This is a genomic window from Pseudomonas sp. (assembly GCF_030684895.1).
Classification (GTDB): domain Bacteria; phylum Pseudomonadota; class Gammaproteobacteria; order Pseudomonadales; family Pseudomonadaceae; genus Aquipseudomonas.
The window spans coordinates 1-57,671 of the sequence record NZ_JAUXXP010000014.1 but is presented as its reverse complement, the minus strand read 5'-3'; the positions used below and the strand labels follow the sequence as shown (position 1 = coordinate 57,671).

At 60.8% G+C, this 57,671-nt stretch carries 47 protein-coding genes, 3 tRNA genes and 3 pseudogenes; 22 read left to right on the top strand and 31 right to left on the bottom strand.

The window, feature by feature from the left end; all coding sequences use genetic code 11:
• Positions 1-199 precede the first annotated feature (199 nt).
• The 4 genes from Q8M42_RS02880 to Q8M42_RS02865 form a co-directional block, all read right to left on the bottom strand.
• Positions 200-1,105, bottom strand: a complete 906-nt coding sequence (locus tag Q8M42_RS02880) for a biotin-dependent carboxyltransferase family protein (RefSeq protein WP_304866662.1) — start codon at positions 1,103-1,105, stop codon at positions 200-202.
• Positions 1,102-1,779: a 5-oxoprolinase subunit PxpB gene (gene pxpB, locus Q8M42_RS02875; RefSeq protein WP_304866664.1), complete on the bottom strand. Its 678-nt coding sequence runs from the start codon at positions 1,777-1,779 to the stop codon at positions 1,102-1,104. The genes Q8M42_RS02880 and pxpB overlap by 4 nt, the downstream gene beginning before the upstream one ends.
• Positions 1,776-2,519, bottom strand: coding sequence for a 5-oxoprolinase subunit PxpA (locus tag Q8M42_RS02870; protein ID WP_304866667.1), 744 nt, complete (start codon positions 2,517-2,519; stop codon positions 1,776-1,778). Before Q8M42_RS02870 ends, pxpB begins: the two co-directional genes overlap by 4 nt.
• A 226-nt stretch (positions 2,520-2,745) precedes the next feature.
• Positions 2,746-5,268 carry a sulfite reductase flavoprotein subunit alpha gene (locus tag Q8M42_RS02865; protein WP_304866670.1) on the bottom strand — a complete coding sequence of 841 codons (2,523 nt, stop codon included), beginning with the start codon at positions 5,266-5,268 and terminating at the stop codon, positions 2,746-2,748.
• Between the two features lie 271 nt (positions 5,269-5,539).
• Here Q8M42_RS02865 and Q8M42_RS02860 point away from each other — a divergent pair, with 271 nt between their 5' ends.
• From Q8M42_RS02860 to Q8M42_RS02845, 4 genes are read left to right on the top strand one after another with little or no spacing between them, the layout of a single operon-like run.
• Complete coding sequence (locus tag Q8M42_RS02860; protein ID WP_304866673.1) at positions 5,540-6,139, top strand: PepSY-associated TM helix domain-containing protein; 600 nt, start codon at positions 5,540-5,542, stop codon at positions 6,137-6,139.
• A gap of 10 nt (positions 6,140-6,149) precedes the next feature.
• A complete protein-coding gene (locus Q8M42_RS02855; RefSeq protein WP_304866675.1) occupies positions 6,150-6,662 on the top strand; it encodes a DUF2271 domain-containing protein in 513 nt (170 codons plus the stop codon).
• A gap of 32 nt (positions 6,663-6,694) precedes the next feature.
• The gene (locus Q8M42_RS02850) at positions 6,695-7,570 is read left to right on the top strand and encodes a DUF4198 domain-containing protein (RefSeq protein WP_304866678.1); all 876 of its coding nucleotides are present in this window, start codon (positions 6,695-6,697) and stop codon (positions 7,568-7,570) included.
• A 29-nt stretch (positions 7,571-7,599) separates the two neighbouring features.
• On the top strand, positions 7,600-9,219 hold the full coding sequence (locus Q8M42_RS02845) for a sulfite reductase subunit alpha (protein ID WP_304866680.1): 1,620 nt from the start codon (positions 7,600-7,602) through the stop codon (positions 9,217-9,219).
• A 241-nt stretch (positions 9,220-9,460) separates the two neighbouring features.
• On the opposite strand, the gene Q8M42_RS02840 is transcribed toward Q8M42_RS02845, so the two are convergent.
• The 4 genes from Q8M42_RS02840 to Q8M42_RS02825 all read right to left on the bottom strand — a co-directional run bounded on the left by Q8M42_RS02840 (position 9,461) and on the right by Q8M42_RS02825 (position 14,986).
• Positions 9,461-11,725, bottom strand: a complete 2,265-nt coding sequence (locus tag Q8M42_RS02840) for a TonB-dependent siderophore receptor (RefSeq protein WP_304866783.1) — start codon at positions 11,723-11,725, stop codon at positions 9,461-9,463.
• A gap of 100 nt (positions 11,726-11,825) precedes the next feature.
• Complete coding sequence (locus tag Q8M42_RS02835; protein ID WP_304866786.1) at positions 11,826-12,935, bottom strand: alpha-hydroxy acid oxidase; 1,110 nt, start codon at positions 12,933-12,935, stop codon at positions 11,826-11,828.
• Between the two features lie 5 nt (positions 12,936-12,940).
• Positions 12,941-13,621 (bottom strand): Fe2+-dependent dioxygenase, encoded by a 681-nt coding sequence (locus Q8M42_RS02830; RefSeq protein WP_304866683.1) that lies wholly within the window; start codon positions 13,619-13,621, stop codon positions 12,941-12,943.
• 201 nt (positions 13,622-13,822) lie between these two features.
• Complete coding sequence (locus Q8M42_RS02825; protein WP_304866686.1) at positions 13,823-14,986, bottom strand: type III PLP-dependent enzyme; 1,164 nt, start codon at positions 14,984-14,986, stop codon at positions 13,823-13,825.
• Between the two features lie 477 nt (positions 14,987-15,463).
• On the opposite strand from Q8M42_RS02825, the gene Q8M42_RS02820 reads away from it, so the two are divergent.
• Entirely contained in the window at positions 15,464-17,047 is a 1,584-nt protein-coding gene (locus Q8M42_RS02820; protein ID WP_305283278.1) for a peptide chain release factor 3, read from the top strand.
• A 139-nt stretch (positions 17,048-17,186) separates the two neighbouring features.
• Here Q8M42_RS02820 and Q8M42_RS02815 read toward each other — a convergent pair whose 3' ends face one another.
• Positions 17,187-17,573, bottom strand: coding sequence for an endonuclease domain-containing protein (locus Q8M42_RS02815; protein WP_304866692.1), 387 nt, complete (start codon positions 17,571-17,573; stop codon positions 17,187-17,189).
• A 49-nt stretch (positions 17,574-17,622) separates the two neighbouring features.
• Here Q8M42_RS02815 and Q8M42_RS02810 point away from each other — a divergent pair, with 49 nt between their 5' ends.
• Positions 17,623-18,408, top strand: a complete 786-nt coding sequence (locus tag Q8M42_RS02810; protein ID WP_304866694.1) for a TatD family hydrolase — start codon at positions 17,623-17,625, stop codon at positions 18,406-18,408.
• Between the two features lie 9 nt (positions 18,409-18,417).
• On the opposite strand, the gene Q8M42_RS02805 is transcribed toward Q8M42_RS02810, so the two are convergent.
• From Q8M42_RS02805 to urtA, 7 genes are all read right to left on the bottom strand, one after another.
• Positions 18,418-18,765: a zinc ribbon domain-containing protein gene (locus tag Q8M42_RS02805; RefSeq protein WP_304866697.1), complete on the bottom strand. Its 348-nt coding sequence runs from the start codon at positions 18,763-18,765 to the stop codon at positions 18,418-18,420.
• Positions 18,766-18,831: 66 nt separating this feature from the next.
• Positions 18,832-20,061 carry a formamidase gene (gene fmdA / locus Q8M42_RS02800; RefSeq protein WP_304866699.1) on the bottom strand — a complete coding sequence of 410 codons (1,230 nt, stop codon included), beginning with the start codon at positions 20,059-20,061 and terminating at the stop codon, positions 18,832-18,834.
• Positions 20,062-20,341: 280 nt separating this feature from the next.
• Positions 20,342-21,031 carry an urea ABC transporter ATP-binding subunit UrtE gene (gene urtE, locus Q8M42_RS02795; RefSeq protein WP_289238961.1) on the bottom strand — a complete coding sequence of 230 codons (690 nt, stop codon included), beginning with the start codon at positions 21,029-21,031 and terminating at the stop codon, positions 20,342-20,344.
• A gap of 114 nt (positions 21,032-21,145) precedes the next feature.
• Positions 21,146-21,907, bottom strand: coding sequence for an urea ABC transporter ATP-binding protein UrtD (urtD, locus tag Q8M42_RS02790; RefSeq protein ID WP_160085516.1), 762 nt, complete (start codon positions 21,905-21,907; stop codon positions 21,146-21,148).
• Positions 21,904-23,082, bottom strand: a complete 1,179-nt coding sequence (gene urtC / locus Q8M42_RS02785; RefSeq protein WP_304866705.1) for an urea ABC transporter permease subunit UrtC — start codon at positions 23,080-23,082, stop codon at positions 21,904-21,906. The genes urtD and urtC overlap by 4 nt, the downstream gene beginning before the upstream one ends.
• 11 nt (positions 23,083-23,093) lie before the next feature.
• Positions 23,094-24,011 (bottom strand): urea ABC transporter permease subunit UrtB, encoded by a 918-nt coding sequence (urtB, locus tag Q8M42_RS02780; protein ID WP_304866708.1) that lies wholly within the window; start codon positions 24,009-24,011, stop codon positions 23,094-23,096.
• A gap of 101 nt (positions 24,012-24,112) precedes the next feature.
• Positions 24,113-25,342, bottom strand: coding sequence for an urea ABC transporter substrate-binding protein (gene urtA / locus Q8M42_RS02775; RefSeq protein ID WP_304866711.1), 1,230 nt, complete (start codon positions 25,340-25,342; stop codon positions 24,113-24,115).
• Positions 25,343-25,623: 281 nt separating this feature from the next.
• On the opposite strand from urtA, the gene Q8M42_RS02770 reads away from it, so the two are divergent.
• Together Q8M42_RS02770 and Q8M42_RS02765 are read left to right on the top strand one after the other, a co-directional pair.
• Positions 25,624-29,022, top strand: a complete 3,399-nt coding sequence (locus Q8M42_RS02770) for an ATP-binding protein (protein WP_304866714.1) — start codon at positions 25,624-25,626, stop codon at positions 29,020-29,022.
• Entirely contained in the window at positions 28,997-29,695 is a 699-nt protein-coding gene (locus tag Q8M42_RS02765) for a response regulator (RefSeq protein ID WP_304866717.1), read from the top strand. Before Q8M42_RS02770 ends, Q8M42_RS02765 begins: the two co-directional genes overlap by 26 nt.
• 66 nt (positions 29,696-29,761) lie before the next feature.
• Here the strand turns inward: Q8M42_RS02765 and Q8M42_RS20870 are convergent, their stop codons facing one another.
• Both Q8M42_RS20870 and Q8M42_RS20865 read right to left on the bottom strand, forming a co-directional pair.
• On the bottom strand, positions 29,762-30,466 hold the full coding sequence (locus Q8M42_RS20870; RefSeq protein WP_370870306.1) for a methyl-accepting chemotaxis protein: 705 nt from the start codon (positions 30,464-30,466) through the stop codon (positions 29,762-29,764).
• A gap of 153 nt (positions 30,467-30,619) precedes the next feature.
• Positions 30,620-30,823: pseudogene (locus Q8M42_RS20865) on the bottom strand (HAMP domain-containing protein); the annotation flags it as partial.
• Positions 30,824-32,011: 1,188 nt separating this feature from the next.
• On the opposite strand from Q8M42_RS20865, the gene Q8M42_RS02755 reads away from it, so the two are divergent.
• Positions 32,012-32,905, top strand: coding sequence for an ROK family protein (locus tag Q8M42_RS02755; RefSeq protein WP_304866724.1), 894 nt, complete (start codon positions 32,012-32,014; stop codon positions 32,903-32,905).
• 2 nt (positions 32,906-32,907) lie between these two features.
• Here the strand turns inward: Q8M42_RS02755 and ampE are convergent, their stop codons facing one another.
• The 3 genes from ampE to Q8M42_RS02740 form a co-directional block, all read right to left on the bottom strand.
• Positions 32,908-33,744: a regulatory signaling modulator protein AmpE gene (gene ampE, locus Q8M42_RS02750; protein ID WP_304866727.1), complete on the bottom strand. Its 837-nt coding sequence runs from the start codon at positions 33,742-33,744 to the stop codon at positions 32,908-32,910.
• On the bottom strand, positions 33,741-34,304 hold the full coding sequence (gene ampD, locus Q8M42_RS02745) for a 1,6-anhydro-N-acetylmuramyl-L-alanine amidase AmpD (protein WP_304866730.1): 564 nt from the start codon (positions 34,302-34,304) through the stop codon (positions 33,741-33,743). Before ampD ends, ampE begins: the two co-directional genes overlap by 4 nt.
• Before the next feature lie 140 nt (positions 34,305-34,444).
• Positions 34,445-36,751 (bottom strand): DUF1631 domain-containing protein, encoded by a 2,307-nt coding sequence (locus Q8M42_RS02740; RefSeq protein ID WP_304866733.1) that lies wholly within the window; start codon positions 36,749-36,751, stop codon positions 34,445-34,447.
• A gap of 364 nt (positions 36,752-37,115) precedes the next feature.
• Here Q8M42_RS02740 and nadC point away from each other — a divergent pair, with 364 nt between their 5' ends.
• Entirely contained in the window at positions 37,116-37,964 is an 849-nt protein-coding gene (gene nadC, locus Q8M42_RS02735; RefSeq protein ID WP_304866736.1) for a carboxylating nicotinate-nucleotide diphosphorylase, read from the top strand.
• A gap of 310 nt (positions 37,965-38,274) precedes the next feature.
• On the opposite strand, the pseudogene Q8M42_RS02730 reads toward nadC, so the two are convergent.
• A pseudogene (locus Q8M42_RS02730) lies at positions 38,275-38,371 on the bottom strand (prepilin-type N-terminal cleavage/methylation domain-containing protein); the annotation flags it as partial.
• A gap of 399 nt (positions 38,372-38,770) precedes the next feature.
• Positions 38,771-38,872 (bottom strand): annotated as a pseudogene (locus Q8M42_RS02725) (prepilin-type N-terminal cleavage/methylation domain-containing protein); the annotation flags it as partial.
• Positions 38,873-39,096: 224 nt separating this feature from the next.
• Between Q8M42_RS02725 and pilB the strand changes: the two are divergent.
• The 5 genes from pilB (at position 39,097) to yacG (ending at position 43,983) form a co-directional block, all read left to right on the top strand.
• A complete protein-coding gene (gene pilB, locus Q8M42_RS02720) occupies positions 39,097-40,800 on the top strand; it encodes a type IV-A pilus assembly ATPase PilB (RefSeq protein WP_304866739.1) in 1,704 nt (567 codons plus the stop codon).
• 3 nt (positions 40,801-40,803) lie between these two features.
• Complete coding sequence (locus tag Q8M42_RS02715; RefSeq protein WP_304866742.1) at positions 40,804-42,030, top strand: type II secretion system F family protein; 1,227 nt, start codon at positions 40,804-40,806, stop codon at positions 42,028-42,030.
• Positions 42,031-42,033: 3 nt separating this feature from the next.
• Positions 42,034-42,903: an A24 family peptidase gene (locus Q8M42_RS02710; protein WP_304866744.1), complete on the top strand. Its 870-nt coding sequence runs from the start codon at positions 42,034-42,036 to the stop codon at positions 42,901-42,903.
• Between the two features lie 268 nt (positions 42,904-43,171).
• A complete protein-coding gene (gene coaE, locus Q8M42_RS02705) occupies positions 43,172-43,786 on the top strand; it encodes a dephospho-CoA kinase (protein ID WP_304866747.1) in 615 nt (204 codons plus the stop codon).
• Positions 43,783-43,983: a DNA gyrase inhibitor YacG gene (gene yacG / locus Q8M42_RS02700; protein WP_304866750.1), complete on the top strand. Its 201-nt coding sequence runs from the start codon at positions 43,783-43,785 to the stop codon at positions 43,981-43,983. Before coaE ends, yacG begins: the two co-directional genes overlap by 4 nt.
• A gap of 272 nt (positions 43,984-44,255) precedes the next feature.
• On the opposite strand, the gene Q8M42_RS02695 is transcribed toward yacG, so the two are convergent.
• Both Q8M42_RS02695 and Q8M42_RS02690 read right to left on the bottom strand, forming a co-directional pair.
• Entirely contained in the window at positions 44,256-44,471 is a 216-nt protein-coding gene (locus Q8M42_RS02695) for a hypothetical protein (RefSeq protein ID WP_304866753.1), read from the bottom strand.
• 104 nt (positions 44,472-44,575) lie between these two features.
• Complete coding sequence (locus Q8M42_RS02690) at positions 44,576-45,265, bottom strand: energy-coupling factor ABC transporter permease (protein ID WP_304866756.1); 690 nt, start codon at positions 45,263-45,265, stop codon at positions 44,576-44,578.
• A gap of 298 nt (positions 45,266-45,563) precedes the next feature.
• Here Q8M42_RS02690 and Q8M42_RS02685 point away from each other — a divergent pair, with 298 nt between their 5' ends.
• The 4 genes from Q8M42_RS02685 (at position 45,564) to Q8M42_RS02670 (ending at position 48,304) form a co-directional block, all read left to right on the top strand.
• Positions 45,564-46,193: a DUF1780 domain-containing protein gene (locus Q8M42_RS02685; RefSeq protein ID WP_304866758.1), complete on the top strand. Its 630-nt coding sequence runs from the start codon at positions 45,564-45,566 to the stop codon at positions 46,191-46,193.
• Positions 46,190-46,684: an MOSC domain-containing protein gene (locus Q8M42_RS02680; RefSeq protein WP_304866761.1), complete on the top strand. Its 495-nt coding sequence runs from the start codon at positions 46,190-46,192 to the stop codon at positions 46,682-46,684. The genes Q8M42_RS02685 and Q8M42_RS02680 overlap by 4 nt, the downstream gene beginning before the upstream one ends.
• Positions 46,685-46,765: 81 nt before the next feature.
• Positions 46,766-46,939 carry a DUF3094 family protein gene (locus Q8M42_RS02675; protein WP_304866764.1) on the top strand — a complete coding sequence of 58 codons (174 nt, stop codon included), beginning with the start codon at positions 46,766-46,768 and terminating at the stop codon, positions 46,937-46,939.
• 63 nt (positions 46,940-47,002) lie between these two features.
• On the top strand, positions 47,003-48,304 hold the full coding sequence (locus tag Q8M42_RS02670; RefSeq protein ID WP_304866767.1) for an NAD(P)/FAD-dependent oxidoreductase: 1,302 nt from the start codon (positions 47,003-47,005) through the stop codon (positions 48,302-48,304).
• A gap of 163 nt (positions 48,305-48,467) precedes the next feature.
• Here Q8M42_RS02670 and Q8M42_RS02665 read toward each other — a convergent pair.
• From Q8M42_RS02665 to Q8M42_RS02655, 3 genes are all read right to left on the bottom strand, one after another.
• Positions 48,468-48,543, bottom strand: a tRNA-Lys gene (locus Q8M42_RS02665).
• Between the two features lie 5 nt (positions 48,544-48,548).
• Positions 48,549-48,625 (bottom strand) — tRNA-Pro (locus Q8M42_RS02660).
• A 9-nt stretch (positions 48,626-48,634) separates the two neighbouring features.
• Positions 48,635-48,710, bottom strand: a tRNA-Asn gene (locus Q8M42_RS02655).
• A gap of 212 nt (positions 48,711-48,922) precedes the next feature.
• On the opposite strand from Q8M42_RS02655, the gene Q8M42_RS02650 reads away from it, so the two are divergent.
• Together Q8M42_RS02650 and Q8M42_RS02645 are read left to right on the top strand one after the other, a co-directional pair.
• Positions 48,923-51,265, top strand: coding sequence for a DUF1631 domain-containing protein (locus Q8M42_RS02650; RefSeq protein ID WP_304866366.1), 2,343 nt, complete (start codon positions 48,923-48,925; stop codon positions 51,263-51,265).
• A 9-nt stretch (positions 51,266-51,274) separates the two neighbouring features.
• Positions 51,275-51,610, top strand: coding sequence for a PilZ domain-containing protein (locus Q8M42_RS02645; protein WP_304866369.1), 336 nt, complete (start codon positions 51,275-51,277; stop codon positions 51,608-51,610).
• Positions 51,611-51,693: 83 nt separating this feature from the next.
• On the opposite strand, the gene clpB is transcribed toward Q8M42_RS02645, so the two are convergent.
• The 3 genes from clpB to rluD form a co-directional block, all read right to left on the bottom strand.
• Positions 51,694-54,258 (bottom strand): ATP-dependent chaperone ClpB, encoded by a 2,565-nt coding sequence (gene clpB / locus Q8M42_RS02640; RefSeq protein ID WP_304866372.1) that lies wholly within the window; start codon positions 54,256-54,258, stop codon positions 51,694-51,696.
• Positions 54,259-54,422: 164 nt separating this feature from the next.
• Complete coding sequence (pgeF, locus tag Q8M42_RS02635; protein WP_304866375.1) at positions 54,423-55,148, bottom strand: peptidoglycan editing factor PgeF; 726 nt, start codon at positions 55,146-55,148, stop codon at positions 54,423-54,425.
• Between the two features lie 46 nt (positions 55,149-55,194).
• Complete coding sequence (gene rluD, locus Q8M42_RS02630) at positions 55,195-56,169, bottom strand: 23S rRNA pseudouridine(1911/1915/1917) synthase RluD (RefSeq protein WP_160085539.1); 975 nt, start codon at positions 56,167-56,169, stop codon at positions 55,195-55,197.
• A 147-nt stretch (positions 56,170-56,316) separates the two neighbouring features.
• Between rluD and Q8M42_RS02625 the strand changes: the two genes are divergently transcribed.
• Complete coding sequence (locus tag Q8M42_RS02625) at positions 56,317-57,300, top strand: outer membrane protein assembly factor BamD (protein ID WP_304866381.1); 984 nt, start codon at positions 56,317-56,319, stop codon at positions 57,298-57,300.
• Positions 57,301-57,671: the final 371 nt, after the last annotated feature.

Genomic DNA, 57,671 nt, shown 5'->3' with positions numbered 1-57,671 from the left:
CTCCCGGCGGGCTTGCGGCATTCACCCCATCCATGGGGATTGCGCACACCCGTAGGCTATAAGCTGCTGCGTTGCCCGTTGCGCCGTAACCCACCAGACGGTTGAAAGGCCGACTACCGCTTGGTGGGTTACGCCGCGCTCCAGCCCCGCATAGGCTTCCACATCGCGGTCATGCGCTGCTAACCCACCACAAAAGCGCCTATATCCGACGAAAGAAGCGGTAGAACTCGCGCAGCTCAGCCTGCGCGTCGCCGATGCTGACCGGGGTGAAACGCAGCGGATGGTGCGCCGGGCACTGCGCCAGACGGCCTTGATCGAGCGGGTGCAGCCAGCCGAGCAGCGGATAACCGCCCATGCTCTGGTGATCGGCCTGCAGGATGATCGGCTGACCATCCGGCGGCACCTGAATCGCTCCCCGACCAACCCCCAATGACCACTGCCGCACGGGCGGCTGCATGGCCTCGCCGAGCAGCCGCGCGCCCATGCGGTCGGAGTGCGGGCTGAGCTGCCAGGTCTGGGCGAAAAAGCCCTGCAACTGGTCTTCCTCGAAACTCGCCGCATCGCCGCCGGTAATCACCCGCAGCAAGGGTTTGCAGGCGTAATCCGGCAGATAGGGCCAGGGCACGCTGACGCCGTGAGTGAAATGCGCGGGCCGGCAGGCCAGTAGACCTCCCGCCTGCACCGCCTGACCCAGCCCTTCGCGCAGCTGCACGCTGACGCTGCCCAGAACCGGTGCGGCAATAAAGCCGCCGGCCACCGCCAGGTAGGCGCGCTGGCCGCTGCGGGCAAAGCCCAGGCGCAACTGCTGGCCTTTGCGCAATGGCAAACGCGTCCACAACGGCTGCGGCTGATCATCCAGGCTCAGCGGCACCTGCGCGCCGCACAGCGCCACCCAGGTGTCGACCTCGGCCTGCAGCTCGACGCCGCCCAGGGCGATTTCCAGCAGCGGCGTGCCCCAGGGATTGTTCAGCAGATGATTGGCCCAGGCCGCGCCATGCCAATCCAGCGGCCCGGCTGGCGATACGCCAAGGTGTTGCCAGCCCAACCGCCCGGCATCCTGCAGCAGGCTCTGCGGCCCTGGCTTGAGCACCCGCAGGCCGCTCATAACTGACCGCCTTCGCGGATATAGTCGCGCTCATCGATGCTGCGAAAACGCACCCGATCACCCAGCACCAGCGGGCATGGCGGCGTTCGCGCGGCGTCGAACAGCGACCAGGGGCAACGACCAATCAGGTGCCAACCACCGGGCGAGCTGTGCGGGTAGATCGCCGTCTGCCGCTCGGCAATCGCCAGGCTACCGGCCGGCACGGCGATACGCGGGGTCGCGCGGCGCGGCAAGGCCAGGCGCGCGTCCAGCTCACCGAGGTAGGCAAACCCCGGAGCAAAACCAATCGCGCCAACGCGGTACTCAGTCGCCGCATGCAGTTCGATCACCTGAGCGACACTAAGCTGACACAAGCGCGCGACCTCGGCGAGGTCTTCACCGTTATACCAAATGGGGATGTCATGCAGCCGCCCGGCCTGCGCGACAAAGGGCTCGGCCAGCCAGCGCTCCAGCAGCGGTTTGAGCCGCTCGGCCAGCTCCAGGTGATCGGTACGCGTCAGGTCATAGTGCAACAGCAGGCTGGTCCAACCCGGCACCAGGTCGGTGAGGTCCTCGTCCAGCTCGCTACGGATGCGCTCGGCCAGCACGGCGATACGCTGCGGCAGCTGCGCATCCGGCTGTTCGGCCAGCACCAGCAGCAGCGCTTCGGCACCGGCCGGTTCGAGGCGGATCATAGAGTGTCCAGGCTGGCCCGCAAACGCCGCAGCACGGCCAGGGAGTCGGCGTTATCGCCATGCACGCACAGGCTGTCGGCGCGCAGCTGCAGCGGCTTGCCATCGATATCGGCAAACGGCTCACCGCGGGCAATCGCCAGGGCCTGCTGGAAAATCCGCTGCGGATCATGGTGCACCGCGCCGCTCAAACGCCGGGGCGCCAACTGACCATCGGCCAGATAGGCGCGGTCAGCAAAGGCCTCGAACATCAACGGCACATCCACAGCATCGGCCAGGCGCAGCTCGCGGCTGTTGTCGGCCAGCGCCAGCACCATCAGCGGCAAGCCCTTGCGGTAACTGGCGCAGGCCTCCAGCACCGCACTCAACAGCGCATCGTCACGCACCAGGTCGTTGTACAACGCGCCATGCGGTTTGACGTAGGCCAGCTGGGTGCCGGCCGCGCGGCAAAAGGCCTCCAGCGCGCCGAGCTGATACAGCACCAGCGCGGTGACCTCCTCTGGCGAGCAGGCGATATGCCGCCGGCCGAAACCGAGCAGATCAGGATAGGCAGGGTGCGCACCAATGCTCACCCCATGCTGCACCGCCAGGGCGACGGTGCGTTGCATAGTCAGGGGGTCGGAGGCATGAAAGCCACACGCCAGATTGGCCTGATCAATCAGCGGCATGGCATGCACGTCATCGCCCATGCGCCATACGCCGAAGCTTTCACCCATGTCGCAGTTGAGCTGGATTGTTTTCATGCCCGTCAGCTTAGAGCCACAGATGGAGCGCTACCAGTCTGAATGCAATCCGCGGCCACCTTCTCGCCAACCGCGAATTTCATTGCTCATGGCTATCTCGCAGGAACGGCAGGGGCACATAGCCCATGCTCGCAGTATTTTCGGCCGGCCCGTAGACTGGATAAGCCTTGGCGCAATCCGGGACGACATCCCCCCCGGATTGCGCTGCGCTTATCCAGGCTACATCTCAATACACGTCGCGGCGATAACGGCCCTCTTCGCGCAGTGTGTTGACTGCGGCTTCGCCCAGTAGCTCGTGCAGCACTTGATCCACCCCGGCGGCCATACCCTCGAGGCTGCCGCAGACGTAGAGTGCGGCGCCCTCGGCCAGCCACTCATGCAGCTGCTCGGCGGACTCACGCAGACGATCCTGCACATAGACCTTGGCGGCCTGATCGCGGGAGAAGGCCAGGTCCAGCCACGCCAGGTCGCCGCTGGCCAGCCAGCCCTGCAGCTGCGTCTGGCAATAGAAGTCATGCGCGGCATTGCGCTCGCCGAACAGCAGCCAGTTAGCGGTGTGACCCGCGACGATCCGCGCCTTAAGCAGGCTGCGCAGCCCGGCCAGGCCGGTGCCATTGCCGATCAGGATCAGCGGCCGTGCATCGTCCGGCACATGGAAGGCGCTGTTACGCCGCACCCGCGCCAGCAATTGGCCGTGCAGCGCAGCGCCTTCGGTCAGCCAGCCGGAGCCGAGGCCCAGCGAGCCGTCTACATGCCGTTCCTGGCGAACGATCAGTTCGAGCTCGCCGTCGCTGGGCAAGGAGGCGATGGAGTATTCGCGCGCTGCCAACGGCACCAACGCATCCAGCAGAGCTTGAGCATGCAAGCCAACCAGATGGGTGAACGGCTCGGGTAACTGTTTACCGCGCAGCGCCTGCTGCAGCGACTGCGTCAGACCGTCGAGACTGACCGTTTGCTTGCCGTCCACTGCATGGGTTTGCAGCCAGGCCTGCACGGTAGCGGCGTTGTGGCGCGGTGGCACTTCGAGAATATCGCCGGCATTCCAGTTGCTCGGCTGTTCAGCGCGCAATGCCAGCAGATAGGTCGGCGCGCCCTGGCTGCCGGGGTTAAGCAGTTCGCGGCGCGTCAGCGTCCACAGGCCATAGGGTGTTTCGCTCTGCTGCAGCGGCTGGGCGCCGGTCAGTTCGCCGAGCCGACGCTGCCAACTGGCCAGCGCCGTGGTGTCGGCGGCGTCTACCTGCACCGCATCGAACAGGCTGCGCGCGCCCTGCCGCGCCAGCCAATCCTGCACCCGCAGGGCAAAACCGCAGAAGTGCTGATACTGACGGTCACCGAGGGCCAGCATGGCGTAACGCAGATTCGGAAGATCCAGAGTTTGGCCGAGCAGCTTGCGCTCGAAGCCGCGCGCGCTGTCCGGCGCCTCGCCGTCGCCAAAGGTGCTGAGCACGAACAGCGCGTTGTGCGCCTGGCGCAGCATCTGTTCATTGAGTTTAGCCAAGGGCTGCACGCTGACGGCCAGGCCGGCGGACTGCAACTGGCCGGCGGTTTGCCAGGCCAGCTGCTCGGCAAAGCCGCTCTGGCTGGCAAAACCAATCAACCAGCCCTCGCCCGGCCCTGCGCTCGGCTGCAGCGCGCCGCGCGCCTGCAGCATTGCGCGCTTCTTGCGCCGACGATCGAGGTACAGCGACCAGCCGGTGATGGCGAACAACGGCATGCTCAGGCTGGCGAGGAACATCAGGATGCGTCCGGGCAGGCCGAAGTAACTGCCCACGTGCAGGGCATAGATGCTGGTCAGCAGCTGATCACCAAACGCCTGCTGGTCATAGCGTTTGTGCTGCTTCACCGCGCCGCTTTGGGCATCCAGGCTGAGCGAGTTGAAGGCACGCTCATGGGGCGCGTCTTCACGCCTATAGAACACCGTCACCGGCTGCTTCTCAGCGGCCGGCAAGCGCAGGCTGTAGCCACTCAGCTGCGGCCCGGCGGCCTGCTGCAGGCCGGCCCAGAGCGCCGGGTAATTCACCTCTGGCACGGCCCCGGCAGCTGGCCGGCCGCCGCGATTGCGCTGCTCGCCAGCAGGCTCGCTGGTGAGCAGCGCGGTCAGCCCTTCGCGGTACCAATCGTAGGACCAATACAGCCCGGTCAGCGCCGCGCACAGGTAGAACGCCAGACACCAGGTGCCGGCCACTGCATGCAGATCCCAATTGAACGCACGGCCGCGCTTGGCCCAGTCCAGGCTTAGCCAAACGCGCCAGTTCAAGGCCTGACGCGGCCAGCGCAGGTAGAGGCCGGAGAGGCAGAAAAAAATCAGCGCCAGGGTGCTGGCGGCGGTGATCTGCTTACCGTACTCGCCCATGGCAAGAAAGCGGTGCAGATCCACCATCAGGTCGAAAAAGCCCTGGCCACTCGGTTCGCCCAACAGCTCGCCCGTGTAGGGGTCGAAATAGCGTGATTCACCACGGCGCTCGCCCGCAGGCGGTGCGAAGCCTACTCGCCCGGCGCGCTCGGCACCCGCTTCCACATTCAGGCGCACCACGCGCTGCTGGCTGGCGGCCTCGATACGCGGCACCAGCACGTCAGGCGACAGCACGCCGCTGGCGCGCACTTCAACCTGCAACACCTCGGGGTTAAACGCGCGCAGCAATTCGTCCTGAAACGAATAGGCCGCTCCGGTCACGCCCATCAGCGCCAGCACCAGCCCGGCACTGATGCCGAGCAGCCAGTGCAGTTGGAAGAGGATTTTCTTCAGCATGTTCAAAACCCGAATAACAACCGGCCATTAACGAGCATGGCTGCGTGATTAACCGATTCCGCGACCGTCAGCACAGGGCAAGCGCTAGAGAGCGACGAGTGTTTAGGCGGCGCACAATACATAAGTTGCAAATTAGTTGCATTAGCAATCGTATTGACGACCAACTCGAAAGCTTCAGGCTTATCGATAACGTATAGGCTTTGTAAATATTTACCATTTGCATCAAGACCTTTATAGAATTGCCCTCCTGTTTCCTTCTCACGCGAATTCCATGAACGGCTTCCCCTGGCTCGGCACCCTACGGCAATGGCATTGGATCAGCTCGGCGCTATGCCTGGCGGGCATGCTGCTGTTTGCCGTGACCGGCATCACCCTCAACCATGCCGCGCAGATCGAGGCCAAACCTCAGGTTGTCAGCCATCAGGCGCAACTGCCCGAGGCTCTGCAGATCGTGTTGCAAGACAAACAGCCGAGCCAGGGATTACCGCTGGATCTGCGTCAGTGGCTAGAAGCGGAACTGGCGATTCGTCTGGATGGACGCGACGCCGAATGGTCGGATGGCGAGTTGTATATCGGCCTGCCGCGCCCCGGCGGCGATGCCTGGCTAAGCCTGAATATCGAGTCCGGCGCGCTGGAGTTCGAGTCCACCGACCGTGGCTGGATCGCCTACCTGAATGACCTGCACAAGGGCCGCAACACCGGTACGGCCTGGTCCTGGTTTATCGATGCATTCGCCGTACTGAGCCTGGTGTTCTGCCTCAGCGGCCTGTTGCTGCTGCAACGCTACGCCGGTAACCGCCCCAGCACCTGGCCAATGCTCGGCCTTGGCCTGGTGCTACCCGTTCTGCTGGCCTTGCTGTTTATTCACTAAGGACGTCCTGATGCCGAAACGCTTGCTGCTGCCCCTCTGCGCCCTGTTGAGCGCGCCCGTTCTGGCTGCCGAGTTGCAGCTTGAGGTGGAAATTCCACGCCTGCAGGTGGCCGAGTACCACCGCCCCTATATCGCCATCTGGCTGGAGCAACCGGACCAGCAGCACGTCGCCAACCTGGCGGTGTGGTACGACCAGAAGCTCAAGGACAAGGAAGGCGAGAAGTGGCTTAAAGACCTGCGCCAGTGGTGGCGGCGCAGCGGCCGTAGCCTGGAGATGCCGGTCGATGGCATCAGTGGTGCAACCCGCGCTGTGGGCAAACACAGCCTGAGCTTCAGCAGCGCCGACGCCCCCTTCAAGCAACTGGCACCTGGCGAGTATCGCCTGGTAGTGGAAGCCGCCCGCGAAGTCGGCGGTCGCGAACTGTTGCGCCTGCCCTTCACCTGGCCACCGCAGCAAGCCGCCGAACACAGCGCCCAGGGCAGTAGCGAGCTGGGCCAGATCAGCCTGCAACTCAAGCCTTGACCTTCAGCACCCACTTATTAAGGAAGACCGCCATGCACCCACTGGTAAAATGGACCGCCCTGACCCTGACCATCTGCCTGCCGCTGTCCGCCCAGGCCCATCGCGCCTGGATGCTGCCATCGGCCACCGTGTTGTCCGGTGAAGACCCCTGGGTCACCGTGGACGCGGCCGTATCCAATGACTTGTTCTACTTCGAGCACTTCCCGCTGCGCATCCAGGGCATTGGCAACCTCGACAGCGCACCTGTCGGCGGCCCACCCGGCATGCGTCCACGCCCAGCAGCGGTGCTGCAGCTGTTTGCTCCAGACGGCAGCGCCGCCAAGGCAGAGAATGGCAGCATCGGCCGCTACCGCAGCACCTTCGACCTGCACCTGACGCAGAAAGGCACCTACAAGCTGGCCATCGCCAACAGCGGCCTGTTCGCCAGCTGGAAAGAAGGCCAGGAACACAAGCGCTGGATGGGCAAGGCCGAAGATTTCGCCAAGCAGGTGCCGACAGGCGCAGCCGAGCTGAACGTGGCGCAGAACAACAGCCGCATGGAAGTCTTCGTCACCTCCGGCAACCCGACCACCGGCGTGCTGAAAACCACCGGTGTCGGCCTGGAGCTGGCACCGATCACCCACCCCAACGACCTGTTCGCCGGTGAAGCAGCCGAGTTCAGCCTGCTGCTCGATGGCAAGCCGGTCGCCGGTGTGGAAGTCAGCGTGATCCCCGGCGGCAACCGCTACCGCGATGAGCTGGGCGAGATCAAAACCACCAGCGACGCCAACGGCAAGATCAGCATCACCTGGCCGAACGCCGGTATGTACTGGCTGGAAGCCGAGCTGAAAACCAGCGAAGGCGTCAGCGCCCCGGCCACCGAACGTCGCGCCTCCTACAGCGCGACCCTGGAAGTGCTGGCGCCCTGATGCACCCGTAGCCCGGATGTAATCCGGGGATGATCTCCAACGGCCATCCCGGATTGCATCCGGGCTACGCCACCGATGCTGGTCAGCCCACCTTGATCGCCTTTACCGCGCTTCGCCCCCCTCTGCGCCACTGGCCACTGCCAAGCTGCCTGCTACTGACCGGTCTGCTGCTTTGGCTGCAACCGGCGCGCGAACTCAGCGCCGCACTGATCAGCGCTACCTATCTCGCGCTGTGCTTGCACTACTGCTGGCCGCAGCGCCGCCACCCACACACAGCCCAAGCTGGCGAACTGTTGATTGCCTACGCCAGCCAGGGCGGTCAAGCACAGTTGCTGGCCGAACGCAGCTGCACGCAACTGCTCGCCAGCGGCAGGCCGGCGCGCTGTATCACCCTCAATCAGTTGAGCAGCACGCAGCTGGCAACCCTCGAACGCCTGCTACTGGTGGTCAGCACCTATGGCGACGGCGAAGCACCGGACAACGCCGCACGCTTTGAGCACATGCTGCTCAGCCAGCCCGCGCTGCCGCAGCTGCACTTCGCCATCCTCGCCCTGGGCGACAGCAGCTACCCGCAGTTCTGCGCCTTTGGCCAACGCCTGCAACAACGCCTGCAGGCACTCAAGGCGCAGCCGCTGTTCGACCTGCTCAGCGTCGATTGCCTGGACGCCGGCACCCTGCGCCACTGGCAGCAACAGCTCGGCCACCTCAGCGGCGACAGCGATTTTGTCGACTGGCAGCCGGCGCACTACCACCCCTGGCAACTGGATCAGCGTAACTGCCTTAACCCCGGCAGTGTCGGTGCGCCGATCTTCCACCTGAGCCTGAGCAGCACGGCAGCAGTCGACTGGCGCGCCGGCGATATTGCCGAAATCGGCCCACGCCACGCCCCGCAACGGGTTAGCGATTGCCTGCAGCAACTGGGGCTTGAGCCGCACACTCGCCTGGCTAACGGCCAGTTGCTAAGCGATGCCTTGAGCACGCTGCATCTACCCACATCCCGACCTGATAAAAACGCCATAGAACAATGGCTGGCTGAGTTGACGCCCCTGCCGCACCGCGAATATTCGATTGCTTCCAGCCCCGACAGCGGCCAGCTTGATCTGCTGGTACGCCTACAATCTCAGGCCGATGGCAGCCCAGGCCTGGGCTCGGGCTGGTTGTGTGAGCATGCCGCAGTGGGCGGTACGCTTGATCTGCGCGTCCGCCGCAACCCCGGCTTCCACGGCCCGGACGCCGCCACGCCACTGATCCTGATCGGCAGCGGCAGCGGCCTTGCCGGCCTGCGCGCGCACCTGCAGGAGCGCGAAGCCAATCCACACTCACGCAACTGGCTGCTGTTCGGCGAACGTAACGCTGTCTACGACGCACTGCTGATCGACGAGCTACGCGCCTGGCAACACAGCGGCCACCTCGCACGCCTCGACCTCACCTATTCGCGCGACGGCAACCCGCAGCACTACGTGCAGGACGCCCTGTGCGACGCCGCCAGCACCCTGCACGCCTGGCTGGCCGACGGCGCCGCCATTTACCTGTGCGGCAGCCTCGAAGGCATGGGCCGCGACGTCGACGCTTGCCTGCGCCAACTGCTGGGTGATGAGCAGCTGAAACAGCTAAGCCAGAGCGGCCGCTATCGGCGGGATTTGTACTGAGGACAAGCCGGTCGGCTGGTTTAGCCGCCACCCAACCCTTGCGCAATACCGCGGCCTTAGCCGCACTGCCTCCGATTGCGGGGCAAAGACTCGACAACAAGAGCCGAGCATCCCGGCAAAATCCCGCTTAGCCTCGTTATATAGCCTGCACAAAACAAAACCCCGACCACTGCAGGCAGTGGCCGGGGTTTTGCGTGAAACGTTTCTGTCGGTGCAACCCGAAGGCAGCACCAGCACACACTTAGAAGCGGTAAGTCGCCGACAGTACCGCCGAACGCGCAGCGCCATACTCAACAGCCGAAGAACGTGCAGCCGTGGTGCCCGCACCGGCGGTGGTACCCACTTGAGTGCGCACGCTCTCAACATATTCCTTGTCGAACAGGTTGTTGAGATTCAGCTGAAGATCCAGCTCTTTGTTGACCTGGTAACCGAGCATGGCGTTGTGCAGCCAGTAGGCATCCAGCTTGACCCCATCGTTGGAGGCGGTGAGGTTGCGCTCACTGACATAGCGAGCGCCGTAACCGACGCGCCAGCCAGCCGGCAGCTCATAGGTGGTCCACAGATTAAGCGAGCGTGGCGGGGTGTTGGCCAGGGCCTGACCTTCACGCGCGATCCCTGCAGCGGTGTCGGCCGCCTCCAGCGTTTCACTGTCGAGGAAGGTGTAGTTGGCGTAAACATTCCACTGATCGCTGATACGCCCACTGGCGCCCAACTCAACACCCTGCACGCGCTGTTTGCCGGCCAGTTGGGTCGAACCATCGACCATGGTTTCGCGGGCATTGCTCTTCTCTACCCGGAATACTGCGGCATCAAGCCCCAGGCGGTTGTCGAGAAACTCCCACTTGGTACCCAACTCCCAGGTTTTGTTCTTTTCCGGCGCCAGGTCTTCAGTCGCCGCAGAAAGACCTGCACCGCTGGTGGCCAGGTTCTCGGCCGACGGGTTGAACGAGTCGCCATAAGCCACGTAGATACGTCCGTTATCTGCCGGCTTGAAGGTCAAGCCGGCGCGCTTGCTCAGATGCTCATCGCTGGAGTTGAAAGAGCTGCGGGCATTGGTCGCCAGGGTGTGATCATCGGCATCACCGTCCACCCAGTCGTAACGTAGGCCGAGGTTCAGGTCCCAGTAGTCATTCAGTGCGATGGTATCGAACGCGTATAGCGCACGGTCAAGCAGGCGCGTCTCGATCTTCGCGCTATCGGCCTTATTGGTCGGACCATTCCAGCGGCCTGGCGGATTACTCAGGTCATAGCCGGTATCGGGGAACACCAGACCATAGGAATAGGTCGTGCGGTCATAGGTCTCACGCGACAGTTCAACACCGGTAACCAGGGTATGCGCCAGGCCCAGGGTGGCGAAGTTGGCAGTCAGGTTGGTCTGGTTGATCAGCATTTTGCTGGTGACATCGCGACCATAGGCTTGCGGGCCTGCCGGTAGATACTTACCCGGCGCCAGGATTGGCCCAAGGCCACCGGTACGACGACGATCCAGATTGACGTGCGACGCAGAGATGACCGTGTCGCGATGGATCTCCGAGTACCGAGTCAGGTTCTGCAAACGCAGGCTGTCATTGAAGTCGTGTTCCAGCTTGACGGTGAAGGCATTGCTGTCGATCTCTTCCTTATCTAGATTGCGCCAGCCAAAGAAGCTCTCGCGATCCACACCTGCCAGGCGCTTGCCGTTGATTGCCGGTACACCGTAATCAGGCAGGTTATCGTCCGTCTGATGGAAGTAGCTGAGGGTCAGTCGCGTAGAGTCACTCAGGCCCAGCAACAACGAAGGCGCGATGCCCCAGCGCTGGCGGTCAACATCATCACGGCCCGGCACATCGTTCTCATGGGCCATCAGGTTGAGGCGAAACGCGCTGCCACTGCCCACGCCATCCAGGGTCTGGTTGCTATCCAAGGTCAGGCGGTGATAACTGTCAGTACCCAGACTGGCACCGATCTCGGTGAAGTCGCGCTGGCGCGGCTGTTTGCTGACCTGGTTGATGCTGCCGCCGGTGGTGCCGGAGCCGCCAAAGACCGAGTTGGGGCCCTTGATGACCTCTACAGAGTCGATATTGAAGGTGTCGGTACGGTTGTTCTGCGAGCTGTCGCGCAGGCCGTCGATCTGCATGTTGGAGTTAGCGCTGAAGCCGCGGATGTTGATGCTGTCGCCCGAACCACCGCCCCCCTCACCAGCGTTGAAGGTGATGCCGGAGACGTTGGCCAGCACCTGTTTCATGCTCAACGCCTGCTGTTCCCTGAGCAACGCCTGCGGCACCACGGTGATGGTCTGCGGGGTATCGAGCAGCGGCACAGCGTACTTGGCTGAGGACGAAGCTTCGGTCTTGTAGCCTTCATCCTGCTGACCCTTGACCGTTACGCTGCCCAGCTCAACCGGCGTCTTGGCCTTTTGTGGCGCTTGCTCAGCGGCCATACCAGCACCCGCCCAGGACGCGATAACCAGACCAATGGCCGAAGCCAGAACACGACGCTGCGGCAGGCTGCCGACTTGTTTACCCATACCCATAAGAACCACCCCCAGATCAAAACGAGGCGTGATTCTATTTGATAATCAATATCAATCAATAGAGATTTACACTTTTATTCGTACTTAGTTCCGTTCAGCGCACGCTTTTATCCAGCAGACAATGGTCACCAATACTGGCCAGGTCACGGCAGCCAGTCAGCGTCATGGCCACTTCCAACTCAGCACGCAGCAGCTGCACCACATGCGCCACCCCGCTCGCCCCGGCAGTAGCCAGGCCATAAATATAAGGCCGCCCGACCAATACGGCATCGGCGCCCAAGGCCAAGGCCTTGAACACATCCGTGCCACGGCGAATACCGCCATCGAGCAGCAGCGGCACGTGCCCCTGCACTGCGGCGGCGATGTCCGCCAGCACTTCGATGGTTGCAGGCTGGCCATCAAGGGTGCGCCCGCCATGGTTGGAAACGATGATACCGTCGACGCCTTCGGCCACCGCGCGCTGCGCATCTTCGGCAGTCATCACGCCCTTGAGCAGAATCGGCAGATGCGTCAGTGAGCGCAGCCATTGCACATCCGCCCAGCCAGGCGCTGCCGCCAGTAACGCGCCACCGAGCAACAGGCCGCCACTGGGTGGCGCACGTTCATGCAACGGCTGCATGCCGCGCAGATTGACCGCCTCGACGCCCTCGGGCAGGCAGAAACCCGCGCGCTGTTCGCGGTTGCGCATGCCATTGACCGGCGCATCCACCGTCAGCACCAGCGCCTGATACCCCGCGGTTTCGGCGCGCTTGACCAATGCCTCGGTAAAGGCCCGATCCGCCTGGATATACAGCTGAAACCACAACGGGTTGTGCGCCTGTTCGGCCACCGCTTCGAGCGATACACTGGCCTGGGTGCTGAGCACCATGCCAGCCTGCACCGCCGAGGCCGCCAGCACCGTAGCCAGCTCACCGTCGGCATGGGCCAACTGCTGATACGCCACCGGCGCGAGAAAGATCGGGTGCGCAAAGGTCTGGCCGAACAACTGCAGATGGGTATTGCCGCCACTCAGATCGGCCAACACCCGCGTGCGCAAGCGAATACGCTGAAACGCCGCCTGATTTTCCGCCAGTGTCAGTTCATCGGCCGCACCGCCGGCGATATAGGCCCAGGCCTGGGCGCTCATGCGCTCGCGGGCCAGGGGTTCATAGTCCGCCACAGCGGCAACGCTCGGCGGAATCTGCGTCAGTTTCGGCAGCGGCATACCGGTCATGTATTGGCCCACTGGCGCAGCAGGTTGTGATAAACCCCGGTCAAACGCGCCAGCTCGGCACTCTCCGGCACCTCAAGGGTCAGCGCCTGAATCGCCCGATCCAGCTCCAGCAATAGGCTGCGCTGGGTGTCATCGCGCACCAGGCTCTGAATCCAGAAGAACGCCGCATAGCGTGTCCCCCGGGACACCGGCTCAACCCGGTGCAGGCTGCTGCCGGGATACAGCACCAGATGCCCGGCAGGCAGCTTGACGCGGTGGCTGCCGTAGCTGTCCTCGACCACCAGTTCGCCACCCTCGTACTCATCCGGCTCACTGAAAAACAGCGTGGCCGACAGATCACTGCGCACCCGATGCGGCGTGCCCGGCACGCTGAAAATCGCGTTATCAATATGATTACCGTAGGTGCCACCGCCGCTGTAACGGTTGAAACGCGGCGGCAACACCTTCAGCGGCAAGGCGGCTGAGACGAACTGCGGATGGTTGCCCAGGCGCTGCACAATAAAGTCGCCAATCTGCACCGCTAACGGATCATCCTGCAGCAATTGCTGATTGCTCTTGGCCTTGATCGCTTGGTGCCCTGCCGTCAATCGGCCATCCTGCCAGTTGGCCTGTTCAAAGGCCTGACGGCATTCGCGCACCTGCTCGGGCGTCAGCACATCGGCAATGCTCAACATCATGACTCGCTCTCCTCACCGGCCGCCTCAGCGCCCACCGCCAAACAACTGCGAATGATTCTAAATAGCTGAGACGCACTATGACAGCGCCGCGCGCGCAATCCATTGATCCAAGCCAGCGACAAAGCAAAATATGGCCCGCAGAAACAAACAAGGCGCTCGTTTGCACGAGCGCCTTGTTGGGCCAGCGGTAACGCGCAGGCGTTACAGGTAGAACGACTTCAGCGGCGGGAAGCCGTTGAATTCCACCGCGCTGTAGCTGGTGGTGTAGGCGCCGGTAGACAGCCAGTACAGGCGGTCGCCGATAGCCAGGTTGAGCGGCAGGCCGTATTTGTAGTTCTCGTACATGATGTCGGCGCTGTCGCAGGTTGGGCCAGCGATCACCACCTCTTCCACTTCGCCTTTCTTCTCGGTCCAGATCGGGAACTTGATCGACTCGTCCATGGTTTCGATCAGGCCGCTGAACTTGCCCACGTCCACGTACACCCAACGCTCGACGGCAGTACGCGACTTGCGTGCAACCAGCACCACTTCGCTGACCAGGATGCCGGCGTTGGCGATCAGCGAGCGGCCCGGCTCCAGGATGATTTCCGGCAGGTCGTCGCCGAAGTCTTCCTTAAGGAAACGGATGATTTCCTCGGCGTAGGTTTCCAGGCTGTTGGTGCGGGTGATGTAGTTGGCCGGGAAGCCGCCACCCATGTTGATCAGCTTGAGGACGATGCCGTCTTCTTCTTTCAGGCGCTCGAAGATCACCTTGACCTTGGCAATCGCCGCATCCCATACCGAGATGTCGCGCTGCTGCGAACCGACGTGGAAGGAGATGCCGTACGGCACCAGGCCCAGGTCACGGGCAAGGATCAGCAGGTCCATGGCCATGTCGGTCTGGCAGCCAAACTTGCGCGACAGCGGCCAATCGGCCGTGGTCGAACCTTCGGTGAGGATGCGCACATAGACTTTCGCACCCGGCGCGGCCTTGGCGATATTGCGCAGGTCGGCTTCCGAGTCGGTGGCGAACAGGCGCACGCCCTTCTCATAGAAGTAGCGAATGTCCTTGGATTTCTTGATGGTGTTGCCGTAGCTGATACGGTCGGCACTGACGCCACGATCCATCACCTTGTCCAGCTCGTAGATCGAGGCGATGTCGAAGCTGGAGCCTTTTTCCTTGAGCAAGTCGATGATCTCGACCGCCGGGTTGGCCTTGACCGCGTAATACACCTTGGCGAAGTCGAAACCGGCGCGCAGGTCATCGTAGGCCTGGCTGATGATCGCGGTATCGATCACCACGAACGGGGTTTCCTGGGTGTCAGCGAACGCCTTCATGCGCTGAAAAGTAGCGGGTGCGTAGTAGTCTTCGACCTTGATCGACATGCTTGGGACTCCAGTTGGCGGAACCAGTTAAAACGCTTTCAGTCAGGCAAGCGCTGCACAGCAGTCGCTTACCCACCATTTAGGGATGCTCGGCGGTTAAACCACGCGAGCCGAACGTCTGATCAGTTTCCCCACTTTGGTTCGCCTACTTCCCAAGGCATGTCGCCGAGTACCCCAAGGGTCTCTCGTCGTCAGTACTTGAGCCGGATGGATCGTTGCCAGCATGGACGTTCGGGCGCGAACTTTAGGGCCATGGGGGGCTGAGATCAATCAAAAAATGCCGTGCTTTTGACCCCCTTTGTCGCCTTATTGATTGATCGTTTTATATTCAAAACAAAACGTCAGGAATGCTGCACAAAGCGCGGAAAAACCGTGGTTTTGCGCTCTGACTACAGGTCGCCGCGCTGACCGACGTTTACCGTTATAATCGCCGCCTTTTTTGACAGACCGACTATTCAGTCGACGGGTTCCCGCACAATGACCATCCAGGCCACCGAAGTCGGCAAACGCCGTACATTCGCGATCATCTCTCACCCCGACGCCGGTAAAACCACCATTACCGAGAAGCTGCTGCTGATGGGCAAGGCGATTGCCGTGGCCGGTACGGTGAAGTCGCGTAAATCCGACCGTCACGCGACCTCCGACTGGATGGAATTGGAAAAGCAGCGCGGTATCTCCATCACCACCTCGGTGATGCAGTTCCCCTACCGCGAACATATGGTCAACCTGCTCGACACCCCGGGCCACGAAGACTTCTCGGAAGACACCTACCGCACCCTGACTGCAGTAGACAGCGCGCTGATGGTGCTCGACGGCGGTAAGGGCGTTGAGCCACGCACCATCGCCCTGATGGATGTGTGCCGCCTGCGCGACACACCGATTGTCAGCTTTATCAACAAGCTCGACCGCGATATCCGCGACCCGATCGAACTGCTCGACGAGATCGAAGCGGTCCTGAAGATCAAGGCCGCGCCAATCACTTGGCCGATTGGCTGCTACCGCGACTTCAAGGGCGTGTACCACCTGGCCGACGACTACATCATCGTCTACACCCCGGGCCACGGCCACGAGCGCACCGAGACCAAGATCATCCAGCACCTCGATTCCGACGAGGCCCGCGCCCACTTGGGTGACGAGTACGAGCGTTTTATCGAGCAACTGGAACTGGTGCAGGGCGCCTGCCACGAGTTCAACCAGCAAGAATTCCTCGACGGCCAACTGACTCCGGTGTTCTTCGGCACCGCGCTGGGCAACTTCGGCGTAGACCATGTACTCGACGCGGTGGTCGACTGGGCACCCAAGCCGCTGGCGCGCGTGGCCAACGAGCGCACCGTGGAACCGGTGGAAGAGAAATTCAGCGGCTTCGTGTTCAAGATCCAGGCGAACATGGACCCCAAGCACCGCGACCGCATCGCCTTTATGCGCATCTGCTCGGGTAAATACAGCCAGGGCATGAAGATGCGCCACGTGCGCCTGGGCAAGGACGTGCGCATCGGCGACGCCCTGACCTTCTTCTCCCGCGAGCGTGAGATGCTGGTCGAGGCCTATGCCGGCGACATTATCGGCCTGCACAACCACGGCACCATCCAGATCGGCGACACCTTCACCGAAGGCGAAGCACTGGGTTTTACCGGTATCCCGCACTTCGCCCCGGAACTGTTCCGCCGCGTGCGCCTGAAAGACCCGCTGAAATCCAAGCAACTGCGCCAGGGCCTGCAACAGCTGGCCGAAGAAGGCGCGACCCAAGTGTTCTTCCCCGAGCGCAGCAACGACATCATCCTCGGCGCAGTCGGCGTGCTGCAGTTCGACGTGGTCGCCAGCCGCCTGAAAGAAGAATACAAGGTCGAGTGCGCCTACGAGCCGATCACCGTCTGGTCGGCGCGCTGGATCGACTGCAGCGACAAGAAGAAGCTTGAGGAATTCAGCAACAAGGCCGTGGAAAACCTCGCCCTGGACGGCGGCGGCCACCTCACCTACCTGGCCCCAACGCGGGTCAACCTGGCACTGATGGAAGAACGCTGGCCGGACATCAAATTCCGCGCTACGCGCGAGCATCACTAAACCGCACCACCCTCTCCCCAACCCTCTCCCGCCTGCGGGAGAGGGAGCCGAACGCGGCAAGCCGTCGATCTGCAGCCTATCTCACGTGCGTTGGCGACAAGCGATTTTGCGTCATGCATCCCCTCCCAAATCAACGCGGTCAGCTCCCCTCGCCCGTTTGCGGGAGAGGGGCTGGGGGAGAGGGTTGCTTTTGCTCCACCCACAAACGTAATCGCTCAAGCACAGCATCCGTCTGCTGCAGCATTTCATGGTTCCAAAAACGCAGCACAGTAAATCCCTGCTCTTTGAGCCAACAGTCGCGCCGCTGGTCATAAGCCAATTGCTCTGCATGCTGACCACCATCCAGCTCAATGATCAGACCTATCTCCAAGCAAACGAAATCAACAATGTAAGAACCTAGCGGCTTCTGCCGCTTGAACTTCAGCCCCATGAAGCGATGGGCGCGCAGTTGATACCAAAGACACCGCTCTGCCTCGGTCATCTCACGCCGCAACGCTCTGGCACGCTCCCTCATCAGCCCGCCCATAAGCTACCCTGCTCCCTGCAAAGACCACTGTTTGAGCAAACACTAGACCATGCACCTGATTGACACCCACACCCACCTGGACTTCCCCGACTTCGACGCTGATCGCCGCGAGCTGCTGGCCCGCTGCCGCGATCTGGGCGTCGAGCGGCTGGTGGTGCTGGGTGTGCATCAGGCCAACTGGCAGCGGGTATGGGATCTGGTAGAGGCCGAAGACAGGCTGTACGCCGCCTTCGGCCTGCACCCGGTTTACCTGGATGAACACCACCCCGAGCACCTGAGCGAACTGCATGATTGGCTGGCACGCTGCGCAGGCCACTCCAAGCTCTGCGCGGTGGGCGAGATTGGCCTGGACTACTTTCTCGAACAGCTGGATCGCGCGCAGCAGCAACAGCTGTTCGAGGCGCAGCTCAAACTGGCCATAGAGTTCGAGCTGCCCGCCCTGCTGCACGTACGCCGCGCCCATGCGGCGACCATCGCCACGCTGAAACGTCTCAAGCCAGCGCGGGGCGGCATCATCCATGCCTTCGCCGGCAGCTACGAGGAAGCGCGCGAATACCTCAAGCTCGGTTTCAAACTCGGCCTGGGCGGCGCACCGACCTGGCCGCAGGCCTTGCGCCTGCGCAAGGTGGTGGCGCAACTGCCACTGGATGCCATCGTGCTGGAAACCGACTCGCCCGACATGGCCCCCGCCATGCACCCCAGCCAACGCAACAGCCCGGAATACCTGCCAGATATCTGCACAGCCCTGGCCGAGTTACGCGGCATCAGCGCCGACGAGCTGGCCAGCGCCAGCAGCCGTAACGCAGCAGAGTTGTTTGGCTGGGCGCCTGCCTGAGCGACAGCCTCAGTGGCTGATCATCCACGGCCGGGCGCTGGGTTTGGTCTTTAGCGCATGGGGGTTGGCCTTGGTTGGCGCCAGCGGTTTATTTGGGGTGCAGCAGCCGCAACCTTTCGGATGTTTGCGACTCTGCGCGTACTCCTCAACCGTTTGCGGCGCGTTGGCGCTGCGCTCGTTGGCCGCAATGGCCGCACGCTGGCTGCCGGCCATAGTCGCCAGGCTCGGCGCGCTGAGGATCACCCGCACACTGTCGCCACCACACCAGGGGCAGCCGCAGGGTTGGTCGCGCTCAGCCATGGGCCGCAGCTGAGTAAAGTCGCCACAGGTGGCGCAGTCGTATTCATAGATCGGCATGGCAGGCTCCTTATCAGCACAGGCACAGCAACCCCTCTCCCGCAGAGGAGAGAGGGGTAAGTCGGCTTACTTATCCGGGGCGATAGGCAAGTCGATGCTGCCGTCGAGGAACTTGGTCGGGCCGTTGGCGTTGGGGTTGATATCGAACTCGAAGATCTCCGTCGGCAACCACAGGGTGGCGCAGGCGTTGGGTACATCGACGATACCGCTGATATGCCCCTGCACCGGCGCCGAACCAAGCAGCGCATAACCCTGGGCCGGCGAATAGCCAAACTTGGTCAGGTAGTTGATGGCGTTGAGGCAGGCCTGCTTGTAAGCGACGTTAACGTCCAGGTAATGCTGCTTGCCGGCCTCGTCCACCGAGATGCCTTCGAAGATCAAATAATTTTTGTAGTTCGGGGTGATCGGGCTGGGTTTGAACACCGGGTTCTTGATCCCGTACTTGGCCATTCCGCCTTTGATCAGCTCGACCTTCATATGCACCCAGCCGGCCATCTCGATGGCGCCGCAGAAGGTAATCTCGCCATCGCCCTGGCTGAAGTGCAGATCGCCCACCGATAGACCGGCGCCATTCACATACACCGGGAAGAAGATCTTCGAGCCGCGCGACAGGTCCTTGATGTCGCAGTTACCGCCATGCTCACGCGGTGGCACGGTACGCGCACCGGTCAACGCGGCCAAGTCACGAGCCTCGCCCTTCATTTTGCCCATATGTGCAGTCGGCGCCATCGGAGGGTTAGCCAAGGCCGGCACGCGGTGCGGGTCGGTGTCGATCAGTTCCTGCTCGCGCTTGTTCCAGTCGGCGAGCATCTTATGGTCCGGCAGGCAGCCAATCAGGCCGGGATGAATCAACCCGGCGAAGTTAACCCCGGGAATGTGTCGGCTGCTGGTAAACATGCCTTTGAAATCCCAGATGGCCTTCTGCGCCATCGGGAAGTGGTCGGTCAGAAAACCCCCGCCGTTCTGCCGCGAGAAGAAGCCATTGAAGCCCCACTGCGAATCGGGCATCGCGCCGATGTCGAGCAGGTCGACCACCAACAGGTCGCCCGGCTCGGCGCCGTGTACGCCCACCGGGCCGGACAGGTAGTGCACAGTGGACAGATCCACGTCGCGCACATCGCTGGCGTCGTCATTGTTCTTGATCGCACCGGCGGTCCAGTCGTAGGTTTCGAGGATGAAGTCGTCACCTGGTTTGACCCAACAGGCCATCGGAATGTCCGGGTGCCAGCGGTTGTGGATCTGCTCGTTTTCGGTAGCAGGTTGATTAAGGTCGACCTTGATCAGCGTTTCGGTCATGACAAAGCTCCTGGGACCATTGAGGGGGGCATGGCGCTGTCGCGCCGGGGTACGCCGCTAGTTTTCAACGGCCAGGAAAAACCGCAAATACGTCGGATGACGTATGCCAAAGCGCAGTAACCACGAGGCTTACGAGAATTTTCGTCAGGCACAAAAAAGCGGCCGACGCATGGAGAACACGCCGACCGTAAAACGGGAAATCCAATCCGTAGCGCGGAGGTAATCCGGGGCAGATTCAACATCCACCCCCGGATTACATCCGGGCTACAGGGGCACATCGCTACACCGACAGGTAACGGCTGATGGTCGCCTCGTCGACCTTGTCGCGGCTCTCCTCGACCACGAATTTGCCCTTCTCGATCACCAGGAAACGATCTGCGATTTCCATGGTGAACGACAGCACCTGCTCGGACACGACTATGGTCAGATCGCGCAGGTTACGAATTTCCTTCAGGGTGCGGGCGATGTCCTTGATGATCGACGGCTGGATGCCCTCGGTCGGTTCATCGAGCAGCAGCACTTTGGGGTTGGTGGCCAGTGCGCGAGCGATAGCCAGTTGCTGTTGCTGACCGCCAGATAAGTTGCCGCCTTTGCGGTGGCGCATCTCCTGCAGCACCGGGAACAGCGCATACAAATCATCCGGCACCTTGCCCTTGGCCGATGCCGGCAGACCGGTCTGGATATTCTCCAGCACGGTCATGCTGGGGAAGATCATCCGCCCTTGGGGCACGTAGGCGATGCCGCTCTCGACTCGCTGGTGGGTTTCCAGTTTGGAAATATCGCAACCATCAACGCTGATCTGTCCGCCCCACTGCGGCAGCACGCCCATCAGGCTCTTGAACAGGGTGGTCTTACCCATACCGTTACGGCCCATCACCGCGACGATCTCGCGCTTGGCCACATTCAGGTTGAGGTCATGGAGGATCTGGCTCTGGCCGTAGCCGGAGGCAAGATTGCTGATCTGGAACATGGAAAACTCCTTACTGAACGTAGCCCGGATGAAATCCGGGAATCGGCCTCGATGCCGGGCACCTATCCCGGATTACATCCGGGCTACGGGGCTGAACGCCTTCGTCGCTGGGGCTCAATGCCCCAGATACACCTCAATCACTTTCGGGTTGCTCTGCACCGCCTCCATGCTGCCTTCGGCTAGCACCTTGCCCTGATGCAGCACGGTGACCTTGTGCGCGATGCTTTTGACAAACTCCATGTCGTGCTCAATGACCAGTACCGAGCGGCCCTTGCTGATGCGCTTGAGCAGCTCGGCGGTCTGCATACGCTCGTTAACGCTCATGCCGGCCACCGGTTCGTCGAGCATCAGCAGCGCCGGGTCCTGCATCAGCAGCATGCCGATCTCCAGCCACTGCTTCTGCCCGTGGGACAGCAGGTCGGCCTGCAGGTAGAGGTTGTCGGTAAGCATGATTTCCGCCGCGATCTGCTCAACCCGCGCAATCACCTCGGCGGTGCGTTTGAAGAACAGCGCGCCGAACACCTTGCGGCCCTTGGGGTAGGACATTTCCAGGTTCTCGAACACCGTGAGGTTTTCGTAGATCGAAGGGTTCTGGAACTTGCGACCAACCCCGGCGCGGACGATGTCGAACTCGCGCATCTTGGTCAGCTCACGGTTCTCGAACTGGATGCTGCCGGCGGTGGCCTTAGTCTTACCGCAGATCAGGTCGAGCACCGTGGTTTTGCCGGCGCCGTTAGGGCCGATCACCACGCGCACCTCATTGCGGTCGATGTACAGGTTGAGGTCATCCACCGCCTTGAAACCATCGAACGACACGGTCAGGCCCTCGATGGCCAGCACCGGTTTGGGCATCTGAAATGCACTTGGCTGACTCATGGGGTGGTCTCCAGTTGTTTGGCTTCAGGGGCAGGCGCTGGAGCCGGAGTAACGGCCACGACCGGGGCCACGGATTTGCGCTCAAAACGTTGCAGCAACTTTTCCAGGTGCTTGCGCCCGTGGCTTTCCCATACGCCGGCCAGGCCATTGGGGAAATACATGACCACGGCGATAAACAGCCCGCCCATCAGGTACAGCCACAGCTCGGGGAAGGTTTCGGAAAAGTAGGTCTTGCCGTAGTTGACCAGCAGCGCGCCGTACACCGCGCCTAGCAGCGACATACGCCCGCCGACGGCGGCAAAGATCACCATCTCAATCGACGGCACGATGCCGACGAAGCTCGGCGACATAAAGCCCACCTGCAAGGCGAACATCGCCCCACCAATCGCGGAAAACGCCGCCGCCACGCAGAACACGAAGATCTTGAAACTGGCCACGTCGTAGCCGGAAAAGCGCACCCGCTCTTCCTTGTCGCGCATGGCCATCAGCAGGCGGCCGAGCTTGGAGGCGAGGATAAAACGGCCGATCAGGATGCAGCCGAACAGCAGAAAGGCGTTGATGAAGTAGAGGATCAGCTTCGAGCTGTCGTCGCGAATGTCCCAGCCCATCAGGGTTTTCAGGTCGGTGATGCCGTTGACCCCGCCGGTCAGGCCTTGCTGGCCAATGATCAGCACCGTGAGAATCAGCGCAATCGCCTGGGTGACGATGGAGAAGTACACATCCCCCACGCGGCGCTTGAACATCGCCACACCGATCACCAGCGCCAGGATCACCGGCACCGCAATCACCGCCAGCAGGGTGAAGCCGAAACTGTGAAAGGGCTGCCAGAGCAGCGGCAGTTCGGTGATCTGGTTCCAGTCCATAAAGTCCGGAATGCCGGGGGTGGACTGGATCTTGGTGCTTTCCGGGTCGCTGGCTTCAAGCTTGAGGAACATCGCCATGCAATAGCCGCCCAGGCCGAAGAACACGCCCTGGCCGAGGCTGAGAATGCCGCCATAGCCCCAGCACAGCACCAGGCCCACGGCGACAAAGGCGTAGGTCAGGTACTTGCCGACCATGTTCAGGCGAAAGGCATCCAGCGCCAGCGGGAACACCACCAGGATCAATGTGGCCAGCACCGCCAGGCCAATCGCGCCCTGCTTGCCGCCAAGAAACTTATCGAGTGTCGGGTTCATGGGACGGCTCCTTACTTGCGCACTTTGATGGAGAACAGCCCTTGCGGACGCAGCATCAGAATCAGGATCACCGCAGACAGGGTGAACACCTTGGCCATCGAACCGCTCATAAAGAACTCCATCAGCGACTGCGCCTGAGCGATGCTGAAGGCCGAGGCGATGGTGCCTAGCAGGCTCGATGCGCCGCCAAACACCACCACCAGGAAGGTGTCGACGATGTACAGGGAGCCGGCGGTTGGGCCAGTGGAGCCGATGGTGGTAAAGGCCGCGCCCGCCACACCGGCCACGCCGCAGCCGAGGGCAAAGGTCATGCGGTCGACCTTCTTGGTATTGATCCCCACGGCGCGGCTCATCACCCGGTTCTGCACCGTGGCGCGCACCTGCAAGCCCCAGCGCGAGCGGTAGAGCATGAGGAAGATCATGCCGGTCATCAGCACGGTCAGGCCCATGACGAACAGGCCGTTACGCGGAATATCGATGGCCTCGGTGGGGTTCCATGAGCCCATCAGCCATTCCGGCAAGGTGGCGCTGACTTCCCGCGCGCCGAAGATCGAACGGAAGGCCTGCTGCATCACCAGCGACAGCCCCCAGGTGGCCAGCAAGGTATCCAGCGGGCGCTGATACAGCTTGCTGATCATCGCCCACTCGGCGAGCCAACCAATCGCGCCGGCGATAAAAAACGACAGCACGATGGCGAGAAAAAAATAGTACGGGCCGAAAAACGGCGCGTATTGCTCGGTCAGTGCCGAGACCACGTAGGTGGTGTAAGCGCCGATGGTGAGGAACTCACCGTGGGCCATGTTGATCACGCCCATCTGGCCGAAAATGATCGCCAGCCCCAGGGCCATCAGCAGCAGGACGCAGAACACGGACAAACCGTTGAAGCCCTGCATGGCCGCGATGGCACCAAATTCCGATAGCCATTCCATGATGATGGTCTCCAGCTGGAAGAAAGAAACACGTCAGCCCGCACAGGCGTCAGGCGCACCCTCACGGGTACGCCCTGCCATCACGCCGGCTTACGCCGCTGTTACTGGTAGCCTTTCGGGAAAGGATTCGGCTCGATCAGGTCGGACTCGAACACCACCTTGAACTGGCCATCCTTCTGCACCTGGCCGATGCGGGTCTTGCTCCACAGGTGATGGTTGTCATGCACCTTCACGTAGCCTTCTGGCGCAGTGGTCAGCTCGATGCCTGGGGAGGCGGCGGCCACTTTGTCGACATCGAAGCTGCCGGCTTTCTCGACCGCTGCCTTCCACAGCCAGGGGCCGAGGTAGGCGGCCTGGGTCACGTCACCGATTACCGAGTCTTTGCCGAACTTGGCTTTGAAGGCTTCGACGAAGGCTGTGTTGTTCGGGTTGTCGAGGCTCTGGAAGTACTTCATCGAGGCGTAGAAACCGTCCATGTTCTCGCCGCCAATGCCCAGCAGTTCATCCTCGGTGACCGACAGGGTCAGCAGGTTCTGTTTGGCGCTGGTGACGCCGGCGGCTTTCATCTGCTTGTAGAAGGCCACGTTGGAGCCACCGACCACCGCTGTGAAGACCACATCAGGCTTCTTCAGCTTGACCTTGTTGATCAGCGAGCCGAACTGGGTGTTGCCCAGCGGGTAGTACTCCTCGCCCACTACGGTGCCGCCGAGCACGTTCTCGATGTGCTTGCGGGCGATCTTCATCGAGGTGCGCGGCCAGATGTAGTCCGAGCCGATCAGGTAGAAGGTCTTGGCGCCCTTCTCCTTGGCGATCCAGTCGAGGCCGGCAAGGATCTGCTGGGTGGCTTCCTGGCCGGTGTAGATAACGTTCTTCGACTGCTCCAGGCCTTCATAGAAGGTCGGGTAGTAGAGCAGGCCGTTTTCCTTCTCAAACACCGGCAGCACAGCCTTGCGTGAGGCCGAGGTCCAGCAGCCGAACACGGCGGCAACCTTGTCGCCGACCAGTAGCTTCTTGGCTTTTTCCGCGAAGGTCGGCCAGTCGGAGGCGCCGTCTTCCTGGATGATCTTGATCTGCCGGCCGAGGATGCCGCCGCTGGCGTTGATCTGTTCGATGGCCAGACGCTCGGCCTGGATCGAACCGGTTTCGGAAATGGCCATGGTGCCGGTGGCCGAATGCAGCTGACCGACCGTCACTTCGGTGTCGGTCACGGCCAGGCCGGTGGTGTTGACGTCGGCCAGGGCCATCTGGCTGAACACACTGGCCGCCAGCAGCGAGAGTGCCGCAGCACCCAACGCTAGCCGACGAGGGAGAAAGCGAGTCGGTGAATCCATGGTCATGCTCCTCTGGGTGGTTTTCCTCCCTGGCTCGCCTTGCGGGTACCAGTTCGGTTCGCCACCAGCATGCGTTTGCCACCGACGCGGACGGTATACGCAGCTTGACGTAACGGCATACGTCATCTGACGTACAGCTCCGCGCCCCACGCTGGTGCAAGCTCACGCCCGTGCTGCAGGCAGATAGAAGCTCGCGCGCGCAAGGACGGCGGCTGCAGGTGCAGGGCATGGATGTTGCAGTTTCAAACACCTGTATTAACCGCAGTTCTGGAGCGTCCTCCGTGCAACCAACCGGCACCCAGCGCATCGTCAAGATCCGCCGCGACTACAACAGCTGGGTCGCCGACGAGACCATGGAAGACTACGCCCTGCGTTTCACCCCAAAATCGTTCCGCAAATGGTCGGAGCTGCGCATCGCCAACACCGCCCTCAGCGCGGTGTCGTTTCTCGCCCTGGAAGCCATCGGCGGCGCCCTGGCGCTGAGTTACGGCTTTACCAACACGCTGTGGGCGATCCTCGCGGTGAGTCTGGTGATCTTTCTCACTGGCCTGCCGATCAGCTACTACGCGGCGCGCTATGGCGTGGACATGGACCTGCTGACCCGTGGCGCCGGTTTCGGCTATATCGGCTCGACCATCACCTCACTGATCTACGCCAGCTTCACTTTCCTGTTCTTCGCCCTTGAGGCGGCGATCATGGCCCTGGCCCTGGAGTTGTACTTCAACATCCCGCTGGCGCTGGCCTATGTGATCTGCTCGGTGATCGTTATCCCGCTGGTGGCCTACGGCATCACCCTGATCAACCGCTTGCAGATGTGGACCCAGCCGCTGTGGCTGTTTCTGCTGTTCCTGCCCTACATCTTTGTCATCGGCAAAAACCCCGAAGCACTCAGCGACTGGACCAGCTTCGCCGGCCGCGAGGGCGAAGGCGGCGCATTCAACCTGTTGTACTTCGGCGCCGCCTGCACTGTGGCCCTGGCGTTGGTCACGCAAATTGGTGAGCAAGTCGACTACCTGCGCTTTCTCCCGGAAAAGACCCGGCGCAACCGCAAGCGCTGGTGGGCCGCCCTGCTGATGGCCGGGCCCGGCTGGATCATCCCCGGCGCGCTGAAAATGCTCGCCGGCGCCTTCTTGGCATTTCTCGCCCTGCAGCATGAAATTCCCATGGAACGCGCCGCTGAGCCGACGCAGATGTACCTAGTGGCGTTCAACTATGTATTCAGCTCACCGGAGTGGGCGCTGGCGGCGATGGTGCTGTTCGTCATCGTGTCGCAGGTGAAGATCAACATGACCAACGCCTACGCCGGCTCGCTGGCCTGGTCGAACTTCTTTGCCCGCGTCACCCACAGCCATCCGGGGCGCGTGGTGTGGCTGGTGTTCAACGTGGCCATCGCGCTGATGCTGATGGAGCTGGGGGTGTTTCAGGCCATTGAGGAAGTGCTCGGTCTGTACGCCAACATCGCCATCGCCTGGATCGGTGCGGTGGTCGCCGATCTGGTGATCAACAAGCCGCTGGGCCTGTCGCCCAAGCACATCGAGTTCAAGCGCGCGCACCTCTACGACATCAATCCGGTCGGCGTCGGTGCCATGCTGATCGCCTCCTTGCTGTCGATCCTGGCCCACGGCGGCCTGTTCGGCCAACTGGCGCAGGCCGCCTCGCCGGTCGTCGCGCTCGGCTCGGCCATGCTCTTCGCCCCGCTGATTGCCTGGCTGACCAGCGGGCGCTACTACCTGGCGCGCAGCAGCGACCCGCTGTTGCTCTATCCACTAGGCGTTACCACCACCGTGCAGTGCGGCCTGTGCAGCAACGCCTTTGAAAGCGAAGACATGGCCTTCTGCCCGGCCTACAGCACGCCGATCTGCTCGCTGTGCTGCTCGCTCGATGCACGCTGCGGTGATGCCTGCAAGCCACGGGCGCGGTTGTCCGAGCAACTCGATGACTTTATCCGCTGGCTGTTCCCGCGAGTGTCGATCCCGCGCCTGCACAGCCGCCTGGCGCAGTACCTGGGTCTGTTGACCGTGTTGGTGGCGCTGCTGTTCGGCGCCCTGGCACTGATCTACAGCCAGGTATCACAGGGGCTGGTGGCGCAATCGCTGGAAGCGCAGGAAGCCCTCTACCTGGCATTTCTCAAGGCCTTTCTGACCCTGTCACTGTTTGCCGCGATCCTCGCCTGGTGGGTGGTGCTGACCCGTGAAAGCCGCCGCGTGGCCCAGGAGGAGTCCGACCGCCAGACCCAACTGCTGATGCAGGAGATCGAAGCTCACCGCAAGACCGACGAAGCCCTGCAGAAAGCCAAGGAAGCCAGCGAAGCCGCCAACGCCGCCAAGAGCCGCTACGTCACCGGGCTGTCTCACGAGCTGCGCACGCCGCTCAACAGCATCCTCGGCTACACGCAAATTCTGCAGCGCGATGCAGGCATGCCAGGGCAGCATCAGGATGCCCTGGCCACCATTTTTCGCAGCGGCTCGCACCTGCTGTCACTGATTGACGGGCTGCTCGACGTGGCCAAGATCGAAGCTGGCAAGCTCAACCTGGAACTGACGGAAATCCCTTTCCCCGAATTTATCCACCAGCTCGAACGCATGTTCACCCCTCAGGCCGAAGAGAAGGGTCTGCACTTTCGCCTGGAAACCAGCGGGCGCATGCCGGCGGTGGTGCGCGGCGACGAGAAGCGCGTGCGGCAGATTCTGATCAACCTACTCGGCAATGCGGTGCGTTTCACCGACAGCGGCGAGGTATGCCTGCGCGTCAGCTACCTGCGCGAGACCGCCAGTTTCGAGATCGTCGACACCGGCATCGGCATCGACCCCGAGCAGATCGAACGGATCTTCCAGCCATTCGAGCGCGGCGACCTGATGCGCCAGGACAACGGCGTCGGCCTCGGCTTGACCATCACGCGCATGCTCACCTCGCTGATGGGCGGCGAGCTGTCAGTCAAAAGCGTGCAAGACCAGGGCACCAGCTTTCAGGTGCGCCTGTTCCTCTCCGAAGTGCGCGTTCCACAGGCGGTGGTGCATGTGGAGCACGACATCATTGGTTATCAGGGCCCGCGCCGGCTGGTTCTGGTGGTGGACGACCATATCGAACACCGCCGCGTGTTGGCCGGCATGCTCGAACCGCTGGGTTTCAACATCATCCAGGCCGCCAGCGGTCAGGAAGCGATTCGTCAGGCCGCCCTGCTGCATCCCGATCTGATTCTGATGGACCTGTCGATGCCGCAGATGGACGGCTGGGAAACCAGCCGACTGATCCGCCGCAATGCCATGTCCCAAGCACCGATCATCGTGATCTCCGCCAACGCCTTCGCCGATGACCGCGAACGCAGCGTGGCCGCCGCGTGCAACGACTACCTGGCCAAACCGGTACACACCCCGGAACTGCTTGAACGCATCCACAAGCAACTCGATCTGCAATGGCTGCGGCGCACCGCGCCATTGCCAACGCCACCGCTCGCAACCCGTGTGCTACCGAACAGCAGTGACCTCGATGCACTGCGCGAGCTCGGCGCCATGGGCTATATCCGCGGCATTCTGGAGAAACTCGACGCCATTGATCGGCTGACACCCGCCAGCACCAGCTTCACCACGCCCCTGCGCGCCCTGGTGAAAAGCTACCGCCTGGATGAATTCAACCGCCAACTCAAGGAGGCCGAGCATGAACGCGCTGACCAATCCACCTGAGCACCACTCCAGCCCGGCCGAGCGCGGGGTGATCCTGATCGTCGACGACACGCCGGACAATCTGGCCCTGCTCTCCGATGCCCTCGATGAAGTGGGCTATATGGTGCTGGTGGCGCTGGATGGCCTGAGCGCACTGAGCCGCATCCAGCGCCGGCGCCCGGACCTGATTCTGCTCGATGCGATGATGCCGGGGCTGGATGGCTTCGAGACCTGCCAGCGAATCAAGGCTGATGCCGCCACCGCCGACATACCGGTGCTGTTTATGACTGCATTGACCGACAGCGAGCACGTGGTCAAAGGCTTCGCCGCCGGCGGTATCGACTATGTGACCAAGCCGATCAACACCGAGGAGGTGCTCGCCCGAGTAGCCTCGCACCTGCGCACTGCACGCATCCTACAAACGGCACGCGCGGCCAGCCAGGCGCAACCGCTGACACTTAACGACGAACCAGCCTACGCCACCCTCTCGGCGCGCTTTCAGCTCACCGAGCGCGAAGTGGAAGTGTTGCGCTGGGTAGCATGCGGCAAGACCAACCGCGACATCGGCGACATCCTCGGCCTCAGCCCGCGCACGGTGAACAAACACCTGGAGCACGTGTACGTGAAGCTCGGCGTGGAAACCCGCACAGCCGCTACCTCCGTGGCACTCTCGGCGATGGCCGAGCGTGCCTGAGCCACGCTGACTGTCGCGAATAAAAAGCCCGCCAAGGTGGCGGGCTTTTTCCAAGCGAGTTGCTAATCAGACGCGAAACGCACCAATCAGCTGCTTCAAGCGCGCCACCAGCCCGGACAGCTCGCGGCTGGCCTGTTCGGTCTGACTGGCACCTTCAGCGGTACGCTCGCCGGCCTGGCTGATCTCGACGATGTTCTGATCGATATCCTGCGCTACAGCGGTCTGCTCTTCGGCGGCGGTGGCGATCTGCTGGTTCTGATCGACGATCATGCCCACCGCGCCGAGGATATTTTCCAGCGCCTGCTGCACCTTGCCCGACTCGTTAACGGTGGTATCAGCCATCTGGTGACTGGCGTTCATCGCCTTGACCGCCGCGCCGACGCCGCTTTGCAGCTTGGCAATCATCGATTCGATTTGCTCGGTGGATTGCTGGGTGCGCTTGGCCAGGTTGCGCACCTCGTCGGCCACCACGGCAAAGCCGCGCCCCTGCTCACCGGCACGCGCCGCCTCAATGGCCGCGTTGAGCGCGAGCAGGTTGGTCTGCTCGGCGATGCCCTTGATCACGTCCAACACCTGACTGATCGACGCGCTATCGCTGGCCAGCTTGTTGATCACGCTCACGGACTGATCGATTTCCCCGGCCAGGCGCTGAATGCTGCCCACCTGAGACTCAACCAGCGCACGACCGCTGACCGTTTCATCATTCACGCTCTGCGCACTGCCCACTGCAGCGGCAGCGCTGTGCGCCACTTCCTGGGCGGTGGCTGACATCTGATTCATTGCGGTGGCGATCAGGTCGATCTGCCCACGCTGGCCGGCAACCGCCTGATTGCTCTCGCCGGAGACCTGCTGCACGCGATCCGCCTGGCGCTCAACCTCAACCACGGTCTGGCCCACGCGTTCGATCAACTGATGGATCTTGCTCACCGTCTCATTGAACACCTGGCCCAGTTCGCCCAGCTCATCCTGGCTCTGCGCCTTGAAGCTGACGGTCATATCGCCCGCCGCCACCTGGTTCATCACCTGGCCGAGCTTTTTCAGGGTGGTGCGGATCGACACATAGAAGCCGCCGTACAGGTAGACGATCAACAGGAACACCACCAGCAGAGCCGCGACCAGCAGCACCATCTGCGTACGATTTTCCTCTAGACGCACCTGCAGCTGCTTGTCGAGGAACACCAGCACCGCATCATTGAGCTGGTAGGTCTGCTCCATGGCGCCGCTGACATCCGCGTAGAACTGCGCCCAGGGCGTATCCAGCGAATCGGCGACCACCACCTGATCCTCGAAGACCGTGGTACTGGTTTTCAGCGTTTCCAGGCTGTTTGCCGCCTGGCTGGCCAGCTCAGTACGTGCCTGCGCGCTGCTGTTGAGCGATGCCTGCAGATTCAGGCCATATTCGGCATGCAGCTTTTCCAGCTCCAGCAGCAGCTCATCAAATTTGGTACTGGCCGATGAATTGAGAAAGCCCTGAGCCAGCGAGTAGGAACCAATGGCACGGCCCTCACTGAGCGCCGCCGTGACCTTGGGCGTGTCCACGGTGACCAGTTCGATCATCTGCCGCACGGCACCCTGACGGTCCTGGCTCAGGCCAGCCTGGCTGGCAACCAGCTTGATAAACACCTGAGAGCTGCCCAGCAGCTTTTCGGCCAGGGCAATCTTGCCTTGTAACGAACTTTCGGCCTGCACCGCAGCCAGCTCGGCAATCAGCTCATCGCGTTTGTTGTTGAACTCGTCAATCTGTTCTGCTTCGCGCACCACCGCAACCAGGCCCTGCAACTCGCTAGAGACAACCTGCTGCAGCTTGTTCAAACGCGTTTCCAGATCACCCGCCTGACCGGACTGACCGATCATCGCGTTGATTTCGATAAGATCGACGAAGTCTTCGAGATTACGCCGCAGCGTCAGGCTTTCACCGAGCAGATCAATGCTCTCAAGCGCCGCCTGGGTGCTGACGAACTGCCGGTAGGAGTCACGCACCAGGTAGAAGTTGGTGACCAGCATGGGCAGAAAGAACAGCACACTGATCAGACTGAACTTCATACCGAAGCTGAGGCGATTCATTAGCGCGATGGCCGGATACAACACGGTCTTCACAGGACGTCTCCAGTTCTATTTATTGTTGTGTAAGGTTACAAAACGGCCGTGCAGAATCTCAAACGGCGGCGTGTATGTCCCTTGCTGCTCGACCTGTGGCATTTGCATCAACGGGGTAAATACGGGCAGATTAATGTGATCAATGTCACAAAATAACGGTCGAGCATGGCGCCATGTATACCTCTTATCGACCCCAACCTCTGTAACTTAAGGTTAATGATGCGCACACCACTGAAGCTCGGCATTGATCTGGGTGGCAGCAAAGTCGAAATAATCGCCCTGCAAAACGGCCAGCAAGTCTTGCGCCGCCGCGTCCCAACGCCGCAGGGCGATTACCGGAAAACCGTCGCCCTGATTGCCAGCTTAGTTGAAGATTGCGAGCGCGAACTGAGCAGCCGCGGCAGCGTCGGTGTCGGCATCCCCGGCACGCGCTCCCCTGACCATGGACGGATCAAGAATGCCAACTCGCAGTGCCTGATCGGCGAGGATCTGCAGGCCGACCTTGAGCAGCGCTTGCAGCGCCCAGTGCGCCTGGCCAATGACGCCGACTGCTTTGCCCTTTCAGAAGCCTGCGATGGCGCAGGCGAAGATGCCATAAGTGTTTTCGGCGTCATCCTGGGTACCGGCGTTGGCGGCGGCCTGGTCGTGCGCCAGCGATTGCTTAGTGGTCCAAATGCCATTGCCGGCGAATGGGGGCACAATCCGCTGCCCTGGCGGCGCAGTGAAGATGGGCCAAGCCGACGCTGTTATTGCGGCCTGGATGATTGCATCGAGACCTTTCTCAGCGGCCCTGGCTGGGCGGCACGTAGCAATCTTGGCCTGGACGCAAGCGCCCTGGTGAGCGCCGCAGAGGCTGGCGATGCCGACGCGCAACACGCCGTTGACCGCTATTGCGACCAACTGGCACGCGGCCTGGCGTCGGTGATCAACCTGCTTGACCCGCATGTGATCGTACTGGGCGGCGGCATGTCCAACAGCACCGCGCTCTACGCCCAGGTAATGCCACTGCTGCCGCGCTATGTGTTTTCTGATCAGGTCAACACACGCCTGTTGCAGGCCCGCCACGGCGACTCAAGCGGTGTACGTGGCGCGGCATGGCTGTGGAATGAATAACCTTAGATAACCAAGGTCCAGACGGCGAACACCGCGTACCAGAACACCGCTGCACGAACCAACAGCTGCCAAAGCCCGTCTAGGCTGCTGACACCGACCTCACCAATCACCGGTTCTGGCGTCTCGCCAGCAGCCCGCGCAGTAATGATCACCAACTGCGCCGCGCTGATATCCCAGCTGAGTAGCTCATGCAGCAAGGTCCGACTGACACCGGCAAAGTTGCCGACCAAGGCAAAACTGGCGGCCAGTACACGCACCGGCAACCAGTCGAAGCCATGACGCACCTGCACGGCAGCCTCACGTAAGGCCGGCACAGTGGCATGCTCGCTGGCCAGAGCAACGAGCCGATACGCCAGCGCCGCCAATGGCCCCAGCAACGCATACCAAAAGATCACCGCAAAGAAGCTCTGGTAGGCCTGCCACACCAGATGACCCTGCACGCGCTGGAGCAACTCACCCTCTTCATCCGCCTCCAGCGCCAGATCACGCCGCGCGACCAGATACGCCGCCTCGGCATCTTCACGGCGCCAGCTGTCGCGAAACGGCCCAAGCGCCGCCAACAAATCCCCGCGCCCCAGGCTGTAAATCACCACCAACAAATGCACCGGCAACGCCAGCCAACCATAGGCTACAGGCTCCAGCACCAGCAGAATCAGCCCCAGCGCCAAAAGCGGCAGCAGTACCAGCAACGCCAACGCCAGCCAGGGCCGCTCAGCCCACTGCGGCCTGCTCTCAGTCGCAGCCAGCAAGCGCAGCCACGGGCCATCGTGTTGAATGGGCTTACGCCAGGACGAGAACTTCTCGACCCACAGCACCAGCAGTAGCACCAGAAAATTCATGTCAGCTCCTTGTCTTGCTGCAATGCCACGCGCACACGCTGCCAATCGAATGCCGGGCCGGGGTCGGTCTTGCGACCTGGCGCGATATCGCTATGGCCACAGATGCGCTCCAGGGTAATCGCCGGGTACGCCACCTGCAGCTCCCGGATCAGCTCAATCAGCGCCGCATACTGCGCTGCCGTGAATGGCAGATCATCCGTGCCTTCAAGCTCGATACCTAAGGAAAAATCATTACAGTTTTCCCGCTCGGCAAACCGCGACACCCCGGCATGCCAGGCGCGCTCATTGCAGGAGACGAACTGCGTGACGGCACCATCACGCTCGATAAAAAAATGCGCGGACACCTGCAGGCTGGCGATACTGGCGAAATAGGGATGCTCATTAGCGTCCAGTCGGTTCTGAAAGAACGCCTGCACCTTACCCGTGCCAAACTGCCCAGGCGGCAGGCTGATGTTATGGATTACCAACAAAGAAACTTCGCCCAGCGGCCGCTGATTGAAGTTCGGCGATGGGCAGCGCTGGATGCCATCGCACCAGCCACTGGAAGGGTCCAGCTGCATAAAAGCTCCTTGAACGAGCCACCACTCTAGTGCAGCACTTGCTCAAGGCCAAGGGCGAATGCCCGAGCAAACACGCAGATGCAAAAACGCCGCCTGGGATTACCCCGGCGGCGCTGTGGTGACGCATCAATTACAGACGATCAGGCGCCCTTAAGCTTGCGCAGGTTACCGATCACCGACTCCAGTGCCCGGTCAAACAGCAGCGCATCATCAAGCAGGCGAATCGCACTGCGACGAAACTCCACGGCCAGCCCCATACGAGTCTTTTCCAGCACTTTCATGCCGGTACGGTTAACGAAGATGTACTTGCCGGTTGGCTTGATCACCGCCGCCAACTTGCAACGCAGCTTGTGTTCTTCATCTTCCTGAAACTCGACCCAGCTACCGACTCGCAGGTTATCGACCTGCAGCAGCGACTCATCGTCGTCCGGCAAGCTGGCTTCCGGCTCTGCGGCACGCAGCTCGCCCGGGGCCAGCAGAATGATCTCTTCGACCACCTCGACCATCGCCGGCTCTTCAACCGCGTCTGCTGCAGGCAGCTCCAGCAGTGGCAAGTCGATCCCCGCCTCGATCAACGCCGCACGCTGTTCATCATCTAGTGCAGGCACATCATCCTGCGGATTTTCTTCCGGCAGGCTGCGCTTGAAGCGCTGGAACGCCTGCACATGCAAGGCTTCCAACTGGCTGAAGAACTCACCGGTGGAGAACGGATCAAATGCTGCACCAGCCATGCCTTCACGCAGCGCTTTGAGCAACCCTGGCACCATCTCCAGCAAACGCATGCGCGCTTCCGGCTCTTCGTGCAGTTCAACACTCCAGACCAAATCATCCATGGTCGCCAGCGCCGCCTGCCACTCAGCCGACTCAACGCCGTGCTTCAGGCAGGTCAGCATCAGCACCTTGCTCCAGGCTTCCTGCAGCAGACGCACAACCACTTCTGGCAGGGTCTTGCCGAGCAAACGTTCATTCAACGCCTGCTCAACTTCACGCCGTGCCAATGCCGCCTTGGCACTGCCTTCTTCGGCATCACGGGTACGCTGCTCAAGCAGCTCACTGCGGCGCCGCTCGTCACCAGTAAAAGCCAGGAACTCTGCCAGCAGCTCGGAGAAGATCACCGGGTCATCGACAAAGTCATTGAGCAGACGTTGCACCACCTGCTCGATCTTCTGATACAGGCTGTCGCGCTGCGCATCGTCCTGTTCACCCCAACCCAGGGCGGCAGAGGCAATTTCATTGAGCAAACGGCGGGCTGGGTGACTGCCACGGCTGAAGAAGGTCTTGTCAATCACCGCCACTTTCAACATCGGGATCTGCAGACGGCCAATCAGCGCCTTGAGCGAATCCGGCAAGGTGCGGTCGTCAAGAATAAATTCAAACAGCATCGACACCAGGTTGATGACGTCCTCATCAACCTCACCGACCACCCGCGCCTTGCCGGCTTTGGCACTGGCACGGGTTAGCAGGCCTTCTAGCTGCTCACGCAGATCAAAATCGTCACTCACCTGTGCGGGCGCACGCTGCTGCATATGCGAGAGCAGGCGCATCAAGTCATTACTGGAGATCGGCATCGCATCGGCCGGGCGATTGCGCCGCGGAATCACCGAGCCACGCGCTTGGGAAAGCAGCTCCTGCAGCGCGCCGAAGACTTCCTGCACGCCCTCATCGGCAAATTCAGCCGAGAGTTCCGGCGATGCGTCCTGACGCGCACCACCAGCCGATGCACTGGCGCGCGAAGGATTCCGCCGCGCAGGAGCGGATTTGAGTTCCGGCAATACACCGGCAGCGATCAATGCTTGGTTGGCTTCGGCATACAACTGATCGAGATCGCTGAGTACGTACTTCTCGAACAGCTTGAGGATAATCAGCTTGACCCGGATCTCGACGCCCAGGTTGCTGCAAGCATCGAGGAAGAATTCGCAAAGGCTGGCAGGACCGACTGGGTTGATCTTGTCATCCAGCTTCTTGCTGACCATGGCGTTGAAGCGCGTAGTCAGGTGACCAAGGGCAGTGGCATCTCGGCTCATGACCTTGGCAACCATCGAATCCAGCGCCACCGACTCTTCTAGCGCGTCGTTTTGCACTAGCGACAGAGTGTCAAACGACACCGCATCCAAGGGCGCAGGCTTGCCGATTTCATATTGATTCAGGGTGGCGAAGGCCTCGAAGACCTTCTGCAAAAAGCCGCGCTCGATATTTTTACGCTTCAAGCGCAGATCGCGCATCGCCTCGAAGAAGGCATTCTGCTCGGCATTGCTGGTGGCACGGTCGGCCATCTCGAACAGCGTATCGTCCGCATTGTCGAACAGCGCCTGCAACGCCTTTTTCAGCTGTTGCGCCGCTTTGTCACGCACATTTGTCAGCGCCACAGGCAGTCTTCCTACCGGCGAGGTGGGCGATTGCTCAGGGCCCACCTTGCTCAGGTGAACCACATTCGCATCAGTCTTCATTGCGAGTCTCCTGCAGACTGCCCCTCTTGGGCTAACCGATCTGCACAGCGATCAACTGAGCGTCATCCGTAACGTCAAAGGCCTGGCGTCAACAATTCTAAAAAGTAAAGCCATTATAGGGATGTGCGCGCACATACCAAGCTGACTTTTCTTCCAGACATGACCCGCGTCACAGATGCAGCGCCACAGCTTCCCAACGGTTACCTGCACACGACCAACGCAACACGCTATGCGTAGCGGCCGCACACAGCTAACGAAGAACCTCCATCAGCATAGCCCCACCGCCGCCAGAGAACAGCCGCAAACACTGCGCAAACCCCCATCAATCCCTATAATCGGCGCATTCTGCTGACTGGAGCCCATTATGCCTAACCTTATCCTCGCCGACCTCGCCACCGAAATCGAGGCCAACGTGCGCCGCGCACTGGCAGAGGATATCGGCAGCGGCGACATCACCGCCCAACTGATCCCAGCCGAGCGCTTGGCGCATGCCAAGGTTATCACCCGCGAGTCAGCAGTCATCTGCGGCACGGCCTGGGTCGATGCGGTATTTCGCCAACTCGACCCACGGGTCGCCGTGCACTGGCATATCCAGGACGGCCAACGCGCCGAGGCTAACCAAGTCTTGTTTGAACTTGAGGGCCCCGCTCGCGCCCTGCTCAGCGGCGAGCGCAGCGCCCTGAATTTCCTGCAAACACTCTCCGCCGTAGCCACCCGCTGCCAGCACTATGCCGACCTGGTACAAGGCACCGACGTCAAACTGCTCGACACCCGCAAAACCCTACCCGGCCTACGCCTCGCGCAGAAATACGCCGTGACCCAAGGCGGCTGCCACAACCACCGTGTCGGCCTATATGACGCCTTCCTTATAAAAGAAAACCATATCGCTGCCTGCGGTGGCATTTCCCAAGCCGTAGCGGCCGCACACAAGATCGCCCCCGGCAAGCCGGTGGAAGTTGAAGTAGAGAGTTTGGAGGAGCTGCGCGAGGCACTGGACGCCGGGGCCGACATCATCATGCTTGATGAGCTGAATTTGGATGAAATGCGCGAGGCCGTAGCCCTCACGCAATGCCAGGCAAAATTGGAAGCCTCGGGCGGGGTGAACGAAAGTACCTTACAAGGGATTGCCGAGACAGGCGTGGACTATGTGTCGATTGGCGCTTTGACCAAGGATATAAAGGCAGTAGATTTATCGATGCGCCTCAGCCTCTGAACAAGGGAGCGCGCAGCAAACGGTGGAAGCCCCTGGCAGGGGCCTGAGACTCACCCCACACCACTATTAAAGCGTTAGTTGTGGGTACAGACACCGCCTATGGCCAAGTTACATGTAACTGTTCCAGCACCGGGCTCTCGAGGAGTGGCCGTGAATGAGCCCATCATGGTCAAAGTAGCGCCGACACCGTTATAGGCCGAACAAGCACCACTGACCGCTACTGCGGGAGTTTCAGAGTTATTCAGTCGCACCAAAGCGTCACCAGCATAACTCTTCGCCTCACTCAGACAGGCACGATTTGCCGACTTAATGGTGTAGTCCTGATATGCAGGAATGGCGATGGCAGCCAAGATTCCAATGATTGCGACGACAATCATCAACTCGATCAGGGTAAAACCTTTGTACATGTGAGCCCGCATGTGAATCTCCCTAAAGCAGAAAACCCATTAACGCCGCCAGTAAAAAAATGCCCCGCGTAACGCGAGGCATTTTTACTGGCATACAGTAGTCAGATACTGGCGATAATCGGTGGAAGCACCTGCGGCAATTCCACCTTAATTAATCAATCTGCCATACCGCGATACTTATCAGTTTATCTTACAGGAAGCGCTTGCATCACAAGTGGTGGTAGCAGCGCCTGGGGTCCTCGGAGTGCCAGTCATTGGCAACGAACTTGTAAGACCGGTGCAGGCAACGTTCTTGGCCACAGGCTCTTCGAGAGCAACGCTGCCATTGGAGGTCCAGACCAGAGTAGCGCTGGCTTGCGCCTTAGCTTCACCCAGGCAAGCCTTTTCTGCTGCCGACTTGGTGTAGTTCTGGTAAGCCGGTAACGCGATAGCGGCCAGAATACCGATGATAGCAACAACGATCATCAGTTCGATCAGGGTAAAACCTTTTTGAGCTTTCATAGTTCAGTTTCTCCAGAATGTGTTCAGGCCCAACGACCTAAGCACGTCAATGCAGGCAGCGTGCCAACCTTTAAAGACCCGCATTACCAAGCGCAGCACAATCCATTGAAGACACACAAAAAACTGAGCGGGACACTAACTGCCATTTTTCGTCACCCTCGCCTCAGGCATTTGGCAGCAAGAAGCAACTAAGCTATAACGCAGGCATTGTTATGGAGCCTGCAATGAACGATCACGTTGCCCTAACCGGCCTGGCCAAGCAGATGGTGCTGGCTGAACTACTGGATGAAAAGACCGCTCAACAGGCTCAACAACAGGCCCAGCGCAATAAGCTGTCGCTGGTGACCTATCTAGTACAGAGCAAACTGGTAAAAAGCCGGGCGCTGGCCGAACTGGCCAGCGAACAGTTTGGCGTGCCCTTTATCGACCTGAACAGCATCGATAGAGACAGCCAACCCAAGGACCTGGTCAGCGAAAAACTGGTACGCCAAAACCGCGTATTACCGCTATGGCGACGCGGCAATAAGCTATTTCTCGCGGTATCCGACCCCACCAACCACCAATCAGTTACCGATATCCAGTTCAGCACCGGGCTTAATACCGAGGCCATTTTGGTCGAGGATGACAAGCTCGGAGAAGCCATCGAGAAATTTTTTGAAAGCGTCAACAGCGGCATGACCGATTTAGCCGATGTAGACCTCGACGGCCTGGATGTTGAGGCCGTCAACGATGATGGCAAAGACAGCGGCGAAGGCAATGCCGCAGACGATGCGCCCGTGGTGCGCTTCGTCAACAAGATGCTGCTGGATGCGATCAAGATGGGCTCCTCCGACCTGCACTTCGAACCTTACGAGAAGACCTACCGGGTGCGCTTTCGTACTGACGGCATCCTGCAGGAAATCGCTCGCCCACCGATCCAGTTAGCACCGCGTATTTCTGCACGCTTAAAAGTGATGGCTGGGCTGGATATTTCCGAACGCCGCAAGCCCCAGGATGGGCGGATCAAAATGCGCATTTCCAAGACTAAATCGATTGATTTTCGCGTGAGCACTTGCCCGACCCTGTGGGGTGAGAAGATCGTGATGCGGATTCTCGATTCGGCCAGCGCGCAGATGGGTATCGACGCACTCGGTTATGAAGAGTCGCAAAAAGACCTGTACATGGCTGCACTCAAGCAACCGCAAGGCATGATTCTGGTGACCGGCCCTACGGGTTCTGGCAAAACCGTTTCGCTGTATACCGGCCTAAACATCCTCAACACCGTGGATGTGAATATCTCAACTGCCGAAGACCCTGTGGAAATAAACCTAGAGGGCATCAACCAGGTCAACGTCAACCCTAAGCAAGGCATGGACTTCACCGCAGCCCTGAAATCCTTCCTGCGTCAGGACCCGGATATCATCATGGTCGGCGAGATCCGCGATCTGGACACCGCATCCATCGCGGTAAAGGCGGCACAAACCGGTCATATGGTGATGTCGACCCTGCATACCAATAGCGCGGCGGAGACCCTTACTCGCCTGCGCAATATGGGCGTGCCGTCATTTAACATCGCCACCTCGGTCAACCTGATTATCGCCCAGCGCCTGGCGCGCAAGCTGTGCAATAGCTGCAAAAAAGAAGTGCAAATTCCCAAAGAGGCCTTGCTTGAGGAAGGCTTTCCGGAGGATCAGATCGGCAAATTCAAGATTTATGGGCCGGCTGGCTGCGAAAATTGTAATGGTGGCTACAAAGGCCGTGTCGGTATTTATGAAGTGGTTAAAAACACGCCTGCCCTGCAACGGATTATTATGGAGGAAGGCAACTCCATTGATATTTCCATCCAGATGCGCAGAGACGGCTTTAATGATTTGCGCACTTCGGCCTTACTCAAGGCCATGCAGGGCGTGACCAGCCTTGAAGAAGTCAACCGCGTGACCAAGGACTAACCCATGGCGACGACAAAAGCTCTAAAAACCAGCACATTCATCTGGGAGGGCACCAATAAGCAAGGCGCGAAAATAAAGGGAGAGTTAAGCGGCGCAAACCCAGCTTTGGTCAAGGCGCAGCTGCGCAAGCAAGGCGTCAACCCAACCAAGGTGCGCAAGAAGGCCGCCTCGTTATTTAGCGCTGGTAAAAAGGTCAAGCCGCTGGACATCGCCCTGTTTACTCGACAAATGGCAACCATGATGAAGGCTGGCGTGCCTTTATTGCAAAGCTTCGAGATCATCAGCGAGGGCTTTGAAAACCCCAATATGCGCAAAATCGTGGATGACCTGAAAGAGGAGGTAGCAGCCGGTAACTCCTTCGCCTCTGCACTGCGCAAACAGCCCCTGTATTTCGATGACCTCTACTGCAACTTGGTGGACTCCGGCGAGCAGGCTGGCGCCCTAGAAACGCTACTTGATCGAGTGGCCTCCTATAAAGAGAAAACCGAAGCACTCAAAGCAAAAATCAAAAAAGCAATGACCTACCCGATCTCCGTCATCGTAGTAGCGGTTATTGTCACCACCATTCTGCTGCTCAAGGTTGTGCCGGCGTTCGAGGACGTATTCAAGAGTTTTGGAGCTGAACTTCCGGCTTTTACTCAGATGGTCGTGGCGCTATCGAAAGGGTTACAAAAATGGTGGTTTTTGATCATGGTCGCCCTGTTTGCCTTTGCCTTTATCTTTAAAGAAGCGCGTAAGCGTTCAGAGGGCTTTCGCAATTGGCTGGATCGCTCACTGCTGAAATTACCGGTCATTGGCGACATTCTCTATAAATCTGCAGTCGCTCGTTATGCTCGCACCTTGTCTACCACCTTTTCTGCGGGCGTGCCCTTGGTTGAAGCACTCGATTCGGTTTCCGGCGCAACCGGCAATATCGTCTTCAAAAATGCAGTCAATAAAATCAAGCTAGATGTTTCCAGCGGCGTGCAATTGAACTTTGCTATGCGCTCAACCAATGTATTCCCTAGCCTGGCAGTACAAATGACCGCCATTGGTGAAGAATCTGGAGCACTGGATGCCATGCTCGACAAGGTGGCAACCTTTTATGAGGACGCCGTTGATGACATGGTCGACAATATGGCCACGCTGATAGAACCGATGATAATGGCCGTATTGGGTGTACTGGTGGGCGGTTTGATCATTGCCATGTACCTACCAATTTTCCAACTGGGCAGCGTGGTCGGTGGCTAAACAATGACCCTTATCAATTTTCTGGCCGGCAATTTGCCGGCCTTTGTTTGTATAGGCCTGCTACTAGGTCTTTTAATTGGCAGCTTTCTCAATGTGGTGGTTTATCGCCTGCCCAAAATAATGCAGCGCGACTGGCGCAGCCAGGCTCGAGAGATATTGGATTTGCCCGCGGAGCCTCAGACAGCAACCTTCAATCTGATATTACCCAACTCAAGCTGCCCGCACTGCGCCCATGAAATAAAGCCCTGGGAAAACATTCCGGTTATCAGCTACCTGTTTCTGCGCGGTAAATGCTCCAGTTGCAAAACCCACATCAGCCTTCGCTACCCCCTGGTAGAGCTAGCGTGTGGCTTGTTGTCAGCTTTTATCGCCTGGCACTTCGGCTTTACTTGGCAAGCTGGCGCGATGTTGCTGTTGACCTGGGGCCTGCTGGCGATGAGCCTGATCGATGCTGATCACCAGCTGCTACCGGACTCACTGGTACTGCCGTTACTGTGGCTCGGTTTAATCGCCAATAGCTTCGGCCTGTTTACCAGCTTGGAGGATGCGCTCTGGGGCGCAATTGCCGGCTACTTGAGCCTGTGGTCGGTGTACTGGCTGTTCAAACTGGTGACTGGCAAGGAAGGCATGGGCTATGGCGATTTCAAGCTGCTGGCGATGCTCGGTGCCTGGGGTGGTTGGCAGGTATTGCCGCTGACGATATTGCTATCGTCGCTGGTTGGTGCGGTGCTGGGTTTGATCATGCTGCGCTTGCGTAACGCGGAGACCAGCACGCCCATCCCTTTCGGCCCTTACCTGGCGATTGCCGGTTGGATTGCCTTACTTTGGGGTGAGCAAATCACTTCCAGCTATCTGCAGATTGCCGGGTTCTAATCAAGCCACCAGTGGTGGAAGGCGCTTTAGCGGCGAGCGGCTCAAGAGCTGTCGCGGCTAAATCCCCTTCTAAAGGCTTAGCACGGAGGCAATCCGGGAGAAATCACCACCGCCCCGGATTGCATCCGGGCTACGTTTCCGCTGGCCATCCAGCAGGCCCGTAGAAACGCCCATATCTTTCGCGGGCATGGCCCGCTCCTACTGTTCGCCAGCAGCCAAGCAGCTGCACTACAATCGCGCCCCTGGATGGCTGACACGAGCGCGCACGTTGACGACAAAACCCTGGATTCTTGGCCTTACCGGCGGCATTGGCAGTGGCAAGAGCGCTGTGGCCCAGCACTTTATCGATCTTGGCGTGCATCTGGTCGATGCTGACCATGCCGCACGCTGGGTGGTTGCGCCTGGCAAGCCGGCGCTAACCAAGATCGCCGAGCACTTCGGCAGTGATGTGTTGCAGGCCGACGGCCAGCTTAATCGCACAGCACTGCGCAACCGGATTTTTGCCGATGCGGACGAGCGCCGCTGGCTCGAAGCGCTGCTGCATCCGCTGATCGGCCAGGAAATCATCCAGTACCTGGCGCGTGCAGAATCACCCTATGCCATTCTGGTTTCGCCATTGCTGGTCGAGTCAGGCCAGCACAAGCTAACCCAGCGCATACTGGTGGTGGACGCCCCCGAGCAGCTGCAAATGCAGCGCACCATGGCTCGTGACCAGAGTACCAGCGAGCAAGTACAAGCCATTCTCAAGGCCCAGGTCAGCCGTGAAGAGCGCCTGCGACATGCCCATGACGTACTGCTCAATGATCAAGACTTGCCCTGGCTGCGAGCCGAAGTGGAACGACTCCACACCTTTTACCTGAGCCTACGCGGAGGCCAAACATGAGCACACCAACCCTAGTCGCCTGCCCTACCTGCAGCGCGCCCGTCGAATGGGGCCCGCAAAGCCCGAGCCGGCCATTTTGCTCTGAACGCTGCAAGCTGATCGACCTCGGCGCCTGGGCCTCGGAAGAGCATGCGATTGCCGGCAACCCACTAGAGGATGATGTGTTCTCTGGCGAGTTGCCGCCGCGCGAGCACTAACAGACTGTTGAGACGGTCACGCTGAACTGGCTGTTGTGCCTGTGGAAGCGGGCTTGCCCACACATCGAGATTAAGCAAAAGCATCGCGGGCATGGCCCGCTCCTACAGAGATCGCAGAACTCGCCCGCATCGCAACCATCCTGAAATGTCGGTGCCATGCCAGGCGCCTTGCGAGGTGCTTTAGCCGCGATTAACTTGAAAGCGCCGAAGGAATCGCGGCCAAAGCCCCTCCCACGGGAACGGCAGATTATCCGTGTCGCGATACTCAATAGTCAGGGCCGCATAAAGCTGTAATCGCGCTCGTCATCCAGATTGTCCGCGAGAAACTGCAGCTCTGCGGCCAGATCCGCCGCGTTGCGCCCTGCCCGGCTACGCTCGACCACGGCGCTGAGCAATGCCCGCAACGCCATAGCCTGATCAAAACCCTGCGCCTCGACGCCCTGCAAACTCTGCTCGATTACCTGCCTTGCCCATTGATGCCCACCCATCTCACGCCCTCTCTGCTGATAGATGCAAGATCGCGCATAGCCGTTCGCGCAGCTTGATCTAGATCAACCCACGCAACGCAATCGAAACACTGAAGGGCACGCCATCAGCGCGGCAGATCATCATCCTTCCAGGGCGCGGCCAGATAGCGCGTGCGGTTGAAGGTTTCCAGCCAATCCGGATAGAACACCACCAGCGCTGTCACCAGCATGCCGTTGATAAAGGCCTCAGGGAAAATCACCAGCCAGAGGTAGCCGATAAAATCCTCCAGCCAGGGCGGCATCGGGAATAGACCATCTATCCAGAGCAAGGTGAAGGCGGCCGCAATACACAGCAATGCAGCCAGCGCCGCAGCGAAGAAGCCGCTGCAGAAGATGTAGACGAACAGGTTGCGCGGTTGTTTTTTCTCGACCCACAGCGCGCAGGCCTCGGTCACCCACACGGGAATCACCACCAGCAGCACGCCGTTAACGCCCAGCGCGGCCAAGTCCTGCCGGCCCAGCGCCAGCAAGCCCAGCTGGGCAATCAACCCCACCAGCATGGCCAGGGGCCAATCCAGCAGCAAGGTAACCGCCGTCATGCCGATAAAGTGATAGGACAGGCCCGAGTCGAAATCCCGCCGCACCAGCCACAACACAAATAGCGCCAGCGCCGTGCCGCAAAGCAGGTGTTGGCGGCGCAGATCACTGCACAGCTCAACCCAGGGCGCACGCCAAATCGCCCAGCACAGCAGCGGCAGATAGAGCAACCAGCCGGCCAGCTGCGTGGCGGGCTGCAGCAGTTCGGCAGCGATCATGGTTTCTCCCGATAAGCCGACGGCAGAGCGCGCCAGCAACCCGGATCTTGCCTGCGAAATTAGAAGATGAGCAAGGCAGAGACGTAGCCCGGATAAGCGCAGCGCAGTCCGGGAGCGCGCCAGCGGGGCGGATCAGCCATATAAGGCATGGCCACAGCTGCGCCGTCGAATATGCCCCGGATTGCGCCGGGGCTTATCCAGGCTACGCACTGAACGGCTGCATGGGCCAAGCAACACGAAAAACATCCTGTCACGCCGGGGATACCAACAACCCAACCGCGCAGGCTAAGCTGAGCCCATGGATGACTCCGATTACCTGCGTCTGTTGACGCACCAGGCCGAACAAGCCAACGCCTTTCTCTCCAACGCGCGCAAGTGGGAGCGTGAGCGCTGGGTCTGCCAGCGCCTGCTGCAGGCGCTGAACGTCAGCCACCGCCTGGATGAGTTCAGCGCCGCCGGCCATGAACCGCCTGACGTGTTGTTCCGCGAGGCGAGCTTTGAAGTGTTTTTCGTCCTCGACGAGGGCCGCCGCCTGAATGATGAATGGCGCGCCGAACTGGAGCGGCGACGCAGCGCATTCTCCCTCAGCCAACTGGTGCGCCGCGAAGCCAAACCACGGCGCATCGCCGCCGCCGAGCTGCAACAACGGCTGACGCCAACCCTGCGCAAAAAAGCCCACAACTATAAAGAGCGCGGCCTCGACCTGGGCGAGCTGGACCTGCTCGCCTACGTCAACCTCAAGCGCGCCGTGCCGGACTTCAATAGCCACTTCCCGCCGCCGACCGAGTTTCTCCGCCAGGGTTGGCGCTCGCTGTCACTGGTCGGCCCGACCTTTGCCCGCGTGCTGTTCGCCCATCCGGACGCTCCAGACTTTCTGCGCCACAACCTCGGTCGTTCGGTGTTGTTCGACGTAGGCATCAGCCTGTGAGCCCTTTGCACGAACTGCTTGCAACCGTGCCGCAACAAGGCTGCGTGCGCTGGATTGGCGTGCGCCCTGCCTCGCGAGCAGAAATGATCCAGCTGGATGCCGTCGAAGCACGCCGCGAAGCCGGCCTTACCGGCGACCACAGTCGGCCGGGGCCGCGCAATGCCAGGCAAGTCACCCTGATTCAATGGGAACACCTGGCAGTGATCAGCGCCTTGATGGGCCGCCCTGCCGAACAACCGATCAGTGCGCCTGAGCTGCGGCGCAATATCGCCATCAGCGGCATCAACCTGTTCAGCCTCAAGGGCCGCCGTTTTCGCCTCGGCCAGGCGATTTTGGAAACCACCGGCTGGTGCCAACCCTGCGCCAAGCTGGAGGAACGCCTGGGGCTTGGCACCTTTCAGGCCATGCGCGGCCACGGCGGAATTACCGCGCGCGTGCTACAAGGGGGCATTATTCGCCTGAATGACGCCCTACGCGTTGAGCCTTTGTAAGCCACGCAGCTAGAATGCCCACCACTTAAGCCGGCAATCGACTTCGGTCAATTGCCTACCGGCCCTTAATTCGAGGCACGCATGTCCAGTCGCCTGAACCCTGATGATCAAAAACGTGTCGAGCAATACCTCAGCGCTCCGCAGCATCAGGTCGAGCGCCAGCCGTTCAAGGTTTGGCGGCTGCTGCTGATCATCGTGATAGTCACGATTGGCCTGGGTGTGCTGAGCCGTCTTCTGAGTCGATTGGTGCTATGAGCTGCTTTGCGCTCGCCCACAGCGACTCGCCACTTTTTCTTAAAAGCCTTGTGAGCGTGTCTGATGACTCATCAAATCGTAATTGTCGGCGGCGGCGCCGGCGGACTGGAGCTTGCTACCCGCCTGGGTAGAACCTTAGGTAAACGCGGCCAAGCCAGAATCACCCTGGTCGACGCCAACCTGACGCATATCTGGAAACCGCTGCTGCACGAAGTAGCCGCCGGCTCGCTGAACTCCTCCGGCGACGAACTGAACTACGTGGCCCAGGCCAAGTGGAATCATTTCGAGTTCCAGCTAGGCCGGATGTGCGACCTCAACCGCGCGGAAAAACGCATCAGCCTGGCCGCCACCCTGGACGACCACGGCCAGGTGCTGATGCCTGCGCGCGAGCTGAGCTATGACAGCCTGGTCATCGCCGTGGGCAGCACCACCAATGATTTCGGCACTGCGGGCGCCGCCGAACACTGCCTGTTTCTCGACACCCGCGAGCAGGCCGAACGCTTCCATCACCAGCTGCTCAGCCATTACCTGCGCGCCCACGCCAGCCAGAGTGAAACCACCGAGCTGATCAACATCGCCATCGTCGGCGCCGGGGCCACGGGCGTGGAACTGGCCGCCGAATTGCACCACGCCGCGCGCGAACTGGCGGCCTATGGCCTGGACCGGATCAGCCCGGAAAACATGCGCATCACCCTGATCGAAGCCGGCCCCAGGGTCTTGCCTGCCCTGCCGGAGCGGATCAGCCAGCCCGTGCATAAGACCCTGGAGAAACTCGGCGTAACCGTACTCACCGCCGCTGCCGTCAGCCAGGTCACTCGCGAAGCGCTGCATACCGCGCAAGGCCAGGTTATTCCGGCCACCCTGAAAGTCTGGGCCGCTGGTATTCGCGCACCTGATTTCCTTAAAGAGTTGGACGGCCTGGAAAGCAATCGCATCAACCAGCTGCAAGTACACCTGACGCTGCAGACAACTCTGGACGACAACATCTTTGCCTTCGGCGACTGCGCCGCCTGCCCACAACCCGGCAGCGAAGGGCGCAACGTACCGCCGCGCGCACAAGCGGCGCATCAGCAAGCCTCATTGCTGGCAAAATCGCTGAAACTGCGCATCGAGGGCAAAACGCTGCCGGAATACCGCTACCGCGATTACGGCTCACTGATCTCGCTGTCGACCTTCTCGGCGGTCGGCAACCTGATGGGCAACCTGACCGGCAGCGTCATGCTCGAAGGCTGGCTGGCCAGAATGTTCTATGTGTCGCTCTACCGCATGCACCAGATCGCCCTGTATGGCGTGACCCGCACACTGTTGATGATGCTTGGCGACCGCATCGGCCGCAGCACTGAGCCGCGTCTTAAGCTGCACTGAGGTATATCTGCAGGCCCGTAGGAGCGGGCCATGCCCGCGAAGCGATAATCGCAGCCATGGGCCGCTCCTACATATTCACGCGCCCGAAAGGTTACCGCCATAAATCGCAGGCAATAAAAAACCCGCACTAGGCGGGTTTTTTATCATTCAAGCATGCTTGAAATGGTGGGTCGTGTGGGATTCGAACCTACGACCAATTGGTTAAAAGCCAACTGCTCTACCAACTGAGCTAACGACCCAAAAATGGTCGGGGTAGGGGGATTCGAACTCCCGACATCCTGCTCCCAAAGCAGGCGCGCTACCGGACTGCGCTATACCCCGATGAAAGATTGGCTCCGCGACCAGGACTCGAACCTGGGACCCAATGATTAACAGTCATTTGCTCTACCGACTGAGCTATCGCGGAACTACTTGCTTCCTTTCTCAGAAACCGGAGCCGGTTGTTAAATCGTTTCCCGTGTCTGAGGCGCGCCATTTTACGTTTCCGCGCGCGCCTGTCAACCCCTTAAATTGCTTTTAGTACAATGATTTGCAGCTGCGTGAGTGGCTGCTATATCTTCCCTATGTCTGTATTCATTGCAGGACGCACCAGCCGTAAGGCTCCAGCCAGGAAAGTCCATGAGTAACCAGGGCATACCGCCAAATCCACCCGGCTCAGTGCAAACCCTTGCCAGCCGGGGTATCCAGCCGCGCTTCGGCGACCTGGTGCAAAGCTGTCGAAAACTGGTGATGAACCGCCTGGCCGAACACCTGACTGGAGTCTTCGCCCAAGTCGACGACACGCTGTTTGAGTGCGCCGAAAAAGCCGAGAACAATCAGGTGCAAACCCTGTTCTTCGACAACATGCGCGAGATCCGCCGGCAGCGCCCGCAGATAGAACGCAGCTACCACCAGCAGATTGCGCAGAACTTCTCCGACTTCCTCGACGGCAAGCTCAAGCCACCGCCCAGCGCCAGCGAACTGGACGCCGAACAGATGGCCCTGGTGCAGAACGAGGATTATGAAGAAAGCCTGCAAGTCACCAATATGGTCAGCCGGGTCAAGGCGCGCTGTGCGCAACCGCTGTTTGCCCTCGAGCAACGCCTGGCGCTGCTGAATAACGGCCAGAAACTCGGCGAGGACATCAACCCCTTCGGCCCGCAGATGATTGCCCAGGCCTTTCGCGACGCATTGACGCCCTGCCCGTTTCCGCTGCGGATCAAGGTCATCCTTTACACGTTGTTTGACACTCACGTTATGCAAAGCCTGGACAGCATCTATGCCGCGCTGAATCAGCGCCTGATTGATGCCGGCGTACTGCCTAACCTGAAGTACACCGCGCAGCGCAATAACCCGCCGGCACGCCCCAAGGCCACACCCGCCGCGCAGGCCGACCAAACGACCGAGAACCGCACCAGCAGCTCTGCAACCGTTACGCAGCCGCAAGGGCAACCCTATAACGCCGCTAGCGCAGACTTGAGCGGCCCGCCGCCAAGTGACCCGCAGGAGTTACTGGGCAGCCTGGCGGCCTTGTTGGGCGAACACCGCCAGCGCGACATTGACGCGCCGCTGCTTGGCGGTACCCGCAGCATTGCCAGCTTCACCCCGCGCGAGGCGACCAGCACCTACAGCGCCTCGGCCCTGCTGGATGCGCTCAACCGCATGCAGCAGCAATCGGCCAACGACCTGTCACAGCGCCTGAGTCGCCCGCAACAGGTCGAAGGTCTCAAGGCGGATCTGCAACAACAGCTGGAAGCCCACAGCGAGCTGCCTGGTCAGCAGAAGGTTTCCGATCAAGAAGCTGACGTGATCGACCTGGTCGGCATGCTGTTCGACTTTATCCTCGACGACGACAACCTGCCGGACAGCTGCAAGACCACCCTGTCCCACCTGCACACGCCTTATCTCAAAGTGGCGCTGCAGGACAAAGCCCTGTTCACCCAACACCATCACCCTGCCCGCCGCCTGCTCAATGCCATGGCCCAAGCCGGCGTACTGTATGGCGGCGACGGCGATGAGCGCGGCCTGCTAGCCAAGATGCAGTGGGTGGTCGAGCGGGTTATTCATGACTTCTTCGGTGACCTGCAACTGTTTGACGGCCTGCTGGAGGAGTTCAACGAATTCGTTGCCACCCTCAGGCACAAGGTCGAACTGCGCGAGCGCCGCGCGGTGGAAGCCGCCAAAGGTCGCGACAAACTGCTTGGTGCGCGCCAGCGCGCGGTCGAAGCAATCGCCAATAGCCTGAACAATCGCCAGCCACCGACCATCATCCGCAACTTCCTCGAACTGACCTGGGCCGATGTGCTGGTATTCGTACTGCTGCGCAACGGCGAACAGAGCTCGGAATGGCAGCGCGCCTGTGAAGCCGCCGAACAACTGGCCTGGAGCGGCACGCTGCTCGACGAAGCGGGCAGCGAACGCCTGCAGAAATTGCGCGTGCCGCTGCTCGAAGACCTGCGCAAAGGCCTGCAACTGCTCGGCGGCTACCACGAGGACGGCATCCGCCGCCTGCTGCAGGACCTGGTGGCCTGCCAGCACGCCGTACAGGCTAAACAGCCGCAGGTCGCTGCCCAACTCAAACCGACGCTGCCAGAGAGTCCGTTGGGCGCCATGCTCGGCGAAGACGCCGCACTGGCGACCCTGGCACCGCGCGAATCAACACTCTCGGCCCGCGCCCAGGCGCTGGCCAAGGAGCTGGGGCATATCGAGTTCGGCACCTGGTTCGAGTTCGTCAATGGCGAACAGGTGCGCACGCTCAAGCTGTCCTGGTTCAGCCCGACAACCCGCAACTATATGTTTGTCGACCAAAGCGGCCAGCGCGTGGCAATCAAGCCACTCACCCAACTGGCCACTGAAATGGAACAAGGGCTGGCGCGCATCGTCACCCCCGAACGAGGTGCGCCGCTGGTGGACCGTGCCCTTACCGCCATTTACCGCGTGCTCCAGCGTTTTACCGGGCGCACGGCTGAGCCCCAAGAATAAGGAACTCCTATGGATGACGAACGTCGCCTGCACAGCCGGCATAACGCCGACGTGCAGCTGGAAGTCTTCGACTTGCACACCGGGCAACGCCTGGGTCGTGTGGTCGACCTGTCCGCCGATGGCTTTATGCTGTTCAGCGACACCCCGCTGACCGCCGACGAGCTGGTGGAGTGCCGCCTGGTCAGCGAGCAAGACGTTGAGGGCGTGTGCGAAATAACCCTGGGGGCCGACTGCCTGTGGAGCCGCCCCGGCGCCGACGGCCAGCACTGCTGGGCCGGCTTTCACATTATTGATCTGGCAGAAGACCAGGCAGCAGCGCTGGAAATTCTGCTCAAGCATCTGTAATGCGCCCCAAGAAAAACACCCCGATCAGCGCAAACTGAACCGGGGTGTTTTTTATTGGACAGCCCTATTGAGGCCGGCGCCGCTTAGCTGAAGACAATCTCATCGCCCTCAACCCTGCCCGTCACGCTACTACCGGGAGCGAATTTGCCGGCCAGAATCAGCTGCGCCAAGGGGTTCTCTATCCAGCGCTGTACCGCACGCTTGAGCGGCCGGGCGCCGTAGACTGGGTCATAACCAACGGCGATCAGCTTGTCCAAGGCCTCATCGGACAACTCCAGGCTCAGCTCGCGCTCAGCCAAACGCTGACGCAAACGGCCCAGCTGGATCTGCGCAATACCGGCAATCTGATCGCGGGCCAAAGGCTCGAAGATCACCACCTCATCGATACGGTTGATAAATTCAGGACGGAAGTGGGTGCCCACCGCATCCATCACCGCCGCCCGCTGCGCCTCGCGATCACCGACCAGCTCCTGAATCTGCGTGGAGCCGAGGTTGGAGGTCATCACAATCACGGTGTTCTTAAAGTCCACGGTACGACCATGACTATCGGTCAGGCGCCCGTCTTCGAGCACCTGCAACAGCACGTTGAACACATCCGGATGGGCCTTTTCCACCTCATCCAGCAGGATCACCGAATAGGGCTTACGGCGCACCGCTTCGGTCAGATAACCGCCCTCTTCATAGCCGACATAGCCCGGCGGCGCGCCGATCAACCGCGCTACGGAGTGCTTCTCCATAAACTCGGACATGTCGATGCGCACCAACGCCTCTTCAGTATCGAAGAGGAACTCAGCCAGCGCCTTGCACAGCTCGGTTTTACCGACCCCGGTTGGACCGAGGAAAAGAAACGAGCCGCTCGGCCGATTTGGATCGGACAGCCCGGCGCGGGAGCGCCGCACGGCGTTGGCCACCGCGACCACAGCCTCGTCCTGACCGATCACCCGCTGGTGCAGCAGGCCTTCCATCTTCAGCAACTTGTCGCGCTCGCCTTCGAGCATTTTGCTCACCGGAATACCGGTCCACTTCGACACCACTTCGGCGATTTCTTCCTCGGTGACCTTGCTGCGCAGCAGCTGGTTCTCGCTCTTGCCGTGCTGATCGACCATCTGCAGGCTGCGCTCCAGGTCCGGAATAATCCCGTACTGCAGCTCGGCCATACGATTGAGATCGCCCTTGCGCCGCGCCGCCTCAAGCTCCTGACGGGCTTGCTCGATCTTCTGCTGAATCTGCGCGGAGCCTTGCACCTCGGCCTTTTCCGACTTCCAGATTTCCTCCAGGTCGGCGTATTCGCGCTCCAGCCGCGCAATGTCTTCGTTGAGCTTGGCCAGGCGCTTGATCGCCGCCTCGTCGTCTTCTTTCTTCAGCGCCTGGGCTTCAACTTTGAGTTGAATCAGACGCCGCTCAAGACGGTCGAGCACTTCAGGCTTGGAATCAATTTCCATACGAATGCGGCTGGCCGCTTCGTCGATCAGGTCGATGGCCTTGTCCGGTAGCTGACGGTCCGTGATATAGCGGTGCGACAACTTGGCCGCAGCGATAATCGCGCCGTCGGTAATGGCCACCTTGTGGTGCACCTCGTAGCGCTCTTTCAGGCCGCGCAGGATGGCGATGGTGTCTTCTTCGCTCGGCTCATCGACCAGCACTTTCTGAAAGCGCCGCTCCAGCGCCGCGTCTTTCTCGATGTACTGACGGTACTCGTTGAGCGTGGTCGCGCCGACGCAGTGCAGCTCGCCGCGCGCCAGCGACGGTTTGAGCATATTACCGGCGTCCATCGAGCCTTCGCCCTTACCGGCGCCAACCATGGTGTGCAGCTCGTCGATAAACAGGATGATCCGCCCTTCCTGCTTGCTCAGCTCATTGAGCACGGCTTTCAGGCGCTCCTCGAACTCGCCGCGGAACTTGGCGCCCGCGATCAGCGCGCCCATATCCAGCGACAGCAGGCGCTTGTCCTTCAAACCATCCGGCACTTCGCCGTTAACGATGCGCTGGGCCAGGCCTTCGGCAATCGCCGTCTTACCCACGCCCGGCTCGCCGATCAGCACCGGGTTGTTCTTGGTGCGGCGCTGCAACACCTGAATGGTGCGGCGGATTTCATCATCACGACCGATCACCGGGTCGAGCTTGCCTTCTTCGGCGCGCTTGGTCAGGTCAACGGTGTATTTATCCAGGGCCTGACGGTTTTCCTCGACGTTCGGGTCATTTACCGCATCGCCACCGCGCAGATTGGTCACGGCGTTTTCCAGCGCCTTACGGCTGACGCCCTGACCGAGCAGCAACTTGCCCAGCTTGGTGTTCTCATCCATCGCGGCGAGCAGCACCAGCTCACTGGAGATAAATTGGTCGCCCTTTTGCTGCGACAGGCGGTCAGCCTGATTGAGCAGGCGCGCCAGATCCTGCGACAGATTGACGTCGCCGGAGGGATTCTGGATTTTGCCCAGTTGATCGAGCTCCTTGCCCAAGGCCAGGCGCAGGCTATTCACATCAAAGCCGACCTGCATCAGCAGCGGCTTGATCGAGCCACCCTGCTGTTCAAGCAAGGCCTGCATCAGGTGCAGCGGCTCGATGGCCGCATGGTCAAGGCCAACGGCCAGGGACTGCGCATCGGAGAGCGCGAGTTGCAATTTGCTGGTTAAACGATCAATACGCATAAACAATCAGCCCTCGTGGTGGTGGCAGGCCGGCGCACTGAATCGCGCCCAAACAGAAAGCCTGCGGATGAAGAGTAGATGAGGCCGATTGTGCGGGTTTCAAGCCGAGCAGCGTTGACCTGGATCATTTGCCGCAACAGTGCCGCAGAGGCAGCACCTGGGGATCAGTTGCCCAGCCAGATTAGGCTGGCAAAGCGCCCGGTTTGTGCCGAGCGGCGGTAGGAGAAGAAACGTGGGTCGTTGAAGGTGCAAAAATCGCCGCCGTAGACCGCCTCAACGCCACGGACAGCCAGACGAATGCGCGCCAGCTGGTAGATATCGGCGATAAATTTGCCCGCATTGACGCTGGGCTGGAATGCCGCTGCGGCTTGCCCATGCTGGGCGACAAAGGCGTCACGCACCTCCGCGCCCACCTCGAAGGCCTGCGGCCCAATCGCCGGCCCCAGCCAGACCAGCACCTGATCCGCCGGCACTGCCAGTTGATCCAGAGTGGCTTCCAGCACCCCGCCAGCCAGCCCACGCCAGCCGGCATGGGCTGCCGCAACCCGGCTGCCGGCACGGTCACAGAACAACGCAGGGAGACAGTCGGCGGTCATTACCGTACAGGCAATGCCTGGCTTGCTGGTCCAACTGGCGTCAGCTTCGAGCACCCGCGCAGGATTGGCCTCAACCACCGCAACACCGTGCACCTGCTGCAACCAGGCGGGCTTGCAGCCGAGCAGACTGACCAAGCGTTGACGGTTCTTCAACACCGCGTTGGGGTCATCACCAACATGCTCACCCAGGTTGCAACTGTCGAACGGCGCAACGCTGACACCCCCACTGCGGGTGGTGACGCTGGTTTTCACTCTTGCCGGTGCGGGCCATTGCGGCGTCAGCCAGTCGTGCATCCTGTCACCTTGCTCCCTGTTTCCCAGCGCTGTGCTAGCCAACTTTTCAGCCAATAAAGGCCTCACGGTCCTGGCGCAACAGCGTCAGCAACCAGACGAAGTCATCCGGCAATGGCGACTGCCATTTCATCCGCTCACCGGTAATCGGATGGTCCAACTCCAGGAAACGCGCATGCAAGGCCTGGCGCGGGAACTCCTTGAGCGTCTGCACCATGCTCGGGTTGGCGGCCGGCGGAATACGGAAACGCCCGCCGTAGACCGGATCGCCTACCAGCGGGTAACCAATATGGCTCATGTGTACGCGAATCTGGTGGGTGCGGCCGGTTTCCAGCTTGACCCGCGCATGGGTATGCGAGCGATAGCGCTCCAGCACCCGGTAATGGCTGACCGCTGGCTTGCCACCATCGCTCACGGCCATACGCTGACGCTGCGAAGAGCTACGACCGATCGGCGCGTTGATCTTGCCGCCGGACGTGATCACGCCGATTACGATGCACTCGTAGATACGGCTGACCGAGCGTTTCTGCAGCTGGTCGACCAGGCGGGTCTGCGCCTCGATGGTCTTGGCCACGACCATCAGGCCGGTGGTGTCCTTGTCCAGGCGATGGACGATGCCAGCGCGCGGCACATTGATAATGTCCGGTACGTGGTGCAGCAAGGCGTTGAGCAAGGTGCCGTCGGCATGCCCGGCAGCCGGGTGCACGACCAGGCCAGCGGGCTTGTCGATCACCAAAATCTGCTCGTCCTCGTAGACAATGTTTAGCGCGATGTCCTGGGCGATCCATTCGCCCTGAGCTTCCTGCTCGGCGTTCAGCGCCAGCAATGCACCACCGTGGACGATGTCGCGCGGGCGCAACACCTCACCATCGACGGTCAGCAGACCCTCTTTGATCCAGGCAGACAGACGCGAACGCGAGTGCTCGGCGAACAGGAGTGCGGCGACTTGATCGAGGCGTTGACCGCCCATTTCATAGGGCACCTCGGCGTTCAGTTCAATGATCTGCTTATTAATAGAGGACATGCTCGGCAACAGAGGGGGCATAGCTTTTGGTTTCGGCTACACGCTTGTGGTTAAATACGGCGTCTTTGCCCCAGGGGTACCGGGGGCGCTCATCATAACAGGACGGCTTTGCTCAAGACAGCCGCCGTCACAGGGACGCAAGCCGCCATGCAAGTGAAACACCTGCTGCTGATCGCAATCCTCGCCCTCACTGCCGCCTGCTCATCGAAACAGGTGGTCGACGAAAATCTGAGCGAGACCGAACTCTACCAGCAGGCACAAGCCGACCTGGACAATAGTAGCTATACCAGCGCCGTGGCCAAGCTCAAGGCGCTGGAGTCACGCTATCCGTTCGGCCGTTATGCCGAGCAAGCGCAGCTGGAACTGATCTACGCCTACTACAAGAACGTTGAGCCGGAAGCGGCCAAATCCGCAGCCGACCGCTTTATCCGCCTGCACCCGCAGCACGCCAACGTCGACTATGCCTACTACCTTAAAGGCCTGGCCTCATTCGACCAGGACCGCGGCCTGATTGCCCGCTTTGTCCCGCTGGACATGACCAAGCGCGACCCGGGCGCCGCCCGCGACTCCTATAACGAGTTCGCCCAGCTCACCAGCCGCTTCCCCACAAGCCGCTACGCACCAGATGCCAAGCAGCGCATGATCTACCTGCGCAATTTGCTGGCCGCCTACGAAATTCACGTGGCGCACTACTACCTGACGCGCAACGCCTATGTGGCAGCTGCCAACCGCGGCCGTTACGTGGTGGAGAACTTCCAGGAAACCCCAGCAGTCGGCGACGGCCTGGCAGTAATGACTGAAGCCTACCAGCGCCTGACCCTGGATGACCTGGCCGCCACCAGCCTGGCAACCCTCAAGCTCAACTACCCTGAACACCCGAGCCTGATCGACGGCCAGTTCGTCCCGCGCGAAGAAGAAGCCGACAGCCGCTCCTGGCTGGCCAAGGCCACGCTGGGCCTGATCGAAACCGACACCCCGCTGCCGCCGGGCGAAACCCGCGCCAGCCAGGATGTGATTCGCCAGTACGAAGATGCCGAAGAGCAGATCCCAGACGACCTTAAAGCAGGTACCAGCGAAGAAAAAGCAAGCCGCTCCTGGTTCAGTTACCTGACCTTTGGCCTGTTTGACTAAGCCGGCAAATCGCAGTGAAAAGGGAGGCCTAGGCCTCCCTTTTTATTGGCTATGTACCCGTTATCTGTTGAGTCATCCCGAACAGCTATACGGTGCATAAAACGCGGTAAAACGCAGGGTGGGTTACGCGGCGCCCGAATTGCGTGATGCCGCCCATCACGAGCCTCAGCGCCACTAACCCACCCTACAAAAGCAGCCTGCAACACAGTTTTGCTACAGAGCCTTTTTATTGGTTCTTCGCGGGATCGTGGGAAAGAGAGGATTGACAGTCAGGGATGCAGGTAAATTGGCAGTCGCCAAACACACCAACCCCTGCACCCTGCTGTCACCATGCATCCTATTGATCTTGCCGCTTTCTGGCCAGGCTACGC

Coding starts and splice junctions, on each gene's coding strand:
- Q8M42_RS02840 (WP_304866783.1), bottom strand. CDS start 11,725: ATGGGTAAACAAGTCGGCAGCCTGCCGCAGCGTCGTGTTCTGGCTTCG.
- Q8M42_RS02855 (WP_304866675.1), top strand. CDS start 6,150: ATGCCGAAACGCTTGCTGCTGCCCCTCTGCGCCCTGTTGAGCGCGCCC.
- Q8M42_RS02805 (WP_304866697.1), bottom strand. CDS start 18,765: ATGCCGATCTATGAATACGACTGCGCCACCTGTGGCGACTTTACTCAG.
- Q8M42_RS02865 (WP_304866670.1), bottom strand. CDS start 5,268: ATGCTGAAGAAAATCCTCTTCCAACTGCACTGGCTGCTCGGCATCAGT.
- Q8M42_RS02645 (WP_304866369.1), top strand. CDS start 51,275: ATGGATGACGAACGTCGCCTGCACAGCCGGCATAACGCCGACGTGCAG.
- Q8M42_RS02710 (WP_304866744.1), top strand. CDS start 42,034: ATGACCCTTATCAATTTTCTGGCCGGCAATTTGCCGGCCTTTGTTTGT.
- Q8M42_RS02880 (WP_304866662.1), bottom strand. CDS start 1,105: ATGAGCGGCCTGCGGGTGCTCAAGCCAGGGCCGCAGAGCCTGCTGCAG.
- urtE (WP_289238961.1), bottom strand. CDS start 21,031: ATGTTCCAGATCAGCAATCTTGCCTCCGGCTACGGCCAGAGCCAGATC.
- fmdA (WP_304866699.1), bottom strand. CDS start 20,061: ATGACCGAAACGCTGATCAAGGTCGACCTTAATCAACCTGCTACCGAA.
- Q8M42_RS02850 (WP_304866678.1), top strand. CDS start 6,695: ATGCACCCACTGGTAAAATGGACCGCCCTGACCCTGACCATCTGCCTG.
- Q8M42_RS02860 (WP_304866673.1), top strand. CDS start 5,540: ATGAACGGCTTCCCCTGGCTCGGCACCCTACGGCAATGGCATTGGATC.
- yacG (WP_304866750.1), top strand. CDS start 43,783: ATGAGCACACCAACCCTAGTCGCCTGCCCTACCTGCAGCGCGCCCGTC.
- Q8M42_RS02625 (WP_304866381.1), top strand. CDS start 56,317: ATGCAAGTGAAACACCTGCTGCTGATCGCAATCCTCGCCCTCACTGCC.
- Q8M42_RS02765 (WP_304866717.1), top strand. CDS start 28,997: ATGAACGCGCTGACCAATCCACCTGAGCACCACTCCAGCCCGGCCGAG.
- Q8M42_RS02830 (WP_304866683.1), bottom strand. CDS start 13,621: ATGATGTTGAGCATTGCCGATGTGCTGACGCCCGAGCAGGTGCGCGAA.
- Q8M42_RS02690 (WP_304866756.1), bottom strand. CDS start 45,265: ATGATCGCTGCCGAACTGCTGCAGCCCGCCACGCAGCTGGCCGGCTGG.
- Q8M42_RS02845 (WP_304866680.1), top strand. CDS start 7,600: ATGATCTCCAACGGCCATCCCGGATTGCATCCGGGCTACGCCACCGAT.
- ampD (WP_304866730.1), bottom strand. CDS start 34,304: ATGCAGCTGGACCCTTCCAGTGGCTGGTGCGATGGCATCCAGCGCTGC.
- Q8M42_RS02810 (WP_304866694.1), top strand. CDS start 17,623: ATGCACCTGATTGACACCCACACCCACCTGGACTTCCCCGACTTCGAC.
- pgeF (WP_304866375.1), bottom strand. CDS start 55,148: ATGCACGACTGGCTGACGCCGCAATGGCCCGCACCGGCAAGAGTGAAA.
- urtD (WP_160085516.1), bottom strand. CDS start 21,907: ATGAGTCAGCCAAGTGCATTTCAGATGCCCAAACCGGTGCTGGCCATC.
- urtA (WP_304866711.1), bottom strand. CDS start 25,342: ATGGATTCACCGACTCGCTTTCTCCCTCGTCGGCTAGCGTTGGGTGCT.
- urtC (WP_304866705.1), bottom strand. CDS start 23,082: ATGAACCCGACACTCGATAAGTTTCTTGGCGGCAAGCAGGGCGCGATT.
- Q8M42_RS02815 (WP_304866692.1), bottom strand. CDS start 17,573: ATGGGCGGGCTGATGAGGGAGCGTGCCAGAGCGTTGCGGCGTGAGATG.
- urtB (WP_304866708.1), bottom strand. CDS start 24,011: ATGGAATGGCTATCGGAATTTGGTGCCATCGCGGCCATGCAGGGCTTC.
- Q8M42_RS02675 (WP_304866764.1), top strand. CDS start 46,766: ATGTCCAGTCGCCTGAACCCTGATGATCAAAAACGTGTCGAGCAATAC.
- Q8M42_RS02685 (WP_304866758.1), top strand. CDS start 45,564: ATGGATGACTCCGATTACCTGCGTCTGTTGACGCACCAGGCCGAACAA.
- Q8M42_RS02825 (WP_304866686.1), bottom strand. CDS start 14,986: ATGTCGATCAAGGTCGAAGACTACTACGCACCCGCTACTTTTCAGCGC.
- Q8M42_RS02835 (WP_304866786.1), bottom strand. CDS start 12,935: ATGCCGCTGCCGAAACTGACGCAGATTCCGCCGAGCGTTGCCGCTGTG.
- Q8M42_RS02695 (WP_304866753.1), bottom strand. CDS start 44,471: ATGGGTGGGCATCAATGGGCAAGGCAGGTAATCGAGCAGAGTTTGCAG.
- Q8M42_RS02870 (WP_304866667.1), bottom strand. CDS start 2,519: ATGAAAACAATCCAGCTCAACTGCGACATGGGTGAAAGCTTCGGCGTA.
- nadC (WP_304866736.1), top strand. CDS start 37,116: ATGCCTAACCTTATCCTCGCCGACCTCGCCACCGAAATCGAGGCCAAC.
- Q8M42_RS02715 (WP_304866742.1), top strand. CDS start 40,804: ATGGCGACGACAAAAGCTCTAAAAACCAGCACATTCATCTGGGAGGGC.
- Q8M42_RS02740 (WP_304866733.1), bottom strand. CDS start 36,751: ATGAAGACTGATGCGAATGTGGTTCACCTGAGCAAGGTGGGCCCTGAG.
- pxpB (WP_304866664.1), bottom strand. CDS start 1,779: ATGATCCGCCTCGAACCGGCCGGTGCCGAAGCGCTGCTGCTGGTGCTG.
- ampE (WP_304866727.1), bottom strand. CDS start 33,744: ATGAATTTTCTGGTGCTACTGCTGGTGCTGTGGGTCGAGAAGTTCTCG.
- pilB (WP_304866739.1), top strand. CDS start 39,097: ATGAACGATCACGTTGCCCTAACCGGCCTGGCCAAGCAGATGGTGCTG.
- Q8M42_RS02650 (WP_304866366.1), top strand. CDS start 48,923: ATGAGTAACCAGGGCATACCGCCAAATCCACCCGGCTCAGTGCAAACC.
- Q8M42_RS02820 (WP_305283278.1), top strand. CDS start 15,464: ATGACCATCCAGGCCACCGAAGTCGGCAAACGCCGTACATTCGCGATC.
- Q8M42_RS02755 (WP_304866724.1), top strand. CDS start 32,012: ATGCGCACACCACTGAAGCTCGGCATTGATCTGGGTGGCAGCAAAGTC.
- clpB (WP_304866372.1), bottom strand. CDS start 54,258: ATGCGTATTGATCGTTTAACCAGCAAATTGCAACTCGCGCTCTCCGAT.
- Q8M42_RS02670 (WP_304866767.1), top strand. CDS start 47,003: ATGACTCATCAAATCGTAATTGTCGGCGGCGGCGCCGGCGGACTGGAG.
- Q8M42_RS20870 (WP_370870306.1), bottom strand. CDS start 30,466: ATGTCAGCCACCGCCCAGGAAGTGGCGCACAGCGCTGCCGCTGCAGTG.
- rluD (WP_160085539.1), bottom strand. CDS start 56,169: ATGTCCTCTATTAATAAGCAGATCATTGAACTGAACGCCGAGGTGCCC.